The 57,671-nt window shown below is 72.6% G+C and carries 48 protein-coding genes (1 of these 48 only partly in view); 33 read left to right on the forward strand and 15 right to left on the reverse strand.

All coding sequences use genetic code 11. From position 1 onward, the window contains the following. Positions 1-127: 127 nt before the first annotated feature. Positions 128-1,291: a polyamine ABC transporter substrate-binding protein gene (locus OHT61_RS23625; protein ID WP_329040948.1), complete on the forward strand. Its 1,164-nt coding sequence runs from the start codon at positions 128-130 to the stop codon at positions 1,289-1,291. A 180-nt stretch (positions 1,292-1,471) separates the two neighbouring features. Then, the gene (locus OHT61_RS23630; protein ID WP_329040950.1) at positions 1,472-2,008 is read left to right on the forward strand and encodes a hypothetical protein; all 537 of its coding nucleotides are present in this window, start codon (positions 1,472-1,474) and stop codon (positions 2,006-2,008) included. A gap of 1 nt (position 2,009) precedes the next feature. On the opposite strand, the gene OHT61_RS23635 is transcribed toward OHT61_RS23630, so the two are convergent. From OHT61_RS23635 to OHT61_RS23660, 6 genes are all read right to left on the reverse strand, one after another. Beyond that, positions 2,010-3,215 (reverse strand): serine hydrolase domain-containing protein, encoded by a 1,206-nt coding sequence (locus tag OHT61_RS23635; protein WP_329040952.1) that lies wholly within the window; start codon positions 3,213-3,215, stop codon positions 2,010-2,012. Positions 3,216-3,385: 170 nt separating this feature from the next. Further along, entirely contained in the window at positions 3,386-4,051 is a 666-nt protein-coding gene (locus OHT61_RS23640; RefSeq protein ID WP_329040953.1) for a response regulator transcription factor, read from the reverse strand. Continuing rightward, positions 4,048-5,226, reverse strand: coding sequence for a sensor histidine kinase (locus OHT61_RS23645; RefSeq protein ID WP_329040955.1), 1,179 nt, complete (start codon positions 5,224-5,226; stop codon positions 4,048-4,050). The genes OHT61_RS23640 and OHT61_RS23645 overlap by 4 nt, the downstream gene beginning before the upstream one ends. Next, complete coding sequence (locus OHT61_RS23650; protein WP_329040956.1) at positions 5,226-6,032, reverse strand: SAM-dependent methyltransferase; 807 nt, start codon at positions 6,030-6,032, stop codon at positions 5,226-5,228. The genes OHT61_RS23645 and OHT61_RS23650 overlap by 1 nt, the downstream gene beginning before the upstream one ends. Before the next feature lie 54 nt (positions 6,033-6,086). Next, entirely contained in the window at positions 6,087-6,791 is a 705-nt protein-coding gene (locus OHT61_RS23655) for a glycerophosphodiester phosphodiesterase (protein ID WP_329040958.1), read from the reverse strand. Between the two features lie 22 nt (positions 6,792-6,813). Next, on the reverse strand, positions 6,814-7,848 hold the full coding sequence (locus OHT61_RS23660) for an adenosine deaminase (protein WP_329040960.1): 1,035 nt from the start codon (positions 7,846-7,848) through the stop codon (positions 6,814-6,816). A 118-nt stretch (positions 7,849-7,966) separates the two neighbouring features. Here OHT61_RS23660 and OHT61_RS23665 point away from each other — a divergent pair, with 118 nt between their 5' ends. Next, the gene (locus OHT61_RS23665) at positions 7,967-8,644 is read left to right on the forward strand and encodes a DUF4190 domain-containing protein (RefSeq protein WP_329040962.1); all 678 of its coding nucleotides are present in this window, start codon (positions 7,967-7,969) and stop codon (positions 8,642-8,644) included. A gap of 89 nt (positions 8,645-8,733) precedes the next feature. Here the strand turns inward: OHT61_RS23665 and OHT61_RS23670 are convergent, their stop codons facing one another. After that, on the reverse strand, positions 8,734-9,273 hold the full coding sequence (locus OHT61_RS23670) for an NADAR family protein (RefSeq protein ID WP_443049625.1): 540 nt from the start codon (positions 9,271-9,273) through the stop codon (positions 8,734-8,736). A 218-nt stretch (positions 9,274-9,491) separates the two neighbouring features. Between OHT61_RS23670 and OHT61_RS23675 the strand changes: the two genes are divergently transcribed. The 8 genes from OHT61_RS23675 (at position 9,492) to OHT61_RS23710 (ending at position 19,174) form a co-directional block, all read left to right on the forward strand. Beyond that, a complete protein-coding gene (locus tag OHT61_RS23675) occupies positions 9,492-11,006 on the forward strand; it encodes a gamma-aminobutyraldehyde dehydrogenase (protein ID WP_329040966.1) in 1,515 nt (504 codons plus the stop codon). A gap of 48 nt (positions 11,007-11,054) precedes the next feature. After that, the gene (locus tag OHT61_RS23680; protein ID WP_329040967.1) at positions 11,055-12,302 is read left to right on the forward strand and encodes a polyamine ABC transporter substrate-binding protein; all 1,248 of its coding nucleotides are present in this window, start codon (positions 11,055-11,057) and stop codon (positions 12,300-12,302) included. Between the two features lie 48 nt (positions 12,303-12,350). Continuing rightward, entirely contained in the window at positions 12,351-13,502 is a 1,152-nt protein-coding gene (locus OHT61_RS23685; protein ID WP_329040968.1) for an ABC transporter ATP-binding protein, read from the forward strand. Further along, positions 13,499-14,422: an ABC transporter permease gene (locus OHT61_RS23690; protein ID WP_329040969.1), complete on the forward strand. Its 924-nt coding sequence runs from the start codon at positions 13,499-13,501 to the stop codon at positions 14,420-14,422. The genes OHT61_RS23685 and OHT61_RS23690 overlap by 4 nt, the downstream gene beginning before the upstream one ends. Further along, complete coding sequence (locus OHT61_RS23695; protein WP_329040971.1) at positions 14,422-15,228, forward strand: ABC transporter permease; 807 nt, start codon at positions 14,422-14,424, stop codon at positions 15,226-15,228. Before OHT61_RS23690 ends, OHT61_RS23695 begins: the two co-directional genes overlap by 1 nt. 21 nt (positions 15,229-15,249) lie before the next feature. Next, complete coding sequence (locus OHT61_RS23700; protein WP_329040973.1) at positions 15,250-16,665, forward strand: NAD(P)/FAD-dependent oxidoreductase; 1,416 nt, start codon at positions 15,250-15,252, stop codon at positions 16,663-16,665. A 126-nt stretch (positions 16,666-16,791) separates the two neighbouring features. Further along, positions 16,792-17,250, forward strand: coding sequence for a hypothetical protein (locus tag OHT61_RS23705; RefSeq protein ID WP_329040974.1), 459 nt, complete (start codon positions 16,792-16,794; stop codon positions 17,248-17,250). Between the two features lie 85 nt (positions 17,251-17,335). Further along, on the forward strand, positions 17,336-19,174 hold the full coding sequence (locus OHT61_RS23710) for a chitinase (protein WP_329040976.1): 1,839 nt from the start codon (positions 17,336-17,338) through the stop codon (positions 19,172-19,174). On the opposite strand, the gene OHT61_RS23715 is transcribed toward OHT61_RS23710, so the two are convergent. Together OHT61_RS23715 and gabT are read right to left on the reverse strand one after the other, a co-directional pair. Continuing rightward, positions 19,159-19,956: a phosphatase PAP2 family protein gene (locus OHT61_RS23715; protein ID WP_443049518.1), complete on the reverse strand. Its 798-nt coding sequence runs from the start codon at positions 19,954-19,956 to the stop codon at positions 19,159-19,161. The genes OHT61_RS23710 and OHT61_RS23715 overlap by 16 nt on opposite strands. 149 nt (positions 19,957-20,105) lie before the next feature. Further along, entirely contained in the window at positions 20,106-21,446 is a 1,341-nt protein-coding gene (gene gabT, locus OHT61_RS23720; protein ID WP_329040978.1) for a 4-aminobutyrate--2-oxoglutarate transaminase, read from the reverse strand. Positions 21,447-21,690: 244 nt separating this feature from the next. Here gabT and OHT61_RS23725 point away from each other — a divergent pair, with 244 nt between their 5' ends. From OHT61_RS23725 to OHT61_RS23735, 3 genes are all read left to right on the forward strand, one after another. Further along, entirely contained in the window at positions 21,691-24,060 is a 2,370-nt protein-coding gene (locus OHT61_RS23725; RefSeq protein WP_329040981.1) for an ATP/GTP-binding protein, read from the forward strand. 160 nt (positions 24,061-24,220) lie between these two features. Next, positions 24,221-25,798, forward strand: a complete 1,578-nt coding sequence (locus tag OHT61_RS23730; protein WP_329040983.1) for a PucR family transcriptional regulator — start codon at positions 24,221-24,223, stop codon at positions 25,796-25,798. A gap of 209 nt (positions 25,799-26,007) precedes the next feature. Further along, entirely contained in the window at positions 26,008-27,453 is a 1,446-nt protein-coding gene (locus tag OHT61_RS23735) for an aldehyde dehydrogenase family protein (protein ID WP_329040985.1), read from the forward strand. A 76-nt stretch (positions 27,454-27,529) separates the two neighbouring features. Here OHT61_RS23735 and OHT61_RS23740 read toward each other — a convergent pair whose 3' ends face one another. Continuing rightward, the gene (locus OHT61_RS23740; RefSeq protein WP_443049520.1) at positions 27,530-28,933 is read right to left on the reverse strand and encodes an eCIS core domain-containing protein; all 1,404 of its coding nucleotides are present in this window, start codon (positions 28,931-28,933) and stop codon (positions 27,530-27,532) included. Between the two features lie 536 nt (positions 28,934-29,469). On the opposite strand from OHT61_RS23740, the gene OHT61_RS23745 reads away from it, so the two are divergent. The 10 genes from OHT61_RS23745 (at position 29,470) to OHT61_RS23790 (ending at position 41,467) form a co-directional block, all read left to right on the forward strand. Further along, a complete protein-coding gene (locus tag OHT61_RS23745; RefSeq protein WP_329040988.1) occupies positions 29,470-31,416 on the forward strand; it encodes an acyl-CoA dehydrogenase family protein in 1,947 nt (648 codons plus the stop codon). Between the two features lie 78 nt (positions 31,417-31,494). After that, on the forward strand, positions 31,495-32,739 hold the full coding sequence (aroA, locus tag OHT61_RS23750) for a 3-phosphoshikimate 1-carboxyvinyltransferase (RefSeq protein WP_329040990.1): 1,245 nt from the start codon (positions 31,495-31,497) through the stop codon (positions 32,737-32,739). 38 nt (positions 32,740-32,777) lie between these two features. Continuing rightward, positions 32,778-33,272, forward strand: a complete 495-nt coding sequence (locus OHT61_RS23755; protein WP_329040992.1) for a nucleotidyltransferase domain-containing protein — start codon at positions 32,778-32,780, stop codon at positions 33,270-33,272. A 153-nt stretch (positions 33,273-33,425) separates the two neighbouring features. Continuing rightward, positions 33,426-34,127 (forward strand): hypothetical protein, encoded by a 702-nt coding sequence (locus OHT61_RS23760; protein WP_329040993.1) that lies wholly within the window; start codon positions 33,426-33,428, stop codon positions 34,125-34,127. Positions 34,128-34,179: 52 nt separating this feature from the next. Next, entirely contained in the window at positions 34,180-35,442 is a 1,263-nt protein-coding gene (gene dxr, locus OHT61_RS23765; RefSeq protein ID WP_329040995.1) for a 1-deoxy-D-xylulose-5-phosphate reductoisomerase, read from the forward strand. Continuing rightward, complete coding sequence (locus OHT61_RS23770) at positions 35,439-36,749, forward strand: M50 family metallopeptidase (RefSeq protein ID WP_329040997.1); 1,311 nt, start codon at positions 35,439-35,441, stop codon at positions 36,747-36,749. Before dxr ends, OHT61_RS23770 begins: the two co-directional genes overlap by 4 nt. A 181-nt stretch (positions 36,750-36,930) precedes the next feature. Continuing rightward, positions 36,931-38,088: a flavodoxin-dependent (E)-4-hydroxy-3-methylbut-2-enyl-diphosphate synthase gene (gene ispG / locus OHT61_RS23775; protein ID WP_129265737.1), complete on the forward strand. Its 1,158-nt coding sequence runs from the start codon at positions 36,931-36,933 to the stop codon at positions 38,086-38,088. Between the two features lie 152 nt (positions 38,089-38,240). Further along, the gene (locus OHT61_RS23780) at positions 38,241-39,086 is read left to right on the forward strand and encodes a GNAT family N-acetyltransferase (protein ID WP_329041000.1); all 846 of its coding nucleotides are present in this window, start codon (positions 38,241-38,243) and stop codon (positions 39,084-39,086) included. Between the two features lie 29 nt (positions 39,087-39,115). Then, positions 39,116-39,691, forward strand: coding sequence for a GNAT family N-acetyltransferase (locus OHT61_RS23785; RefSeq protein ID WP_329041001.1), 576 nt, complete (start codon positions 39,116-39,118; stop codon positions 39,689-39,691). Positions 39,692-39,763: 72 nt separating this feature from the next. Next, positions 39,764-41,467: a proline--tRNA ligase gene (locus OHT61_RS23790; protein WP_329041002.1), complete on the forward strand. Its 1,704-nt coding sequence runs from the start codon at positions 39,764-39,766 to the stop codon at positions 41,465-41,467. Positions 41,468-41,528: 61 nt separating this feature from the next. Here OHT61_RS23790 and OHT61_RS23795 read toward each other — a convergent pair whose 3' ends face one another. From OHT61_RS23795 to OHT61_RS23805, 3 genes are read right to left on the reverse strand one after another with little or no spacing between them, the layout of a single operon-like run. Further along, positions 41,529-42,449 carry an aminoglycoside phosphotransferase family protein gene (locus tag OHT61_RS23795; protein ID WP_329041003.1) on the reverse strand — a complete coding sequence of 307 codons (921 nt, stop codon included), beginning with the start codon at positions 42,447-42,449 and terminating at the stop codon, positions 41,529-41,531. A gap of 28 nt (positions 42,450-42,477) precedes the next feature. Further along, on the reverse strand, positions 42,478-42,972 hold the full coding sequence (locus OHT61_RS23800) for a ferritin-like domain-containing protein (RefSeq protein WP_329041005.1): 495 nt from the start codon (positions 42,970-42,972) through the stop codon (positions 42,478-42,480). Continuing rightward, positions 42,969-43,484 carry a hypothetical protein gene (locus tag OHT61_RS23805; RefSeq protein WP_329041006.1) on the reverse strand — a complete coding sequence of 172 codons (516 nt, stop codon included), beginning with the start codon at positions 43,482-43,484 and terminating at the stop codon, positions 42,969-42,971. Before OHT61_RS23805 ends, OHT61_RS23800 begins: the two co-directional genes overlap by 4 nt. 171 nt (positions 43,485-43,655) lie before the next feature. Between OHT61_RS23805 and rimP the strand changes: the two genes are divergently transcribed. From rimP to OHT61_RS23850, 9 genes are all read left to right on the forward strand, one after another. Beyond that, on the forward strand, positions 43,656-44,153 hold the full coding sequence (gene rimP / locus OHT61_RS23810) for a ribosome maturation factor RimP (protein ID WP_329041008.1): 498 nt from the start codon (positions 43,656-43,658) through the stop codon (positions 44,151-44,153). Between the two features lie 2 nt (positions 44,154-44,155). Beyond that, complete coding sequence (gene nusA, locus OHT61_RS23815; protein WP_327113928.1) at positions 44,156-45,196, forward strand: transcription termination factor NusA; 1,041 nt, start codon at positions 44,156-44,158, stop codon at positions 45,194-45,196. A 148-nt stretch (positions 45,197-45,344) separates the two neighbouring features. Next, a complete protein-coding gene (locus OHT61_RS23820) occupies positions 45,345-45,623 on the forward strand; it encodes a YlxR family protein (RefSeq protein ID WP_329041010.1) in 279 nt (92 codons plus the stop codon). 148 nt (positions 45,624-45,771) lie between these two features. Next, on the forward strand, positions 45,772-48,891 hold the full coding sequence (infB, locus tag OHT61_RS23825) for a translation initiation factor IF-2 (RefSeq protein ID WP_329041011.1): 3,120 nt from the start codon (positions 45,772-45,774) through the stop codon (positions 48,889-48,891). A gap of 168 nt (positions 48,892-49,059) precedes the next feature. Continuing rightward, a complete protein-coding gene (locus OHT61_RS23830) occupies positions 49,060-49,356 on the forward strand; it encodes a DUF503 domain-containing protein (protein ID WP_329041012.1) in 297 nt (98 codons plus the stop codon). Positions 49,357-49,382: 26 nt separating this feature from the next. Then, entirely contained in the window at positions 49,383-49,844 is a 462-nt protein-coding gene (gene rbfA / locus OHT61_RS23835) for a 30S ribosome-binding factor RbfA (protein WP_329041013.1), read from the forward strand. Then, positions 49,841-50,746: a tRNA pseudouridine(55) synthase TruB gene (truB, locus tag OHT61_RS23840; RefSeq protein WP_329041015.1), complete on the forward strand. Its 906-nt coding sequence runs from the start codon at positions 49,841-49,843 to the stop codon at positions 50,744-50,746. The genes rbfA and truB overlap by 4 nt, the downstream gene beginning before the upstream one ends. Positions 50,747-50,999: 253 nt before the next feature. Then, positions 51,000-54,566, forward strand: coding sequence for a serine protease (locus tag OHT61_RS23845; RefSeq protein ID WP_329041017.1), 3,567 nt, complete (start codon positions 51,000-51,002; stop codon positions 54,564-54,566). A gap of 42 nt (positions 54,567-54,608) precedes the next feature. Next, entirely contained in the window at positions 54,609-55,562 is a 954-nt protein-coding gene (locus OHT61_RS23850) for a bifunctional riboflavin kinase/FAD synthetase (protein ID WP_329041018.1), read from the forward strand. A gap of 106 nt (positions 55,563-55,668) precedes the next feature. Here the strand turns inward: OHT61_RS23850 and OHT61_RS23855 are convergent, their stop codons facing one another. Together OHT61_RS23855 and OHT61_RS23860 are read right to left on the reverse strand one after the other, a co-directional pair. After that, complete coding sequence (locus OHT61_RS23855; protein WP_329041019.1) at positions 55,669-56,679, reverse strand: ABC transporter ATP-binding protein; 1,011 nt, start codon at positions 56,677-56,679, stop codon at positions 55,669-55,671. Further along, on the reverse strand, positions 56,676-57,671 hold the 3' portion of the coding sequence (locus tag OHT61_RS23860) for an ABC transporter ATP-binding protein (RefSeq protein ID WP_329041020.1). Its footprint extends 66 nt past the window's final position; 996 of the gene's 1,062 nt are visible here — the last part of the coding sequence; its start codon lies beyond the right edge, outside the window; its stop codon occupies positions 56,676-56,678. The genes OHT61_RS23855 and OHT61_RS23860 overlap by 4 nt, the downstream gene beginning before the upstream one ends.

Below are 57,671 nucleotides of genomic sequence, written 5' to 3' on the forward strand. Positions count from 1 at the left end.
GCTGGGCAGGGCCGCGCGCATGGACAGGGTGTGCGCAACGGCCCCTGCGCGCTGGACGGTTGGTCCATTGCCCGGCGCGGTGACGGACCGACATGCTGCGCGGGTGCGCTCGATTCCGGACCACCTCATGTCCCGTCGTTCCCTGCTGCGTGCCCTCGGTGCCGCACCGGCCGGTGCGGCCCTGGCAGGCTGCGGTGTGCCCGCCGCCTTCGTCGAGCCGGGGGACCGCTCCGGTCCGGACAGTTCGGACAGCGACCGCTCGCTGCACTTCGCCAACTGGCCGCTGTACATCGACACCGACGACGAGGACGAGTCGAGGCGGCCCACGCTCGACGCGTTCTCGCGCCGCACCGGGATCTCCGTCACCTACACCGAGGAGATCAACGACAACGACGAGTTCTTCGGGAAGATCAGTCCGGCCCTGATGAACCATCAGCCGACCGGCCGGGACCTCGTCGTCGTCAGCGACTGGATGGCGGCCCGGTTCGTGCGCCTCGGCTGGGTGCAGGAGATGGACCGGTCGCGGCAGCCCAACGTCACCCGATACCTCGACCCGCAGCTGCGCTCGCCCGCCTTCGACCGCGGGAGGCGGCACAGCGTCCCCTGGCAGTCCGGGATCACGGGCATCGCGTACAACCGGGCGGAGCTCGGCCGCGAGATCCGGCACACCGGCGATCTCTGGGCGGACGACCTGCGCGGCCGCGTGACGCTGCTGTCCGGCCTCGACGAGGCGTTCGCGCTGCTGATGCAGGGCAACGGCGCCGACATCACCCGGTGGACCGCCGACGATTTCCACACGATGTGCGACCAGGTCGAACGCCGTGTGCGGTCCCGTCACATCCGGCGCTTCACCGGCAACGACTACATCAAGGACCTGGCCGACGGGGACGTGGTCGCCTGCCAGGCCTACTCCGGGGACGTCGTCCAGCTCCAGGCGGACAACCCGGACATCCGGTTCGTGGTGCCCGAGGAGGGGGCCGAACTGTGGTCGGAGTCCCTCATGATCCCCGATCTCGCCCGTCACAAGCGCAACGCGGAGGCGCTCGTCGACCATTACTACGATCCGGAGGTCGCCGCGGAGCTGGCCGCCTGGGTGAACTACGTCTGTCCGGTGCCGGCCGCCCGCGAGATCCTGGCCTCCTCCAAGGACGAGGAGACCGCCGCGCTCGCCGAGGCCCCGCTGATCTTCCCGGACGGCGCGATGCGTGAACGCCTCGCCGTCGCCCGGGACATCACCTCCGGCGAGCGCCCCGCCTTCGCGAAGCGGTGGAACGGCATCGTCGGTCTCTGACGGCAGGCCGGGGTGGCGGGTCCCGTCCCGGCCGGGGGCCTCGCGCCTCTGTCGCCGAACGGCGCCGGGTGCGGCACGTGCGGAGGGCGCACGGGGCCTCCCGGGGTGCTGCTCCGGGTCGGAAAGCCCAGGCCCACCCCTCTTTTTGAACGCGTTCATGGCGTGCGTACTCTTCCTGGCATGAGCGAGCGAGCGCTGTCGCGGCGCATACGCGTGTGGCTGGTCGTCTTCATCGTCTGCCTGGTGCTGAGCGGACTGACCGCCTTTCCCCTGGTGCACGAACTCCGTTGGACCGAGAGCCTTCTGACGTCCTCGGCCTCCCCCTTCCCCGAACACCTGCCGGCCCTCACCGAGTGGATCACCCGGGTCCGGACCGGCCTCGACGAGGCCGACGCGAAGTACCCCTTCGTGCTGTACGGCACCGACTGGCTGGCCTTCGCCCACCTGGTCATCGCCGTCGCCTTCTACGGGCCCTACCGCGATCCGGTCCGCAACATCTGGGTGATCGAGTTCGGCATGATCGCCTGCGCGGGGATCATTCCGCTGGCCCTGATCTGCGGACCGATCCGGGACATCCCTCTCTGGTGGTCGGTCATCGACATGTCCTTCGGTGTCTTCGGCGTCATCCCCCTGCTCGTCGTCCGACGCATGATCAAGCGACTGGAGGCGATGGGGGACACGCCCGCCCGTCCGTCCCCCGTCCCGTCGCCGGCCTGACTCATCCCGCCGACGGGGCCCCGAAGGCCGCCACGACGACGCCCATCGCCGTGCGGTTCACGTCCTGCCCCTTCGCGTCCGTCGAGTTGACGCTGTAGACGAGCGTCCTGGACAGGTCGCGGGTGGCGGCCAGCACCGAGTTGTAGCCCCAGCGGCCGCCGGTCTTGCCCCACACCTGGCGCCCGCCCAGAGTCATCGCGCCGAGTCCCGCGCTGAACTGGGCGGGCCCACCCGTGCCGTACGTCCGCACCGAGGAGTCCGGCAGCGTGAACATCTCCTCCAGCAGCGGACCACGCACCACCTGGCCCCGGAACAGGGCCACGGTGAAGCGCTCCAGGTCGGCGGTCGTCGAGATGACGTCCCCCGCCGCCCAGCCGTCGGTCGCGCCCCACACCGACACGTCCCGCAGCTCCGTGTCCCCCGCCGGTGTCGGGAACGCCTGGTAGCCGTGGTTGTGCGGTCCGTGGATCCGCGGGTCTGCGCCCGGGAACGAGGTGGAGCGCAGGCCCAGCGGCCGCAGGATGCGCAGGCCTACCTGGTGGGCGTACGCATCGCCGGTCACCCGCTCGATGAGCAGCCCCAGCACCGTGTAGTTGATGTTCAGGTAGTGCTGGCTCGTCCCGGGCGCGAACTCCGGCCGCCGCGCCGTGGCGGAGGCGACCATGTCGCGCGGTGCGTGCGGGTCGAAGCGCCCGGCGTACCACTCCTCCAGGGTGTCGCCCGGCATCAGGGCCGCCGGTAGGCCGCTCGTGTGGTTGAGCAACTGCCGGACGGTCACTCCGCCGTAGGCCGCCGGGATCAGGTCCGGGAGGTAGTGCCGCGCCGCGCGGTCCAGGTCCAGCCGGCCCTCGGAGGCCAGTTGCAGCGCGGTGGCGGCGGTGAACACCTTGGTCACCGATCCGGCCCGGAAGCGCCCCCGCGGGTCCGCGGGGCGGTTCGAGACCAGGTCGTGCACGCCGGAGCTCCCGTGCCAGCTGCCGCCGGTGCCGCCGACCCGCACCAGTGCCGCGGTGGCGTCCTCGTCCGGCAGCCCGGAGACCGCTGCCCGCAGGGCCGCGGCGTCCGCCGCCGGGATGCCGTGCGAGGCCGTGCCGGCCGACGGCCCCCGGTGTGCCGGGGCGGGAGCCGCCACCGCCGGTGTGGCCGGACCGGACGCGATGCCGAGGATCAGGGCCGTGGCCAGGAGTGTGCGCGTGCGGGTGTTCATCGATGCCTCCAGGAGGTGGAGCCGGTGACCGGCCGATGACTCCATCCTGTTGACCGGGCGACCGGGGCGGATCACCCGAGCGAGGGGTCCTGCGGGGGAGATCCGCTCCCTCGGCCGGGGGAGGCCCGGGGCAGGACCTCCCCCGGCCGGGGGAGCGGCCCGCGTGCCGCTCAGTCCGGGAAGGGGGAGACCAGTCCCGTCTCGTAGGCGCAGATGACCGCCTGGACGCGGTCACGGAGGCCCAGCTTGGACAGCACGTTGCCCACGTGCGTCTTCACCGTGTGCTCGCTGACCACGAGCGCCGCGGCTATCTCGGCGTTGGAGAGCCCCCGCGCCAGGTGCAGCAGGGTCTCTCTCTCCCGGGCGGTGAGCGCGTCGAGCAGCTCCGCCCGGCGGACCTGCCGGTCCACGGGCGGCCGGGAGGTGTACTCGGCGATCAGCCGGCGGGCCACGGACGGGGCGACCAGTGAGTCCCCGGCCGCCACCACCCGGACCGCGTGGACCAGGTCGTCCCGGCGCACGTCCTTCAGCAGAAAGCCGCTCGCGCCCGCGTGCAGGGCCTCGTAGACGTACTCGTCGGAGTCGAAGGTGGTCAGCATGATCGCGCGGCAGCCGTCCGGTCCGGTGACCGCCCGGCATGCCTCGATGCCGTCCAGCACCGGCATCCTGACGTCCAGCAGGGCGACGTCCGGCCGCAGCGCGCGCACCGCCTCGACGGCCTGCGCACCGTCACCCGCCTCGGCGAGCACCTCGATGTCCGGCTGCGCGCCGAGGATCATCGCGAAACCGCTGCGCACCAGCTCCTGGTCGTCGGCCACCACCACCCGGATCGTCAACTCCCCACCCCCTGGGCGGAGACCGTGAGGGGCAGGACGACGTGCACCTGGTAACCGCGGCCGTCCGGGCCGGCCCCGGCCCGGACCCGCCCGCCGTGGGCGGCGGCGCGTTCCCGGATGCCGATCAGCCCCAGACCGGTGGTGGTGCCCGGCCCCCGGCCGTCGTCCGTCACGGTGACGGTGACCTCGTCGGCGGCGCAGTGCAGCCGCACCGTCACCGCCGTCGCGCGGGCGTGCTTCACGACGTTCGTCAGTGCCTCCTGCACGATCCGGTGGACCGTGGCCCCGGTGTCGTCGGGAACGCTCCCGGGCTCCCCGGCCGACGCGAACTGCACCTGGAGGCCGCCCGAGCGGACGCGTTCCAGCAGGACCGGCAGCCCCGTCAGTCCGGGCTGGGGCGACCTCGGGGACACCCCGTCCTCCCGGCCGCCGTCCCGCAGCACGCCGAGCATCCGGCGCAGCTGCACCATGGCGTCCCTGCCCGTCTCCGAGATGGCGTCGAAGGCGGCCTCCGCGCACTCCGGAGCCGTACGCACGGCCACCGGGCCGGCCTCCGCCTGCACGATCATCAGGCTCACCGCGTGCGAGAGGACGTCGTGCATCTCCCGTGCGATCCGGGCGCGTTCCCGCGCGGCCGCCCGCTCGGCCTCGTTCCGGTGGGTCACCTCCCGTTGCACCGCACGCTCCTCCATCGCGCGGACGTACGCCTTGCGGGTGTGGAGGGAGCGGCCGAACGCGTAGGCCGCGGCGAACACGAACAGCGAGAACAGCAGTTCCCTGGCCTCGCCGGTGTTCAGTGCCACCGACGGGAACACCACCGCGAGCACCAGCAGTCCGACCGACAGCCGCCGTCCCGGGGAGGACAGCTCCGCCACCGTGCAGAACGCCACGAGCCCGGTGTACGGCAGGGGCTGGCCGGGGCCGTCCACGGCGAACCGGTACAGCGCGCCCGCCGCCAGGACCGCCAGCAGCACGGTGACCGGGGCGCGTCTGCGTGCCACCAGCGGCAGCACGGTCAGTGTGGTCAGTCCGTAGGCCGCCCAGGTGGCGGCGGGCAGGCCCGCGGGGCGCGGCACCACGAACGGCATCGTCACCGCCGCCTGCACGAGCAGCGCGATGCCGGCGTCGGTGGCCCACGTCCCGCGCGGGAGCCACCGGGCCCAGGGTCTCGGCATCAGGGCTTCCGGCCGACGGCGCCGAACTGCGCGACCTCGGGATTCCGCGCGGCCGGGCCGGCCCGCCAGCGCGAGCAGGAGACGATGCCCGGCTCCAGGATCTCCAGGCCGTCCAGGAAGGAGGCGACGTCGGACCGGCTGCGCGCGGTGATCGGCGGTGTCGCGTTCTCGTTCCAGAAGCGCATCGCGGCCTCGTTGCCCCCGCCCCCCAGTTCCAGCGTCGGGTGGGTGAGCACCAGATGGCTGCCGGACGGCAGCGCGTCCATCAGCGTGGTCACGATGCGCCGGGCCTCGTCCGTGTCCAGGACGAAGTTGAGGATGCCCAGCATCATCACCGCGACGGGCCGCCCGAGGTCCAGGGTGTGTCCGGCGAGCCGCAGGACCAGCTCCGGATCCCGGGCGTCCGCCTCGACGTACTCGGTGGCGCCCTCGGGGGAGCTGGTGAGCAGCGAGCGGGCGTGGGCCAGCACGATCGGATCGTTGTCGAGATAGACGACGCGGGCGTCGGGCGCCGTGTGCTGGGCGACCTCGTGGGTGTTGTCCGCCGTCGGCAGGCCGGTGCCGATGTCGAGGAACTGGCCGATGCCCGCGTCCCCGGCCAGATGGCGCACCACCCGGCCCAGGAAAGCCCGGTCCGCGCGGGCCACTTCGCCGATGCTCGGATACATGCCCGTCACCTGCTCGCCGACCGCGCGGTCCACGGGGAAGTGGTCCGTGCCGCCCAGCCAGTAGTTCCACACACGGGCGTTGTGGGCGATGTCGGAACGGACACGGGCTGGGACCGCGCGAGGGCTGGACTCGGACACGACTGCTCCTGGGATCACGGACGGTACGGCGCACCGACCATGATGCAGGATCGATCAAGTGCGCGAGGGGGCGGCCGAGTTGGCGATGACGGTGCGCAGCGCACCGATGCGGTTCGTCGTGATCGAGTCGGCGCCGCACGCGATCAGCCGGCGCATCGTGCGGCGGGTGTCCGCCGTCCAGGCGGACACGAGCAGACCGTCGGCGTGGACGCGGTCGGTGATCTCGCGGCTGAGCAGGCCGAACCGGTAGTTCAGCCAGCGCGGCCGCACCGCGTCGAGCAGCACGGGGCGCGGAGGTGCGAGCGTCGTCCAGGTCAGGGCGATCTCCGCGGACGGATCGGCGGCCCGCACGCGCAGCATCGCGTGCGTGTCCGCGCAGTAGTACACCTGCTCCCGGGCCCCGCACTCGCGGACCGCGCCGACGGTCCGCCGCACGGAACCGTCGGTCGAGCCGGGGAGATCGACCATGACGCGGCAGGAGCCGGCGGCGGACAGCGCCTCGTCCAGGCTGGGCACCCCGCCGCGGGTCCGCTCCTGGAGCTCCTTGTGGTCCAGCCGGTCGACGCGCACGTCATGGCCCCACAACCGCTCAAGGGTGGCGTCGTGGAGCAGGACCGGCACGCCGTCGCGGGTGACGCGGACGTCGATCTCGACCGCGTCCGCGCCCCGTTCCGCGGCGGACCGGATCGAGGGCAGGGTGTTCTCGCGGGCACGGTAGGGATCGCCGCGGTGGGCCACGGCGGTGACGGTGGTGGTCATGGGGCCATTGTGACCGCGAGGTTCACCGGCCGGGAGCCTCCAGCCAGTTCGTCGTGTACGTGTCGATCTCGGCGGCCAGCGTCCGCTTGCCCGCCGGGTCCAGGTACGACGCCTCCACGGCGTTCTTCGCCAGCGCCGCCAGCCCGCGCTCGTCCAGGGAGAGCAGCTTGGCCGCGACCGCGTACTCGTTGTTCAGGTCGGTGCCGAACATCGGCGGGTCGTCGCTGTTGACGGTGACCAGGACGCCCGCCTGGACCATCTCCCTGATCGGGTGCTGCTCGATGTCGGCCACCGCGCGCGTCGCGATGTTCGACGTCGGGCACACCTCCAGGGCGATCCGGTGCTCGGCGAGGTGGGCCAGCAGCTTCGGATCCTGCGTGGCGCTCGTGCCGTGGCCGATGCGCTCGGCACGCAGCGCGGTCAGCGCGTCCCAGACGGTCTGCGGGCCCGTCGTCTCCCCGGCGTGCGGCACGGAGTGCAGGCCCGCGGCGATCGCGCGGTCGAAGTACGGCTTGAACTGCGGGCGTTCCACACCGCGCTCGGGCCCGCCCAGACCGAAGGAGACGAGCCCCTCCGGCCGCAGGTCCACGGCCAGCCGGGCCGTCTCCTCGGCGGCCTCCAGGCCGGCCTCGCCCGGGATGTCGAAGCACCAGCGGAGCACGACGCCCAGCTCCGCCTCGGCGGCCTTGCGCGCGTCCTCGATGGCCTCCATGAAGCCCTGCTCCGGAATGCCCCGGCGGGTCGAGCTGAACGGTGTGACGGTCAGCTCCGCGTACCGGATGTTCTGCCGCGCCATGTCACGGGCCACCTCGAACGTCAGCAGCCGCACGTCCTCCGGGGTCCGGATCAGGTCCACCACCGAGAGGTACACGTCGATGAAGTGCCCGAAATCGGTGAAGGTGAAGAAGTCCGACAGCGCCTCCGGGTCCGTGGGGACCTTGGAGTCGGGGTGGTGGGCCGCCAGTTCGGCCACGATGCGGGGCGAGGCGGACCCGACGTGGTGGACGTGGAGCTCTGCCTTGGGCAGCCCCGCGATGAAGGGGCGCAGGTCGTTCATCGGAATCTCCCGGATCTCGTTTTCCCGCCGGGCACACCGGCTGCACCGATCATCGTAGGCGGGGCCCTGCGGTCCGGTGCCGGGTCGTAGCATGGCGGCATCACGATGGGGGAGGCCCATGTCAGACAACACACAGCAGCCCGGTGGCGGGGGTGCGCCGCGCGACCCGTGGGCTCCGCCGGACAGCAGGGTCGATCTGGGGAAGTCCGCGGAGCCACGTCCGCCGGCGGTGCACGACCAGCCCACGGTCACGGCCATGCCGGGCGCGGACGCGGGCTCCGGGCCGATACCGGTGCCACCTGCCGGAGCCTTCGGGCCGCAGCAGCCCGGCGTGCCCGCTCCGCCGATCGCGCCGACGGGGCCGGGGCAGTCCGCCCAGTACGGCTACCCCGCGGCGCCCCCCGCGCCCACGGCGTCGTACGGCTATCCGGGATACCCCGGCTACGGGGCGCAGCCCCAGGGCTGGGGGGCTCCGGCACCCGCGAACGGGCTGGGTACCGCCGCGATGGTGCTCGGCATCATCGCGGTGGCCGGCTTCTGTATGTGGGGGCTCGGCATCATCCTGGGCATCCTCGCCCTGATCTTCGGCATCATCGGCCGCGGCCGTGCCAAGCGCGGCGAGGCGACCAACGGGGGCATGGCCCTCGCGGGGATCATCCTCGGGTCTGTCTCGATGGTCATCAGCGCCGTCTTCCTCGGCTTCCTGGTCTGGGCGATCGCCAACGACGAGTCGGGCAGTGAGTTCGACTACGACGATCCGTACGCCACCTCGCTGGTCGTCGGCGCCGAGCGCTGACCCGGCGGGACGGCCGCCAGGCCGTCCGGCACACGAGTGCCGCCCCGGCCCGGGCGGGGAGGACGTCTCCCCACCCGGGCCGGCGTCCGTCACCCCGCGCGCAGCCGCGAGCGTGCCTCCATGAGCGCGAAGCCCAGCAGGTTGAGCCCCCGCCAGGACGACGGATCCGCGGCGCGCGGATCGTCCCCGGTGAGCCCGATGCCCCATATCCGGTCCAGCGGGCTCGCCTCGACGAGCACGCGGTCCCCGGTGCCCAGCAAGTACGCGCGCAGCGCGGGGTCCTGGCCGAACTTGTGGACGCTGCCCTCCACCACCAGGGCGAACCGCTCGCGGGTCCACACCGTGCCGTCGAAGCCGCTGACCAGCCGGCCCACCTTCTTGGCCGCCCCGGGTGAGGCCGCCGCCACGGCCTGCCGCTCCGACTCCGGGTCGCCGAAGAGCCTCGCCTTGCCGGCCATCATCCAGTGCTCGGCCGAGGCATAGGTCACGGAGCCGACGGTGAACGGCGAGGGCCACCACTGGCTGAGACAGCCCGCCCCGAGCGTGCCGTCCGGGCGTGGCCGATGCCCCCAGAAGTGCAGGTACTTCACGCGTTCACCGCGTGCCGTACGCGCGAGGAGGTCGTCCATGTGTTCCTGTCCCATGGCAGCCGAGTCTGACATCCGCCACTGACAGTCGGTATGGGGATTTCCGTGTTCACGCGACACATCGTCGACAGATTCCGTCGCGTAACCAAAAGGAAACAACGGAATCACTTGTTGGTAGAGGTCCCCTCTGTCAGGATCGGCACTCAATTCGAGAAGAAGCTACGCCGCCCCTGGTCAGGGGGGTGGCGGAGGAGAGCGTCATGGGCAACGGCTTCCAGGTGCAGGACCGCTTCGCCGAGGGTGCGCAGTACATCGGCGGTCGGCTGCGAGCAGGCACGTCGGGACGCCACCAGGAGGTGGTGAACCCGGCCACGGGCGAGACGGTCCACCGGTACGAACTGGCAGGCCCCGACGACGTGGACGCCGCCATCGCCGCCGCCCGCGCGGCGTTCCCCGGCTGGTCGGGCGCCACCCCCGCCGAGCGCTCGGACGCCCTCCACCGCTTCGCCGCCGTACTCGCCGCGCAGGCCGGCGACTTCGCGTACGCCGAGTCCCTGCAGTGCGGCAAGCCGGCCAAGCTGTCCGCCGAGTTCGACGTACCCGGCACGGTGGACAACGCCGCGTTCTTCGCGGGCGCCGCCCGCCACCTGGAGGGCCGGTCCGCGGCCGAGTACAGCGGCGACCACACCTCGTACGTGCGCCGGGAGGCCATCGGGGTGATCGGCTCCATCGCCCCGTGGAACTACCCCCTCCAGATGGCCGCCTGGAAGATCCTCCCGGCCGTCGCGGCCGGCAACACGATCGTCCTCAAACCCGCCGAGATCACCCCGCTCACCTCCCTGATGTTCGCGCAGGCGGCGACGGAGGCGGGCATCCCCGACGGCGTGATCAACATCGTGTCCGGTGCGGGCCGCGACGCCGGGGAACACCTCGTCGGCCACCCCGACGTCGTGATGACCTCCTTCACCGGTTCCACCGCGGTCGGCAGGCGGGTGGCGGAGATCGCCACGGCCACCGTCAAACGGCTGCACCTCGAACTGGGCGGCAAGGCGCCCTTCGTCGTCTTCGACGACGCCGACCTCGACGCCGCCGTCAACGGCGCGGTCGCCGCCTCGCTCATCAACACCGGCCAGGACTGCACGGCCGCCACCCGCGCCTACGTCCAGCGCCCGCTGTACGACGCGTTCGTGGCCGGCGTCGCGGCGCTGATGGAGACCGTACGGCTGGGCGACCCCTTCGACCCGTCCACCGACCTCGGCCCGCTCATCAGCCACCAGCACCGCGACCGCGTGGCGGGCTTCGTCGAGCGCGCCCGCGGCTACGCCACCGTCGTCACCGGCGGAGAGGCCCCGGGCGGCCCTCTCGCGGCGGGCGCCTACTACCGGCCCACCCTGATCACCGGTGCGGCGCAGGACAGCGAGGTGGTCCGCTCGGAGATCTTCGGCCCGGTCCTCGTGGTGCTGCCCTTCGACACCGACGACGAGGCGGTCCGCCTCGCCAACGACACCCCGTACGGCCTCGCCGCGTCCGCGTGGACCCGGGACCTGTACCGGGCGAACCGCGCGACCCGCGAGATCGCGGCGGGCTGCGTGTGGGTCAACGACCACATCCCGATCATCAGCGAGATGCCGCACGGCGGATACAAGGCCAGTGGCTTCGGCAAGGACATGTCGGCGTACTCCTTCGAGGAGTACACGCAGGTCAAGCACGTCATGTACGACAACACCGCGGTGGGCAGGAAGGACTGGCACCGCACCGTCTTCGGGGACCGATAGCAAGCGGCCGCCGCCAGGCGGCCCCACCCACCCGGAAGGGCAACGCGTATGGAGCAGTACGAGCCCGAGCGCCTCTCCGCGCCCCAGCTTGCCGCCATGAGGCGCAGCCTCCGAAACGGCAGGGGAGCCCTCACCCGCCGTTCGCTCCTGCGGGCGTCCGGCATGGGCGCCGTCGCGTTCGGCGGCCTCGGCACGCTGAGCGCGTGCGGCATCCCGCCGGCGGAACGGCAGGGCGAGGCCGCCGCGTCCGACGACCACTCGGCAGCGGAGAAGCAGATCAACTTCTCCAACTGGACCGAGTACATGGACGTCGGCGAGGACGAGAAGAGCCGCCCGACCCTCGACGCGTTCACGAAACGCACCGGGATCAAGGTCAGGTACACCGAGGACATCAACGACAACGTCGAGTTCTTCGGGAAGATCAAGCCGCAGCTCGCGGCCGGCCAGGACACCGGCCGCGACCTCGTCATCGTCACGGACTGGCTCGCCGCCCGCATCATCCGCCTCGGCTGGGCGCAGAAGCTCGACCCCTCCAACCTCCCGCACGCGTTCGCGAACCTCTCGCCCCAGTTCCGCACCCCCGACTGGGACCCCGGACGGGCCTACTCCTACCCCTGGACCGGCATCCCGACGGTCATCGCCTACAACCGGAAGGCGACCGGCGGCCGCAGGGTCGACTCCGTCAGCCAGCTGCTCGACGATCCCGGGCTCAAGGGGAAGGTCTCCTTCCTGTCGGAGATGCGCGACACGGTCGGCATGACGCTCCTCGACATGGGCAAGGACCCGGGGTCCTTCGCCGACGCCGACTACGACGCCGCCATCGGCCGCCTGCAGAAGGGCGTCGACAGGAAGCAGATACGCCGCTTCACCGGCAACGACTACACCGCCGACCTCAGCAAGGGCGACATCGCGGCCTGTGTGGCCTGGGCGGGCGACATCATCCAGCTCCAGGCCGACAACCCGGACATCGAGTTCGCGATACCGGCGGCCGGCTACATCACGTCGAGCGACAACATGCTGGTCCCGGCGAAGGCGCGGCACAAGACCAACGCCGAGAAGCTGATGGACTACTACTACGAACCCCCGGTGGCCGCCCGGCTCGCCGCGTACATCAACTACGTCTGCCCGGTCGACGGGGTCGCCGCGGAGCTCGCGAAGATCGACGAGGCGATGGCCTCCAACACGCTGATCCTGCCCGACAGGGCGATGGCCGCGAAGTCGCGGGCCTTCCGCTCCCTCAGCTCGGAAGAAGAGACGGCGTACGAGGAGAAGTTCGCCACGCTCATCGGCGCCTGACAGGCCCGCCCCTCCCGATCTCCCCCGACACCACTGGGACCGCGACCCATGACACAGCAGCAGACGGCGGGCGGCGACGTCCGCCTCACCGGGATCAGCAAGACGTACGGCTCCTTCACCGCCGTGCATCCCCTCGACCTGACCGTCCCGCAGGGCTCCTTCTTCGCGCTCCTCGGCGCGTCCGGCTGCGGGAAGACCACCACTCTGCGGATGATCGCGGGGCTGGAGGAGGCCACCACCGGCACCGTGACGCTGGGCGGCCGCGACATCACGGACCTGCCCCCGTACAAGAGGCCCGTCAACACCGTCTTCCAGAGCTACGCGCTCTTCCCGCACCTCGACGTCACCGAGAACGTGGCCTTCGGCCTGCGCCGGCGGGGCATCAGGTCGGTGAAGAAGCAGGTCGGCGAGATGCTGGACCTCGTGCAGCTGGGCGACTTCGCCCACCGGCGCCCGCACCAGCTCTCCGGCGGCCAGCAGCAACGCGTCGCCGTGGCGCGCGCCCTCATCAACCACCCGCAGGTGCTCCTCCTCGACGAGCCGCTCGGCGCCCTCGACCTCAAGCTGCGCCGCCAGATGCAGCTCGAACTCAAGCGGATCCAGACCGAGGTGGGCATCACCTTCGTCCACGTCACGCACGACCAGGAGGAGGCCATGACGATGGCCGACACCGTCGCGGTGATGAACGGCGGCCGGGTCGAACAGCTCGGCGCCCCCGCCGACCTGTACGAGAACCCCTCGACCACGTTCGTGGCGAACTTCCTCGGGACCTCCAACCTCATCGAGGGCGAGATCGTCTCCACCGGCACCGAGGTCGTCGTCTCCGCGGGCGGCGGCAAGCTCCGGCTGCCCGGTGCGCGATGTCAGGCTCCGGCCACGAGCGGCGGCCGGCTGCTCCTCGGCATCCGCCCCGAGAAGATCTCCCTCGCGCGCGCCGAGGACGGCGCAGCCATAGCCGAGGGCCGCAACCGCGTCACCGGGCGCATAGTCGACTCCAGCTTCATCGGGGTCAGCACCCAGTACGTCGTCCGGAGCCCGGCGGGCGAGGCGCTGCAGGTCTACGAGCAGAACGCCGGGCACCGTGCCGGCCTCGCCCCGGGCACCGAGGTCGTCCTGCACTGGAACCCCGACCACACCTTCGGTCTGGACGCCGCCCAGGACATAGCCGCCGGAGTGGAGAGCGTGGAGGACGCGGCGTGAGCGTCACCGAGGCGCCACCGGCGCGGACCACCGAGCCGAAGATCCGCAAGCCGTCGGCCCGCAGGCGGCTCGTCCCCTACTGGCTGCTGCTCCCCGGCATCCTGTGGCTGCTCGTGTTCTTCGCCCTGCCGATGGTCTACCAGGCGTCGACGTCGGTGCAGACCGGCTCCCTGGAGAAGGGCTTCCAGGTCACCTGGCACTTCCGGACGTACTGGGACGCCCTCACCGACTACTACCCGCAGTTCATCAGGTCCCTGCTGTACGCCGGCACCGCCACGCTCCTGTGCCTGCTGCTCGGCTACCCGCTCGCCTACCTGATCGCCTTCAAGGCGGGGCGCTGGCGCAACCTCGTCCTCGTGCTGGTCATCGCGCCGTTCTTCACCAGCTTCCTGATCCGCACGCTCGCCTGGAAGACGATCCTGGCCGACGGCGGCACGGTCGTGGACGTCCTCGGCACGCTGCACGTCCTCGACGTCACCAGCTGGCTCGGCTGGACGGAGGACAACCGCGTCCTCGCCACCCCCATGGCCGTCGTCTGCGGTCTGACGTACAACTTCCTGCCGTTCATGATCCTGCCGCTCTACACCTCGCTCGACCGGATCGACGGCCGGCTCCACGAGGCCGCGGGCGACCTCTACGCCGCTCCGGCCACCACCTTCCGCAAGGTGACGCTCCCGCTGTCGATGCCCGGGGTCGTCTCCGGCACGCTGCTGACCTTCATCCCGGCCAGCGGCGACTACGTCAACGCGGAACTCCTCGGCTCCACCGACACCAAGATGGTGGGCAGCGTCATCCAGAGCCAGTTCCTGCGGGTCCTGGACTATCCGACGGCGGCGGCCCTCTCCTTCATCCTCATGGCGGTCGTGCTCCTCGTGGTCACCGTCTACATCCGCCGCTCCGGTACGGAGGACCTGGTCTGATGCCCGTACTCCGATGGATCCGCCGGAACCTGGTCGTGCTCGCCGGTCTGCTGACCCTCGCGTACATGATCCTGCCGAACGCCGTCGTCATGGTGTTCTCCTTCAACAAGCCGAACGGGCGCTTCAACTACGCCTGGCAGCGCTTCTCCCTGGACGCCTGGAAGGACCCCTGCGGCGTCGCCGACCTCTGCGGTTCGCTGTCGCTCTCCCTGCGGATCGCCTTCTGGGCGACGGCCGGTGCGACGCTGCTCGGCACGATGATCGCCTTCGCCCTGGTCCGGTACCGCTTCCGGGCCCGCGGGGCGGTCAACTCGCTGATCTTCCTCCCGATGGCCATGCCCGAGGTCGTCATGGCCGCCTCGCTCCTCACGCTCTTCCTCAACATGGGGGCGCGGCTCGGCTTCTGGACCGTGCTGATCGCCCACATCATGTTCTGCCTCAGCTTCGTCGTCACGGCGGTCAAGGCGCGCGTCATGTCGATGGACCCGAGGCTGGAGGAGGCCGCCCGCGACCTGTACGCGGGCCCCGTCCAGACCTTCGTCCGGGTGACCCTGCCGATCGCCGCACCGGGGATCGCGGCGGGAGCGCTGCTGGCCTTCGCGCTCTCCTTCGACGACTTCATCATCACCAACTTCAACGCCGGCTCCACGGTGACCTTCCCCATGTTCGTGTGGGGATCGGCCCAGCGTGGGACACCTGTGCAGATCAACGTCATCGGTACGGCCATGTTCGTCATCGCCGTGGTGGTGGTCCTCGCCGGGCAGTTCGTCTCGAACCGGCGGAAGAGCAATGCGGGAAAACGGTAGAACCCGAAGGAGTTGGAAACCATGGCCCCGGATGCCATGCGTACTGCCGCGCGGTCACTCGCCGACGCGCGCCCCCTGTCCTACTGGCTCGACGACCCGGGACGGCCCCAGGCGCTGCCGGCCCTCACGGGGGACGAGCACTGCGACCTCCTCGTCGTGGGCGGCGGGTACAGCGGCCTGTGGACCGCCCTGCTCGCCAAGGAACGGGACCCCGGCCGCGACGTCGTCCTGATCGAGGGCGACGAGGTCGGCTGGGCCGCCTCGGGCCGCAACGGCGGGTTCTGCGCGGCGTCCCTGACCCACGGCCTCGCCAACGGACTGGAGCGGTGGCCGGACGAGATCGGAACGCTGGAGGAGCTGGGCGCGCGGAACCTCGACGCCATCGAGGCGGCCGTCGCCCGCTACGCCATCGACTGCGACTTCGAGCGCACCGGTGAGATCGACGTGGCCACCCAGCCGCATCAGCTCGAAGAACTGCGTGCGTGGCACCGCACCACACGGGAGCTCGGCTTCGACGGACCGGAACTCCTCGACCGCGACCAGGTGCGCGCAGAAGTCGACTCACCGACATTCCTGGGCGGCCTGCTGGACCGGCACGGCGTCGCCATGCTGCATCCGGCGAAGCTCGCCTGGGGACTGAAGGACGCCTGCCTCGGCCTCGGCGTACGGATCTTCGAGCACACCCGGGGCCTGGACCTCGCGGCGTCGGGGCCCGGAGCCGCGGTGCGCACCCCGTACGGCCGGGTGTTCGCCCGCCGGGTCGCCCTGGCCACGAACATCTTCCCGTCCCTGGTCAAGAGGGTGCGCGCGTACACGGTGCCGGTGTACGACTACGCGCTGATGACGGAGCCGCTCGACGCGGACCGGCTCGCCTCGGTCGGCTGGGCGAACCGCCAGGGCCTCGGCGACAGCGCGAACCAGTTCCACTACTTCCGGCTCTCGGCGGACAACCGCATCCTGTGGGGCGGTTACGACGCGATCTACCCCTACGGCGGCCGGCTGGACTCCCGTCTGGACCAGCGGCCCGAGACGTTCCTGAAGCTCGCCGCGCAGTTCTTCGAATGCTTCCCCCAGCTCGCCGGAGTGGGCTTCAGCCATGCCTGGGGCGGTGCGATCGACACCTGCTCGCGCTTCTCCGCGTTCTTCGGCACGGCCCACGGCGGACGCGTCGCCTACGCCGCCGGATACACCGGGCTGGGGGTCGGGGCGACCCGCTTCGGGGCCGACGTGATGCTCGACCTCCTCGCGGGCGAGCGGACGGAGCGCACCCGGCTCGCCATGGTCCGCTCCAAGCCGATGCCCTTCCCGCCCGAGCCCTTCGCCTGGGCCGGGATCGAGCTCACCCGGAGGTCCCTCGCCCGGGCCGACAGCCATGGAGGCCACCGCAACCTGTGGCTGCGGACCATGGACCGGATGGGGCTCGGCTTCGACAGCTGACCCGGGGTGACCCGGATCACCGAGGACGGACGCCCGAACCCGCGTCATGATCCGGTCCCGTCCCCCTCTCTCCCGTGAACGCACCGCCGGAACACCGCCGGTGCCCGTGGGAGAGGGAGGCAGTCCATGACCGGTACGGGGACGAAGGCCGCGGTCGCATGGCTCGCATCGGTGGCACCGGACCCGGCGGCGTGCCGGGAGGAGTGGGAGCGCGATCCGCGGGGGATCGCGCTCCTGCCCGCCGGGAAGCGCTGGGACGTGCTGATCGTCCCCGGCGAACTGGGCTATCCGACGCTGGACGTGATCACCCGCCTCGTCGACCGGCCGGGGCCGGTGCTGGCGGACTTCGGCGACGCGCGGATGGGCTTCTTCGTGCCCCCGGGGACGGCCGCCCGCTGGGTCGGGACGGGCATCCGCGGGGTCGGCCGGGGCGCCTGGATCGTCGTGCCGCGCCCGGGGAGCACGGTCGGCGGTGTGCGGTGGCTCATCCCGCCCGACGGATCGGGGGTGCTCACCGACGCCACCCTCCTCGAACTCGCCCTGCACGAGGCCGCCGCCGCCCGCGGCGGCCGTGACGGGGGATGATGCGGCGCCAGAGGTCTTGACAACTCGATTGGTCTGGACCATGTTGTGCGCGAACCGCTCAATCCCTGCGCGCACGGAGGCTGTTGTGGAACGCACCGGATCCCGTACCGGACCATCCGTCAGACCGTCCGGCGTGCTCGCCGGACTGTCGGCGGTGCTGCTCGCCGCCGGCGCCCTGGTCGCCACGGCGCCCGCCGCCGGCGCAGCGGACGCCGATCTGGCACGCAACGGCGGCTTCGAGGCGGGCCTGGACGGCTGGACCTGCTCGTCCGGCAGCGGAGCGGTCGTCAGCAGCCCCGTACACGGCGGCACGTCGGCGCTGAAGGCGACACCGGCCGGCAGTGACAACGCCCGGTGCTCCCAGACGGTGACGGTGAAGCCCGACTCCGCCTACACGCTGGGCGCGTGGGTGCGCGGCGACTACGTCTACCTCGGGGCGTCCGGCACCGGCACCACCGACGTGTCCACCTGGACCCAGTCCGCCGGTGCCTACAAGCAGCTCACCACGACCTTCAGGACCGGCCCGTCGACCACCTCGGTGACCGTCTACACCCACGGCTGGTACGGCACCCCCGCCTACTACGCCGACGACCTCAGCCTGGTCGGCCCGGGCGGCGCCCCCGTCACCGTCCCCTCGACGCCCACCGGGCTGAAGGCCGGGACGGCCACCGCCACCTCCGTGCCGCTGTCCTGGACGGCGTCCGCCGGAGCCACCGACTACCGCGTCTACCGGGGCGGCACCAAGGTCCTCGACACCACCGCGACCTCGGCGACCGTCACGGGCCTCACGGCCTCGACGGCGTACGGCTTCCAGGTCAGCGCGGTCAACGCCGCCGGTGAGTCCGCGAAGTCCGCCGCCGTGAACGTCACCACGGGTACGGGCGGCGGCGGGGGCGACAGCGGCGGGCTCCCGGCCCACGCCCTCGTCGGCTACCTCCACTCCAGCTTCGCCAACGGCTCCGGCTACACCCGCATGGCCGACGTGCCGGACTCGTGGGACGTCATCAACCTCGCGTTCGGCGAGCCGACGTCCGTCACCTCGGGCGACATCCGCTTCTCGCTCTGCCCCGCCACGGAGTGCCCGAACGTGGAGAGCGAAGCCGAGTTCAAGGCCGCCATCAAGGCCAAGCAGGCCGCCGGCAAGAAGGTGCTGATCTCGATCGGCGGCCAGAACGGCCAGGTGCAACTCGCCTCGACCGCGGCCCGCGACGCCTTCGTCACCTCCGTCAGCAGGATCATCGACACCTACGGACTCGACGGCCTGGACATCGACTTCGAGGGCCACTCGCTGTCGCTCGCCACGGGCGACACCGACTTCCGCAGCCCGACGACCCCCGTCATCGTCAACCTCATCTCCGCGGTGAAGTCCCTCAAGGCGAAGTACGGCGAGGGCTTCGTCCTCACCATGGCGCCCGAGACCTTCTTCGTGCAGCTCGGCTACCAGTACTACGGCTCCGGCCCCTGGGGTGGCCAGGACCCGCGCGCCGGCGCCTACCTGCCGGTCATCCACGCCCTGCGCGACGACCTCACCCTGCTCCACGTCCAGGACTACAACTCGGGCTCGATCATGGGCCTGGACAACCAGTACCACTCGATGGGCGGCGCCGACTTCCACATCGCGATGACCGACATGCTGCTCACCGGCTTCCCCGTCGCGGGCGACCAGTCCAGGGTCTTCCCCGCACTGCGCCCCGAGCAGGTGGCCTTCGGCCTCCCGGCGTCCACCCAGGCGGGCAACGGCCACACCTCGCCCGCCGAGGTCACCAAGGCCCTGAACTGCCTGACCAGGAAGACCGACTGCGGCTCGTACCAGACGCACGGCACCTGGCCGGGGCTGCGCGGGCTGATGACCTGGTCCATCAACTGGGACCGGTTCAACAACTGGGAGTTCAGCAGGAACTTCGACGCCTACTTCGGTGGCTGACCACTCCTCGTGAGGGCCCGCAGCGTGAGCAGCAGCACCGCGCTCAGGCACCAGCCGGCCACCACGTCCAGCGGCCAGTGGTAGCCGCGCAGCACCAGACCGACGCTCGTCGCCGCCGTCAGCAGGACGGCGGCGACGAGCGTCATCCATGACCGCCTCACGTACGGGGCGAGCAGCAGGGCCGCGGCGCCGTACGCCACCGCCGCCGTCGTCGTGTGACCCGAGGGGTAGTAGCCCGTGGCCTCCGTCAGCGGCCCCTGACGGTCCGTCCACATCTTCAGCGGGACGACCAGGGCCGGTACGGCCGCCAAGGCCAGGACGGCGAACAGGGCCGCACGCCGGGCCCGGCGGAACCAGGCCACCAGGACCGCGCACACCAGCACGGACCCGGCGACCTGAGGGTTGCCGAGGTCGGAGAAGAGATCCGCGAGGCCGGCCGGGCCGCGACCCGCCAGATCCAGGCCGAGCCGCTCGTCGGGCCCGAGCAGGGGACCGCCGGTCAGTACCTGCCAGGTGATCAGCGCGAAGAGGACCGCCGCCACCGCGGCCGTGGAGACGAGAAGGACCGGCCACCGGGGAACAGGGGGGATTGTTCCGGGGTGGCCGGTCGGATCGGGTTGCCGCGCGCCCCGGGGGGTGTGGGGCGAGCGGCCATCCGATCGGTGAGGAGTCCCGGAGCCCGAAGCTCCGGTGGTGTGCGCGAAGGCACGGCCGGAACGGAGCTGGGGGAGACCCGGCCCGGCTTCGCCCGCAGTCCCCTGCGGGCGGGGTGTTTCTCTCATCTGGGAAAACCGTACGTCAGAGGGAGTGGGCACCGGAAGCGACAACGGTATCCCGCCATCGCCCCCGCACACCTTCTTCACACGCCCTCACCCCGGCCCGGTCCGATGCCGTCGAAAACGGCCCCCGGCGGCCGGACGGGTCGCACGGATCAGAGCCGTGCGAACGCCTGCTCGAGGATGTCGAGGCCCTCGTTCAGCAGGTCCTCGCCGATGACGAGAGGCGGCAGGAAGCGGAGCACGTTGCCGTAGGTGCCGCAGGTCAGCACCAGGACCCCCTCGGCGTGGCACGCCTTGGCCAGGGAGGCGGCGGCCGCGGCGTCCGGGTCCTTCGTGCCGGACTTCACCAGCTCGATCGCGATCATGGCGCCACGGCCGCGGATGTCACCGATGACGTCGCCGTTGGGCAGCTTGGCCCGCATCTCGGCGAGGCGGCCCTTCATGACCTCCTCGATGCGCCTGGCCTTCCCGTTCAGGTCCAGCTCGCGCATCGTCTCGATGGCGCCGAGCGCACCCGCGCAGGCCACCGGGTTCCCGCCGTACGTGCCGCCGAGTCCGCCCGCGTGGGCGGCGTCCATGATCTCGGCGCGGCCGGTCACCGCGGAGAGCGGGAGGCCGCCGGCGATGCCCTTGGCGGTGGTGATGAGGTCGGGCACGATGCCCTCGTCCTCGCAGGCGAACCACTGGCCCGTGCGGCAGAAGCCGGACTGGATCTCGTCCGCGACGAAGACGATGCCGTTGTCCTTCGCGAACTGCGCGATCGCCGGGAGGAAGCCCTTGGCCGGCTCGATGAAACCGCCCTCGCCGAGCACCGGCTCGATGATGATCGCGGCGACGTTGTCGGCGCCGATCTGCTTGGTGATCTCGTCGATGGCCTGGGCGGACGCCTCGGCACCGGCGTTCTCGGCCCCCGTCGGCCAGCGGTAGCCGTACGCCACGGGCACGCGGTAGACCTCGGGCGCGAACGGGCCGAAGCCCTGCTTGTACGGCATGTTCTTCGACGTCAGGGCCATCGTGAGGTTGGTCCGGCCGTGGTAGCCGTGGTCGAAGACGACGACGGCGGTGCGCTTGGTGTAGGCACGCGCGATCTTCACGGCGTTCTCGACGGCCTCGGCGCCCGAGTTGAACAGCGCGGACTTCTTGGCGTGGTCGCCCGGCGTCAGCTCGGCGAGCTGCTCGCAGACCTCGACGTACCCCTCGTAGGGCGTGACCATGAAGCAGGTGTGGGTGAAGTCGGCGAGCTGCGCCGACGCCCGGCGTACGACGGCCTCGGCGGAGGCGCCGACGGACGTCACGGCGATGCCGGAACCGAAGTCGATCAGCCGGTTGCCGTCCACGTCCTCGATGATCCCGCCACCGGCCCGGGCGGTGAAGACCGGCAGCGTGGACCCCACACCCGCGGCGACGGCCGCCACGCGGCGAGCCTGCAGCTCGACCGACTTCGGGCCGGGGATGGCAGTGACGACGCGGCGCTCCTGCGGGATGTCGGACATGCGGGGCTCCTGGGGGTGTTTCGGACGCTTCTGTTTCTGCAGGCTAGGGGTGGGTGCGGGCAGCGGTCATGCTCCGATCGGGAGTGGTGTCGGCGTGTCCTTGTCCGCGGCGGACAGGTGGGCGGGCGGCGCGGCACCGGGACACCCCGCGGGGTCATCGGGCCGCATGGCTGAACTCCCGGTACCCGGGCACTAGATTGGCCGGTGCAGAGGCGGGACCTGGCTGGTCAGGGGGCAGCGGTTCATGGACACCGAAGGCATGTACGACGCACGGGGCACGGGCGCGGGCCGGGTGCCCCGTCCGGCGGGGCCACCGCCCGCCGCGCCGCCGCCGCCCACGCACGCCCCTCACCCGGGGCCCCCGCCGGCCGGCGGGGGCCTGGAGGCATGGCTGCGCGCACCCCGCCCCGAGGCCGGCCCCGGCGTCTGGCGCTTCGGACACACCCCGCGCCCGCCGGAGAAGCCCGAAGGCGTGTCGGACCGCTCGCTGGTGGTAGGACTGCTCATCTCCGCGCTCTCCGGCCTGCTCGTGTGGTCCCTGTGGCGCAACGGCTACATCCCCTACCGCCTCGTCCCCCTGAAGCTGTTCACCCCCCAGGACTGGTGGTACGCCGGGACGTTCGGCGGGCCCAGGACGATCGAGGGCGCCGACGCCCTCACGGTCTACGAGGCGGTCCTCTTCGGACTCCTCGTCTACGGCTGCGGGAGGCTCGGCAACTGGTCCGAGATCTTCCGGCGCCATGTCGCCGGGCGCGGACAGCCCTTCCTCGCGCTGGCCACGGCCGCCGGAGGCGCCGTCGCCGAAATCCTCGTGTGGAAGGACGCGGTCCCGCTCGTCAGGCCGGTGCTGATCCTGGTCGCCGCCGTCGCCGGCGGTGAGATCTACCAGAGCCAGACCGTGGTCGACGTGATCTACGCCGTGATCGGCCTCGGAGTGCTCTGGCCCTTCGCCCGCATCGGCCGCTGGCGCGAGCTGATCGGCTCCGCCCGCACGGGCAAGGGCGCCGCCGGGGCGCCCGCCGCCCCCTCCGCACCCCCGGACGCGCCCGCCCCCGAGCAGTGGCCCGAGCTGCGTGCGGCGGGGCTGACCGATGCCGCCGACACCCTCACCGCCGAGGTGCGGACCGGCCGGATGAACGACGTGGACGTCGCGCGGCTGCACCACGCCTGGACCGTCGGCCGGGCGCGCCCGGAGCGCATCGCCGCGCTCACCGAGGCCGTCCTGCGCACCGGAGGCGCCGCCGCGCTGCACCCCTCGGGCGCCCGCGACCTCCCGCGCCGCGCCGCGCGGCACGACCTGCTCACCGGACAGGTCAGGATCGGCGCCTACGCCGACGATCCGCACAACCCGTACGCCCGGCGCGGCTCGGGCACCGCCCTGGAACCCGCGCTGCTGGGCACCTCCCTGCTCGCGGTCGGGCCGCCCGGGGCGGGCAAGTCCGCCCGGCTCGTGCGCCCCGTCGTGGAATCGCTCGCCCTGCAGGCGCTCGCCGGCCGGGCCGCCGTGCTCGCCGTCGGCGGTGGCGCGGGCGAGCTCGGCCCGGACGACGCGTTCGACGTCGTGGTCCGGATCGGCGACCCCTCGTCCGTCCACGACTTCGACCTGTACGGCGGCACGACGGACCCCGACGAGGCCGCGAGCGTGCTCGCGGAGGGTCTGGTCGGCGACGTGCCCCAGCTGGACAGCAGGCGTGCCGCGACCGTGCTCGCCCAGCTGCTGGGCCCCTACCGGGCGGCGCACGGGCACTTCCCCGGGGTGCCCGAGCTCCGGCAGCTGCTGGACGGCGACGTCGCGCCGACCGACGCGCTGCGGGAGGCGCTGGCGGCCGGCGGCCACCGGTCGATGCTGCGCGAGCTGGAGGCCCGCACCCGGCAGAAGGGCGGCGCCGGAGACCCCGGGCCCGTCCTCGCCGACCGGATCGCCCTCCTCGACCGCCCCGCCTTCGCACCCTTCTTCACCACCGGCGAGCAGGCCCGGCCCTTCTCCCTGCGCTCCCTGGAGCACCTGCCGCTCCGGGTCAGGATCGACCTTCCGGAGCGGGCGCACGCGGAGGCGTCACGGCTGCTGGCCCGGCTCGTGCTCGCCCAGTTCACGGCCGTCACCGCCGCCCGGACCGACCGGTCGCTGTTCGTCTGCCTGGTGCTCGACGACGCCACGCACACGGTCACCGCGGAGACCGTCCGCGGGATCCGGCGGCTGCGCTCGGTCAACGCGGGCGCCGTCCTCGCCCTGCGTACGGTCGACGACGTCCCCGGAGACCTGCACACCGCGCTGCTGGGCGCGGTGGGCTGCTGCATGGTGTTCAACGGCGTCACGACCTGGGACGGCACACGCTTCTCGGAGGCCTGGGGCAAGGAGTGGATCGAGACCCGCGAGGTCGCCGAGCACGCCGTCTTCGCCGACCAGCCCTTCACCCGCGCCCTGCACGCCCTGCGCAAGCTCGTCACCGGCAAGGCCGTGACCAGGGAGGCCGTCACCGTCCGGCGGGTCGAGCGGGAGCGCTGGTCGGCCTCGGAACTGGCGTACTCCCTGCCCGCCGGCCACGCCGTCCTGTCGCTGACGACGGTGGACGGTGAGCACGCGCCCCCGCTCCTGGTCGACCTGAGTGGCTGACCGGCGGCTGACCGGACGGTGACGGGGACCCTGCCGCCCTGGCAGAATCGACGGCGACCGTCTGTACGGGGCGGCGTAATCGAGCCGTCCCGTCGGGGGCGGCGCAACCAGGCCGTCCCCCGAGGCCGGTCCCCTCGACTCCCGGAGGTCAGCCGGTCCGATGCCGCCCACTCTCGCCTCCCTCGTCCAGCACTCGGCGCTCCGGCTGACCGTCCGGGCGGGGGCCGACCGGCTCGGCACCCCGGTCCGGTGGGCGCACGCCAGCGAGCTGGCCGACCCCGTGCCGTACATGGAGGGCGGCGAACTGCTGCTCGTCACGGCGACCAACCTCGACGCCCGGGACCCGGCGACCATGCGCCGGTACGTACGACGGCTGGCCGGCGCCGGAGTCGCCGGACTGGGCTTCGGCGTCGGCGTCACCTACGACGACATCCCGGCGGCTCTCGTGGACGCCGCCGAGGAGGCGGGACTGCCGCTCCTCGAAGTGCCCAGACGCACGCCGTTCCTCGCCATCAGCAAGGCCGTGTCGGCGGCCATCGCCGCCGACCAGTACCGCTCGGTCACGGCGGGCTTCGAGGCCCAGCGCGAGCTGACCAGGGCCGCCGTCGCCGGGGACGGCCCCGCGGCGCTCCTCACCCGGCTCGCCGCGCACATCGACGGCTGGGCCGCCCTGTACGACTCCTCCGGGGCCGTCCTCGCCGCCGCGCCGGAGTGGGCCGCCCGCCGCGCGGCCCGGCTCACACCCGAGGTGGAGCGCCTGCGTGACCGTCCCGCCCCGGCCAGCGCCGTCGTGGGCGACACCGAGGGCGACGACCGCGTCGAACTCCAGTCCCTGGGCACCGGCCGCCGGGCCCGCGGCGCGCTGGCCGTCGGCACGGGCGCCGCGCTCGGCACGGCCGAGAGGTACGCCGTGAACTCGGCGGTCGCGCTGCTGACCCTGACCACCGCGCGCTCCCGCGCGCTCCAGGGCGCGGAACAGCGTCTCGGGGCGGCGGTCCTGCGGATGCTGCTCGCGGGCCAGCCGGACCACGCCCGTGCCGTCGCGGGGGATCTGTACGGCGGTCTCCTCGACGCGCCCTTCCGGCTCCTCATCGCGGAGGCGGCCCTCCCCGCGGGGACCGAGCCGCTCGCCGAGGCGCTCGACGCGGCGGCCGGCCGGTCCGGCGAGACCCTGCTGATGGTGCCCGAGGGGGAGCGCCTCCTGGTCCTGGCCGTGGACGGCGGCGCCGTGGCCGCCGCCTGCGTGGCCTACGCACGCGCGGAGGAGGACCGGCCGCCGCGCGAGTCGGGGGCCGAGGAGCCCGACGTCGTCGTCGGGCTTTCGGCGCCCGCCGGACCGATCGCCGTCTCCGCCGCGTACAAGCAGGCCGAACAGGCCCTGTCGGTCGCACGCCGCCGCGGCAGGGTCCTCGTGGAGCACGAGGAGCTCGCCGCGGGGTCCGTCCTGCCGCTCCTCGCCGACGACGCCGTACGCGCCTTCGCCGACGGGATGCTGCGGCCGCTCCAGGAGCACGACGCCAAGGGCCGCGGAGACCTCGTCGCGTCCCTGCGCGCCTGGCTCTCCCGGCACGGTCAGTGGGACGCCGCGGCGGCCGACCTGGGCGTCCACCGCCACACCCTGCGCTACCGGATGCGCCGGGTCGAGGAGATCCTCGGCCGCTCGCTGGACGACCCCGACGTCCGCATGGAGCTGTGGCTGGCCCTGAAGGCGACGGCGGCCTCGTCGGCGACCCCGTAGGGCCCCGTCCGGAGCCGCCTGTCCGCGGCTTGGTCGTCGCAGGCCGGAGGCGGTCGTGGCCGCCTCCTACAAAGCGGCGCACCGCCCGCCCGCTCCACTCCACGGTGGACAAGCCCCATCCGTCGCGGGCAGCCCTACGGTGGGGCCGACGGGTGCCCGCGCGGTGCCCGGCCATCCTCGTTCACCACCCCTGAAGGGCCGGAACCGCCATGACTTCCACCCACGCCTTCTGGCTGGCCGGCCGCCGGGCCACCGGCGAGGACAGCTTCGACGTCACCAACTCCTGGGACGGGCGCCTCGTCGGCACGGTCTCCGTGCCGACCGACGCCCAGGTCGAGGAAGCCGTCGCGGCGGCATGGGCCGTGCGCGAGGAGTTCGCGGCGACCCCCGCGCACGTCCGGGCAGCCGCCCTGGACCACGTCGTACGCCGCCTCACCGAGCGCACCGAGGAGATCGCGCAGCTGATCTCGGCGGAGAACGGCAAGCCCGTCAAGTGGGCCCGCGGAGAGGTCGGCCGCGCCGTCTCCGTGTTCCGCTTCGCCGCGGAGGAGGCCCGCCGCTTCAACGGAGGCGAGGCCCAGCGCCTCGACACCGACGCCGGCGGCACGGGGCGCCTGGGGCTGACCCGCCGCTTCCCGCGCGGCCCCGTGCTCGGCATCTCGCCGTTCAACTTCCCGCTCAACCTGAGCGCCCACAAGGTCGCCCCGGCCATCGCCGTCGGCGCGCCGATCATCCTCAAGCCGGCACCCGCCACCCCGATCTCCTCGCTGATCCTGGGTGAGCTGCTGGCCGAGACCGACCTCCCCGCCGGGTCCTGGTCCGTGCTGACCGTGCCCAACGACAGGATGCCGGCCCTGGTCCAGGACGAGCGGCTGCCCGTGATCTCCTTCACCGGGTCCGGCCCGGTCGGCTACTCGATCATGGAGTCGGTGCCCCGCAAGCACTGCACGCTCGAACTCGGCGGCAACGGTGCCGCGGTCGTGCTCGCCGACTGGTCCTCCGAGGAGGACCTGGACCGGGCGGCCGACCGCATCGCGACCTTCTCCAACTACCAGGGCGGCCAGTCCTGCATCTCGGTGCAGCGGGTCATCGCCGACGCCACGGTGTACGACCGGCTCGTCCCGAAGATCGTCGCCGCCGTCGAGGCCCTCGTGACCGGGGACCCCTCCGACGCGGCCACCGACGTCGGCCCGCTGGTCAGCGAGGACGCCGCGAGCCGTGTCGAGTCCTGGGTCGACGAGGCCGTCAGCGCCGGCGCCGCCCTGCTCACCGGCGGCAAGCGCGACGGGGCCACCTACGCCCCGACGGTCCTCACCGACCTCCCGGACACCACGACGATCGCCGGCGAGGAGGTCTTCGGGCCGGTCCTGTCCATCAGCCGGACGCACGGGGAGGCCGAGGCGTTCGCCGCCGTCAACGACTCCAAGTACGGCCTGCAGGCGGGTGTCTTCACCCACGACCTGCAGACCGCCTTCCGCGCCCACCGCGCCCTGGAGGTCGGCGGCGTGATCATCGGCGACGTGCCCTCCTACCGGGCCGACCAGATGCCGTACGGCGGCGCCAAGCAGTCCGGAACGGGCCGCGAAGGCGTGCGCTACGCCATGGACGACTACACCTACGAGCGGGTCCTGGTCCTCACCGGCCTGGCCCTGTAGCTCCGGGACGTTCACGGGCCCGCCCCTGCCGCCCCGGCGCCGGGGGCAGGCCCGTCGTCCTTACACCTGCTGGTCCTTACACCTGCTCCCATTCCGACTCGGAGTCGGACGGAAGGTGCTGGTCGGACGTCATGCGGGACTGCCCGGACGCCGACTCCGCCTCCGCGGCCTCCTTCGTCTGTTCCAGGATGCGTTCGCGGAATTTGTAGCCGCGGGGCTCGGCGGCTTCCGCCACCAGCTGGAGCGCGGCCCCGGTCAGCCAGTCCGGTGCCCGCCACCGGAACATCTCGCCGTGCGACCCGGACGCGACCACCCGGTAGCCGTACGTCGCCCCGATCGTGGCGTTGGCCGCCTCGAAAGCCATCTGGCAGGCGCCGCACGCCTTCTTCACGCCGCCCATGGCCACCTCCTGGATCCGGCCCTCACCCTGCGGCCACGGATTCTCCCGCCAGTTCGCGATCTGCTCGCCGAGCAGAGTCATCTCGCCGTGGACGGAGGCGTCCTTCTTCGGGTGCTCGGGGTTGCGGCTCCAGGTGCCCGCCGACGACCGCAGCTCTCGCGTGGTGGCCGCGAGACGGGAGTCGTCCCCGTGCGCCTTCTCGTAGTCCCCGGAAAGCGCCGCCCGCAGCTTGAGCTGGTCCTTGCGACGGCGCGGAACGGCCGACAGCTCCGCGGCATGGTCCATCGCGGCCCCCACCGAGTCGAGCCCCGATCGCTGCTTCGCCTCGGACAGCTTCTTCGCACCGGAGTTGGACGCGTACCGCAGCCCTTGGCCCGGCACATCCGTGACCGCCACGTGCGGTGTCTTCCCCGCGTTCGGTGCGTGCGCCTCCCGGGCGATCCTGTCCTTCATGCGCAGATCCGCCGGACGGGTGCCCGGCCCGCTCGGCTTCACCTGCCTGTAGCGCGGGTTGCCGGACTGTTCCACCTCCTTGTCCTCGTCGCCGCCCGCCCGTTGCACCTGCGGCGCCTGTTGCACATGCGGCGCCTGTTGCACGTGCGATTCCGTCGCCCCGGTTCCGGACCGCGACCCGGGCGCCGCCTCCGCCGACGGCGGGGCCTGCGCCAGCACGCGGGTCGCATTGGCCTCGGCCTCCCGCTCGAAACGGTCGCCGGGATCCGACAACCGCAGTCCTGCGCCGTCGGCTGTACCCGACACCGGGCCCTGCCGCTGCTGGATCACATGGGTCAGCTCGTGCGCCAGAGTGTGCTTGTCGCCACCACCCTCACCGAGAACCACATGACTGCCCGAGGTGTACGCGCGCGCCCCGATCTCCGCGGCCGAACGCCGCGCGGCAGCGCCTTCGTGCACCCGTACGTCGGAGAAGTCGTGTCCAAGGCGGGCCTCCATCTCCTGCCGCACAGGTTCCGCCAGCGGGCTGCCCGCCCCCCGCAGCACGTCGTGGACGGCCGACCGCGGCACCGGTGCTCCGGGACCCTCCCCGTGGCCGGGCCCGTGCGCGTGGCTCTCCTGCTCCATCGCCCGGAGTACGGCGGCATTCCCCGCCGCGCGCTGCAAGGCCAGGAGCGCCTCGGCCCTGGATGTGGTGACCGAGCCGCGGAGCGGCGGGCCGGCCGTTCGCACCCGCCCTGCCGGCAGCGGCTGCCTGCCGTCTCCCGATGTCCGCCGCGACTCGTGTGCGTGCATATGAGGTTCCCCGGTTCCGTAGGACTCGCCGTTTCGGCGAGCCACGTTCCCACGCCTCAGGTCCACCGGAAAGGGACGGGAGGGCAGCGTCCGGGGCACGATCCGCCATCGGCCCGGCCCCGGCGTGCGCGCGGCCAGGCGGAGAGTGCGGGGTAGCCCGAGCGGCGGAGTTCCCGGGCGGCCCGGAAACTCCCGGGCCGGTGGTGACCCGCCCGGTGGAGCGGGCTCCCGGCGGCCTGCGCGGGCCGCCGGGAGCCCGCCGCAGAGGTGGTGGGGGTGACGCGGATCGGGTAGATACGGACGAGTGGTACTGATCGGCACGCGTACGGCCCGACCCATACCCCGACTCGCGGCGAGGTGAGCTCCTCATGTCCGCCCCATCCGACATCCCCCAGGCCCCCAAAGTCACCGAGCGCGAAGCACGGCAGGTGGCCGAGGCCGCCCGCGAACAGGACTGGCGCAAGCCCAGCTTCGCCAAGGAACTCTTCCTCGGACGCTTCCGGCTCGACCTGATCCACCCCCACCCCCAGCCCGCCCCCGACGACGTGCGGCGCGGCGAGGCCTTCCTCGCCCGGATGCGCGAATTCTGCGAGACCCGGGTCGACGGCGCCCTCATCGAGCGCGAGGCGAAGATCCCCGACGAGGTGATCAACGGGCTCAGGGAGCTCGGCGCCCTCGGCATGAAGATCGAGACGAAGTACGGCGGCCTGGGGCTGACCCAGGTCTACTACAACAAGGCGCTCGCGCTCGCCGGTTCGGCGAGCCCCGCCATCGGCGCGCTCCTCTCGGCGCACCAGTCCATCGGCGTACCCCAGCCGCTGAAGATGTTCGGCACCCAGGAGCAGAAGGACACCTTCCTGCCCCGCCTGGCGCGCACGGACATCTCGGCGTTCCTCCTCACGGAACCCGACGTCGGCTCCGACCCGGCCCGGCTCGCGACGACCGCGGTGCCCGACGGCGACGAGTACGTCCTGGACGGCGTGAAGCTCTGGACGACCAACGGCGTGGTCGCCGACCTGCTCGTGGTGATGGCCCGCGTGCCCGAGTCCGACGGCCACAAGGGCGGCATCACCGCCTTCGTCGTCGAGGCCGACTCCCCGGGCATCACCGTGGAGCACCGCAACGCCTTCATGGGCCTGCGCGGCATCGAGAACGGCCTGACGCGCTTCCACGGCGTACGGGTCCCCGCGGCCAACCGGATCGGCCCCGAGGGCGCCGGTCTCAAGATCGCCCTCACCACGCTCAACACCGGCCGCCTCTCGCTGCCCGCCATGTGCGTCGGCGTCGGGAAGTGGTCCCTGAAGATCGCCCGCGAATGGTCGGCGGTCCGCGAGCAGTGGGGCAGGCCGGTCGCCCGCCACGAAGCGGTCGGCGCGAAGATCTCCTTCATCGCCGCCACCACCTTCGCCCTCGAAGCGGTCGTGGACCTCTCCTCGCAGATGGCCGACGAGAGCCGCAACGACATCCGCATCGAGGCCGCGCTCGCCAAACTGTACGGCTCGGAGATGGGCTGGCTCATCTCCGACGAACTGGTCCAGATCCGCGGCGGACGCGGCTTCGAGACCGCCGACTCGCTGGCCGCCCGCGGCGAACGGGCCGTCCCCGCCGAGCAGATGCTCCGCGACATGCGGATCAACCGCATCTTCGAGGGCTCCACGGAGATCATGCACCTGCTGATCGCCCGCGAGGCCGTCGACGCCCACCTCAAGGTCGCCGGTGACATCATCGACCCCGACAAGGCCCTCGCCGACAAGGCGAGGGCGGGTGCCAACGCCGCGCAGTTCTACGCGCGCTGGCTGCCCAAACTGGTCAGCGGCCCCGGCCGGGTGCCCAACGCCTACGGTGAGTTCCGCGTCCCGGGCCACCCCGACCTCTCGACCCACCTGCGGTACGTCGAACGCTCCTCCCGCAAGCTGGCCCGCTCGACCTTCTACGCGATGTCCCGCTGGCAGGGGCGCATGGAGACCAAGCAGGGCTTCCTCGGCCGGATCGTCGACATCGGCGCCGAGCTCTTCGCGATGAGCGCCGCCTGCGTCCGTGCCGAGCACCTGCGGGTCAACGACGACCACGGGCGCGAGGCCTACCAGCTCGCCGACGTGTTCTGCCGGCAGTCCCGGCTCCGCGTCGAGGAGCTCTTCGGCCGGCTGTGGTCCAACACCGACGACATCGACCGCCGCGTGGTCGACGGCGTCCTCTCCGGGACCTACACCTGGCTGGAGGAGGGCGTCATCGACCCGAGCGGTGAGGGCGCCTGGATCGCCGACGCCACCCCCGGGCCCGCCGAGGGGGACAACGTCCACCGCCCCATCCGCTGACCCACCGCAGCCGCGGGGCGCGTCCACTGCCTGGACGCGCCCCGCCGCCGTGTCCCGGGCGGGGCAGTATGGGCGCCCGTGACCGTCATCGACATCCCCGGCTCCAAGTCCGTCACCGCCCGCGCCCTCTTCCTGGCCGCCGCTGCGAACGGCACCACCACCCTCGTCCGGCCGCTCGCCTCGGACGACACCGAGGGGTTCGCCGAGGGCCTGACCCGTCTCGGGTACGGGGTGCGCAAGGAGCCGGACCGGTGGCACATCGAGGGGCGCCCCGCCGGACCCGCCGTCGCGGAGGCGGACGTCCACTGCCGCGACGGGGCCACCACCGCCCGCTTCCTGCCGACGCTCGCCGCCGCGGCCGCCCGCGGCACCTACCGCTTCGACGCCTCGGCGCAGATGCGCCGCCGCCCCCTGGCCCCGCTCACCCGGGCCCTGCGCACCCTGGGCGTCGACCTGCGCCACGAGGGCGCCGAGGGCCACCACCCGCTGACCGTCGAGGCCTCGGGCGTCAAGGGCGGCGAACTCACCCTCGACGCGGGGGAGTCCTCGCAGTACCTCACCGCTCTGCTCATGCTCGGCCCGCTCACCGCCGAGGGACTGCGGATCGACGTCACCGAACTCGTCTCGGCCCCGTACATCGAGATCACCCTCGCGATGATGCGCGGCTTCGGCGTCGAAGTGGTCCGGGAGGGCGACATGTTCACCGTCCCGCCGGGCGGCTACCGCGCCACCACCTACGCCGTCGAGCCGGACGCCTCCACCGCGAGCTACTTCTTCGCCGCCGCGGCCCTCACGGGTCGCGAGGTCACCGTCCCGGGCCTGGGCACGGGCGCGCTCCAGGGCGACGTGCGCTTCACCGACGTCCTGCGGCGCATGGGCGCAGAGGTCCGCACGACCGCCGGGCGGACCACCGTCACGGCGGTCCGCCCCCTCTCCGGGCTCACCGTGAACATGCGTGACATCTCCGACACGATGCCCACGCTCGCCGCGATCGCGCCGTTCGCGACGTCGCCGGTGCGCATCGAGGACGTCGCCAACACACGGGTCAAGGAGTGCGACCGGCTGGAGGCCTGCGCGCAGAACCTGCGGAACATGGGCATCACCGTGCACACCGGGCCCGACTGGATCGAGATCCACCCCGGCACTCCCCGGCCCGCCGAGATCGTCACCCACGGCGACCACCGGATCGTCATGTCCTTCGCGGTCACCGGGCTCCGCACGCCCGGGATCCGCTTCGACGACCCCGGGTGCGTGCGGAAGACGTTCCCCCGATTCCACGAGGAGTTCGCGGCCTTCGTCGCGGGGGGCGCCGACGGGAAATGACGGTGCGCCCCGGTAGGCGGCGGGCTACGGTCACCCGCATGATGGCGCCCGGGGATGTCCTGGCCGTCCTCGCGCTGCTGCGCGGGGCCGGCGCCGACGTGGTGCTCGCCGGGGGCTGGGGCATCGACGCCCTGCTGGGCGAACAGACGCGTGAGCACCGCGATCTCGACCTGCTGCACGACCGGGCGCAGGAGGCCGCGGTCGTGGCCGCGCTGGAGTCCGCCGGCTACACCGAGACGCTGGACCAGCGGCCCGTCCGCTTCGTCCTCAGCCACCCCTCCGGGCCCGAGATCGACCTGCACCCACTGGAGTTCGCCGCCGACGGCTCGGCCGTGCAGGCATCGCCCGACCCCGCGGCGCCCTTCCGCTATCCGGCGGCCTGTTTCGTCACCGGCACCATCGGTCCGGTCACCGTGCGCTGCATCTCCGCCGAGCGGCAGGCGGACTTCCACCAGGGCTACGAACCCGCCGGCCGGGACGTGGCGGACATGGCGCACCTGCGGAGGAAGTTCGGTATCGAGACCGCATTCTGATCACCGCATGCCGCACAATCGAGCCTCGGCCGCGACCGGACACCGGTCCCGGCCCGTCAACGGGAGGCAGGGGCAGGCATGTTCGGGGTGCGCGGAGCGGATGTCCGGCGACGGGGCGGCGGCCGGCGGAGCGCCGCGGCGGCGGGATGCGCGGTGATCGCGCTCGCGGGTGTCACCGGATGCGGCGGCGGCGGTGACGACGGCAAGCCGAAGGCCTCGACGCGTCCCGCGCCCTCCCGCCCGGCGGCCACCGCCCGCGGCCTCACCGAGGCGCAGCTCACCGCCCTCGCCCTCGCCGAGGGGGAGAAGGCCGGCGGCCTCACCGTGTCCGAGTACTCCCAGGGCGGGCCGCTCGGCGACGCCTACACGGCCTCGCCAGCCGTGTGCCGGCCGCTGGTCAGCCTGGCCGGGGACGTGTCCGGCCACACCCCCACCGCACAGGTGCAGCGGAGGGCCGGCACACCCGGCGGGATACTCGGCGTCACCGTCGACGTGACCCTGCGCTCCTACGCCGACGAGGACGCGGCCCAGGTCATGCGGGCGCTCGGCCGGGCGGGACGGGCGTGCGCCGGGGGTTTCACCGAGGAGCGGGCCGTCGCCCGCGCCGCGTACGAGAAGGCCGAACCCGCCGCGCTGCCCTCCTTCGCCGGTGAGGCCGACGAGGCGAAGGCCTTCCGCTTCACCGTCCTCGACGTGAAGGGGAAGCTGAAGCTGTACGAGTACCTCACCGTCCTGCGGTCCGGGTCCACCACGCTCGCCTTCCGGGGCGAGACCCTCGGCACGAAGGACATCGGCCGGATTCCCGAGGACGTCATGGCCGCCCAGTGGAGGAAATTCCGTGCCGGCCGGGCCTGAGGCACACGCCGACGGGGATGCCCTGTCGGTGCGCCCCGCGGATGCGGCAACAATGGGGGCCATGAGCGACAGCCCCGCACCCCTCGCCGACCCGCATCTCGTCTTCGACGCCGTGGACGGCCGCCGGGATCTCGTGATCCTCGGCTCCACCGGGTCCATCGGCACCCAGGCCATCGACCTGGTGCTCCGCAACCCCGGCCGTTTCCGTGTCACCGCGCTCTCCGCGGCGGGCGGCAGGGTCCAGCTCCTCGCCGAGCAGGCCGCACAGCTGCGGGTGCGTACCGTCGCCGTCGCCGACGCGGACAAGGTGCCGGCCCTCCGGGACGCCCTGCGCGAGGCGTACGGGGCGGGGGAGCCGCTGCCCGCGATCCTGGCCGGACCCGACGCCGCGACGGAGCTGGCCGCGAGCACGTGCCACACCGTGCTGAACGGGATCACCGGCTCGATCGGCCTCGCGCCCACGCTCGCCGCCCTGAAGGCCGGCCGCACCCTCGCCCTGGCCAACAAGGAGTCGCTGATCGTCGGCGGTCCCCTGGTGAAGGCGCTCGCGGCCCCGGGCCAGATCATCCCGGTCGACTCCGAGCACGCGGCCCTCTTCCAGGCGATCGCCGCGGGCAAGCGCGCCGACGTGCGCAAGCTCGTCGTGACCGCATCGGGCGGGCCGTTCCGGGGCCGTACGCGCGCCGAGCTGGCCGACGTCACCAGGGAGCAGGCGCTCGCCCACCCGACCTGGGCCATGGGGCCGGTCATCACCGTCAACTCCGCGACCCTGGTCAACAAGGGCCTGGAGGTCATCGAGGCGCACCTCCTCTACGACATCCCGTTCGACCGGATCGAGGTCGTGGTCCACCCCCAGTCGTACGTTCACTCGATGGTGGAGTTCACCGACGGCTCCACGCTCGCCCAGGCCACCCCGCCCGACATGGGGGGTCCCATCGCCATCGGCCTCGGCTGGCCCGAGCGGGTCCCGGACGCCGCTCCCGCCTTCGACTGGACGAAGGCGTCCAGCTGGGAGTTCTTCCCGCTGGACACCGAGGCGTTCCCGTCCGTCGGCCTCGCCCGGCACGTCGGCACCCTCGGCGGCACCGCCCCCGCCGTGTTCAACGCGGCCAACGAGGAGTGCGTGGACGCGTTCCTGGCGGGACGGCTGCCCTTCAACGGCATCATGGATACGGTCACAGCGGTGGTGGCCGAACACGGCACACCCGCCACGGGAACTTCGCTGACGGTCGCGGACGTCCTCGAAGCGGAGACCTGGGCCCGTGCCCGGGCCCGCGAACTCTCGGCGGCAGCGACAGCGGAGGCGCACGTATGAGTACGACGACGATCCTGATGACGGTCCTGGGGATCGCCATCTTCGCCGTGGGGCTGCTGTTCTCGATCGCCTGGCACGAACTCGGCCACCTCTCGACGGCCAAGCTCTTCGGCATCAGGGTCCCGCAGTACATGGTCGGCTTCGGCCCGACGGTCTGGTCGCGGAAGAAGGGCGACACCGAGTACGGCATCAAGGCGATCCCCGCGGGCGGCTACATCCGCATGATCGGCATGTTCCCGCCGGGCGCCGACGGACGGCTGGAGGCGCGCTCCACCTCCCCGTGGCGCGGGATGATCGAGGACGCCAGGTCCGCCGCCTTCGAGGAGCTCCAGCCGGGCGACGAGTCCCGCCTCTTCTACACGCGCAAGCCGTGGAAGCGCGTGATCGTGATGTTCGCCGGGCCCTTCATGAACCTGGTCCTGGCCGTCGTGATCTTCATGGGCGTCGCGATGACCTTCGGATTCCAGACGCAGACCACCGAGGTCGCCGGCGTCCAGCAGTGCGTGATCGCGCAGAGCGAGAACCGCGACACCTGCAAGGCCTCCGACCCGGTCTCGCCGGCCAAGGCCGCGGGCCTGAAGGAGGGCGACAAGATCGTCGCCTTCGACGGGCAGAGGATCGACGACTGGGCCACGCTCTCGGACCGGATCCGCGAGACCACCGGCCCCGCCACCATCACCGTGCAGCGTGACGGCCGCGAACAGACCCTGAACGCGGTGCTGCGGAAGAACGCCGTCGCCAAGAAGGACGCCGACGGCGAGGTGGTCCCCGACCAGTACGTCACCGCCGGCTACCTCGGCTTCGCCGCGAACACGGAGATCCTGCCGCTCTCCTTCGGCGACTCGGTCGTCCGCATGGGCGACATGATCGAGAACGGCGTCGATTCGATCATCGCGCTGCCCACGAAGATCCCCGACCTGTGGAACGCGGCCTTCAGCGACGGCGAGCGCGCCGACGACTCGCCGGTCGGCGTGGTCGGCGCGGCCAGGATCGGCGGCGAGGTGATGAACCTCGACGTCCCGGCGCAGAACCAGATCGCGATGATGCTGTTCCTGCTGGCCGGCTTCAACCTCTCGCTGTTCCTGTTCAACATGCTGCCGCTGCTCCCGCTGGACGGCGGGCACATCGCGGGCGCGCTCTGGGAGGCCCTGCGGCGCAACGTGGCCAAGGTCTTCAAGCGCCCCGACCCCGGCCCGTTCGACGTGGCGAAGCTCATGCCGGTCGCCTACGTGGTCGCGGGCATCTTCATCTGCTTCACGCTGCTGGTGCTGGTCGCCGACATCGTGAACCCGGTGAAGATCACCTGACGCCTCACACGCCCCACAGGTGGCGGCCGGTCGCACAGGTGGTGTCCGGCCGCACACCGAAGGGCGGGCTTGACGACGGGATGCACCCCGTTCCCCTCCGGTGCCGTAACCTCGAAGCCCGGAGCCCGCTGTTCTCGGGACCTCGATCCACACTGATCCACACCTTGGGGATGCTCAGCGCATGACTGCGATTTCTCTCGGAATGCCGGCCGTTCCGACCAAGCTCGCCGACCGACGGGTCAGCCGACAGATCCAGGTCGGGTCGGTGGCGGTCGGTGGGGACGCACCTGTGTCGGTGCAGTCGATGACGACGACGCGGACGTCGGACATCGGTGCGACGTTGCAGCAGATCGCGGAGCTGACGGCTTCGGGGTGTCAGATCGTGCGGGTGGCGTGTCCGACGCAGGATGACGCGGACGCGTTGGCGACGATCGCGAGGAAGTCGCAGATCCCGGTGATCGCGGACATTCATTTCCAGCCGAAGTACGTGTTCGCGGCGATCGACGCGGGGTGTGCGGCGGTGCGGGTGAATCCGGGGAACATCAAGCAGTTCGACGACAAGGTGAAGGAGATCGCGAAGGCCGCGGGCGATGCGGGCACCCCGATCCGGATCGGTGTGAACGCCGGCTCGCTGGACGCGCGACTCCTGAAGAAGTACGGGAAGGCGACGCCGGAGGCTCTGGTGGAGTCGGCCCTCTGGGAGGCGTCGCTGTTCGAGGAGCACGGGTTCCGGGACATCAAGATCTCGGTGAAGCACAACGACCCGGTCGTGATGGTGAACGCCTACCGTCAGCTGGCCGCGCAGTCGGACTATCCCCTCCACCTGGGCGTGACCGAGGCGGGTCCCGCGTTCCAGGGGACGATCAAGTCGGCGGTGGCGTTCGGTGCGCTGCTCTCCGAGGGGATCGGGGACACGATCCGTGTGTCGCTGTCGGCTCCTCCGGCGGAGGAGGTCAAGGTCGGTCTGCAGATCCTGGAGGCGCTGAACCTGAAGCAGCGGCGCCTGGAGATCGTGTCCTGCCCGTCGTGCGGGCGGGCGCAGGTGGACGTGTACAAGCTGGCGGACCAGGTGAGTGCGGGCCTTGAGGGTATGGAGGTCCCGCTGCGGGTCGCGGTGATGGGCTGTGTGGTGAACGGTCCGGGTGAGGCGCGTGAGGCCGATCTGGGTGTGGCGTCCGGGAACGGCAAGGGTCAGATCTTCGTGAAGGGCGAGGTCATCAAGACCGTCCCGGAGTCGAAGATCGTGGAGACCCTGATCGAGGAGGCCATGAAGATCGCGGAGCAGATGGAGAAGGACGGCATCGCCTCGGGCGAGCCCCAGGTCTCCATCGCCGGCTGACCCCCCCCGAACGCGTTCCGCCGTGCCCCGCAGGCCGTGTCCTGCGGGGCACGGCCGTGTCCCCGTGCTATCGGTTCCCGAACCCGCGGGGGGCACCGCACAGCCTTCTTGGGTACAGTGCGGACATCAGCAGACCGTTTGGTGAGGCCCCAGTGTTGACGCAGACCACTACCCGGGTCCTCGACCCCGGCGAGCTTCCCGCCGCGCTCGCCATCCTCGAGAGCGAACCCGTGGACAACGCGTTCGTGGCCGCCCGCGTCCAGATCGCCGGCCTCGACCCCTGGCGCCTCGGCGGCGAGATGTGGGGCTGGTACGCCGACGGACGCCTCCGCTCGCTCTGCTACTCCGGCGCCAACCTCGTGCCCATCTGCGCCACCCCCGAGGCCATCAGGGCCTTCGCGGACCGCGCCCGCAGAGCCGGCCGCCGCTGCTCCTCCATCGTCGGCCCCGCGGGCCCCACCACCCAGCTGTGGCGTCTGCTCGAACCGAGCTGGGGTCCCGCCCGCGAGGTCCGGCCCCACCAGCCGCTCATGGTCACCGAGAGCCCCTCCGCACAGATCGCCCCCGACCCCCTCGTACGCAGGGTCCGCAGGGACGAGATCGACATCCTCATGCCGGCCTGCGTGGCCATGTTCACCGAGGAGGTCGGTGTCTCCCCGCTCGCGGGCGACGGCGGACTCCTCTACCAGGCGCGCGTCGCGGAGCTGATCACCACCGGCCGGTCCTTCGCGCGCATAGAGGACGGCCGGGTCCTGTTCAAGGCGGAGATCGGCGCCGCCACCTCGCGCGCCTGCCAGATCCAGGGCGTCTGGGTGGCCCCCGAGGCCCGGGGCCAAGGGCTCTCCGAGACCGGCATGGCCGCCGTCCTGCGCCACGCGCTCAGCGACGTGGCACCGATCGTGAGCCTGTACGTGAACGACTACAACACCCCCGCCCGCAGGGCCTACAGCCGCGTCGGCTTCCGCGAGACGGGCGCGTTCATGAGCGTGCTGTTCTGACCCGGCCACCCGGACAGTAGGGTTCCCGCATGGCAGCAGCAACACCCGCGTCCCCCGGGGACATCGGGAGCCCCGACATCATGGTCGGACCGCTCGACCTCGCCGCCCGCGTCGACGAGGCGCTCGCCGTGCAGGCGCTCGCCTTCGGCCTCGGCCAGGACGAGATCGACGTACGCCGCCACATCGTGCTCCGGCACCTCGAACATCCGCAGGCGCGCGCACTCGGCGCCACCACCGCGGACGGACGGCTCGTCGGGTTCGTCTACGGGCTGCCGAACCACCGGACGCACTGGTGGTCCACCGTCGTCGAGCCGTACCTGCGCGCCACCGGAACCGACGACTGGCTCGACGACTCGTTCGTGATCACCGAACTGCACGTCCACCCGGGTTTCCAGCAGCGCGGCATCGGACGTGAGCTCATCACCACCATCACCGACGCCGTCGGCCTGCCGCGCTCCATCCTCTCGGCGATCGACACCGAGAGCCCCGCCCGGGGCCTCTACCGGGCCCTGGGATACCAGGACCTGGCCCGGCAGGTGCTCTTCCCGAGCGCACCCAAGCCCTACGCGGTGATGGGCGCGCCCCTGCCGCTGCGCCGCGGCTGAGGAATCGATTTCCGCCCGCGCGGGCCGCCCGGCTAACCTCGGGCTCACCACCCTTGCGAGCAGGAGTTCATCATGGCCCAGGTCCAGCGCATGTCCCGATTGATGATCAAGACACTGCGCGACGACCCGGCGGACGCCGAGACGCTCAACCACAAGCTCCTCGTCCGCGCCGGATACGTGCGCCGCACCGCGGCCGGCATCTGGTCCTGGCTGCCCCTCGGCAAGAAGGTCCTGGAGAACATCACCCGCGTCGTGCGCGAGGAGATGGACGCCATCGGCGGCCAGGAGGTGCTGCTCCCCGCCCTGCTGCCCAAGGAGGCGTACGAGGCGAGCGGCCGCTACGACGAGTACGGCGACCTGCTCTTCCGGCTCCAGGACCGCAAGGGCGCCGACTACCTCCTCGGCCCGACCCACGAGGAGGTCTTCACCCAGATCGTGAAGGACATGTGCTCGTCCTACAAGGACCTGCCCGTGATCCTCTACCAGATCCAGACCAAGTACCGCGACGAGGCCCGCCCCCGCGCCGGTGTGCTGCGCGGCCGCGAGTTCCAGATGAAGGACTCGTACTCCTTCGACACCACCGACGAGGGACTCGCCGAGGCGTACCAGCTCCACCGCGCCGCCTACATCCGCATCTTCGAGCGCCTGGGCCTCGACCACCGCGTCGTGTCCGCGGTCTCCGGTGCCATGGGCGGCTCGGCGTCCGAGGAGTTCCTGGCGCCCGCGCCGGCCGGCGAGGACACCTTCGTCGACTGCCCCCACTGCGACTATGCCGCCAACACCGAGGCCGTGACGTACAAGGTCACGACCGTCGCCGACGCCTCGGCGACCGGCGCCGTCGAGGAGCTGGACACCCCCGACACCCCGACCATCGAGACCCTCGCTGCCCACCTCGGGGTGGATGCCTCCGCCACCCTGAAGAACCTGCTGGTCAAGGTCGACGGCGAGATCGTGGCCGTGGGCGTGCCCGGCGACCGCGAGGTCGACCTGGGCAAGCTCGGCGAGCACCTCGCCCCCGCCGTCGTCGAGCTCGTCACCGCCGAGGACTTCGTGGGCCGCCCCGACCTCGTGCGCGGCTACGTCGGCCCGCAGGGCCTGGAGAAGGTCCGCTACATCGCCGACCCCCGCGTCGCCGCCGGCACCGCCTGGATCACGGGCGCCAACAAGGAGGGCGTGCACGCGAAGAACGTCGTCGCGGGCCGCGACTTCGAGGTCGACGACTACCTCGACGTCGTCGTCGTCGAGGCGGGCGACCCCTGCCCCAAGTGCGGCACCGGCCTCCAGGTGGACCGCGCCATCGAGATCGGCCACATCTTCCAGCTCGGCCGCAAGTACGCCGACATCTTCTCCCTCGACGTGCTCGGCCAGCAGGGCAAGCCGGTCCGCGTCACGATGGGCTCGTACGGCATCGGGGTCTCCCGCGCCGTGGCCGCCCTCGCCGAGCAGACCGCCGACGACAAGGGCCTGTGCTGGCCCCGTGAGGTCGCCCCGGCCGACGTGCACGTCGTCGCCGCCGGCAAGGCGCTCCAGACCGAGCTGGCCCTGGAGGTCTCCGAGAAGCTGAGCGCCGCGGGCCTGCGGGTCCTGGTCGACGACCGCGCGGGTGTCTCGCCCGGCGTGAAGTTCACCGACTCCGAGCTGATCGGTGTCCCGAAGATCCTCGTCGCGGGCCGCCGTTCGGCGGAGGGCGTCCTGGAGCTGAAGGACCGCCGCACCGGGGAGCGCGAGGAGCTCACCGTCGACGAGGCGATCGCCCGGCTGACCGACCAGGGCTGAACCGGGCCGGCAGGACGGCAAGGAAGGGCCCCGCGCACCGCGCGGGGCCCTTCCCGCACGCCTACAGCCAGCCGGCGAACTCCAGCGCCAGCTCGCCGTCCTGCCGCCGGCCCACCGTCAGCGACCGGGTGCCGGACTCGACCGCCCGGAACAGCGTCCAGCCGCGCAGCCGGTCCTGGTCCACCTCCAGCGAGTCGGCGAGCCGCTTGACCCGTCGTCGGGCCGTGACCGCGCCGCCCGGGGACGCGATCAAATCCTCGACCCGGTCGCGCGCCAGCCGCGCCAGGTCGTAGGCGCGCTCGCCGGTCAGCGGTTCCGGGCCGACCGCCAGCCAGGGCGCGCGCTCGGCGGAGAGGACCTTGCTCTGCCGGAAGTTGCCGTGCAGCAGGAGGAGTTCGGGCGGCTCCGCGACCAGCTCGTCACGCGCGGCGAGCGCGGCCGAGACGAGCGGGCCGAGCTCCGGCTCCCGTTCGGCGGCGGCCCTCATCTGCGCCGTCTGCCGGGCGGTGCGCCCGGTGACCGACTCGAAGGCGTGGCCGGCCGGGGGGTCGACCCACAGCCGCCGTACCGTGCCCGCCGCCTCCAGCAGGGCCTTCGCCTCGGGGAGCGAACGCAGCGACACCTCGTGGTGGAGCCGCTCCAGCAGCAGGGCGTCCTCCGGGACCCCGGCGTCCGCGCCGGTCAGGAGCTCGACGGCGCCCCAGCCGTTCCAGTGCGCGAGAGCGGCCCGCTCGAGTGCGGGCGCGGCACCTGGGGGCGCCACCTTCAAGGCGGCGGGCGTTCCGTCCTCCCGGTTCACCAGGAGGACGAGACTGCTGCGCCCCCCCGGTGCGACGACCCGGTCCGGGGTGACCCGGTGCCCCGCTGCGGACATCGCTTCGCCGGCGAGTGCGGGGAGCCGGCCGAGCCACTCGGCGGCGGCCGTGTCCCCGTACGTCTCGCCGAGCGCTCGCACCAGACGCGGCGGCGGTTCGAAACCCATACGTGCCTTGTTCCCTTTCAGAGCCTGCTCAGTGCGTGACACCCGTGGAGCCCGCCTCCGCCGTGGTGTCCGGGGAGTCGGCCTTCTCCGCGAGCCCAGGAAAGGCTACGCCGGACCCGCGCCAGCGCACCGCGCGCACCGCGGCCTCCCGGAGCGCGCCCGCCGCGTCCTGCCGCAGGGGCCCCCGGGCGGCCCGTACGAGGTCGGAGTACACGCCCGCGACCCGCTCCTCCAGCACGGCCGCGAGCCGCATCGCGGAGGCCGGGTCCCGGACCGCGAACGGCAGGGCGTACGCGGCGTCCGCCGCCACCGGTGTGCCGCCGAGGTCACGCACGGTCCGGGCGAGGGTGTCACGCCGGGCGCGGTGGGCGTCGACGGCCGCCGTCGCGTCGTCGCGGCGGGCACCGTCCAGCCTGCCGCCCAGCGCCCCGTACCCGTACACCGCGGCGTGCTCGGCGGCGAGTGCCGCCTGCGCGGCGGTCAGCGGTTCATCGCCGCCGGTGCCGGCGGCCTCCTGTGTCATGCCGGGGTCTCCTTGGCCAGCTCGGTCAGCAGATACGCGTGGGCGGCGCCGGCCGCGGCGATCGAGGCCAGCAGCCTGGCCAGTTCGGAATCGGCCTCCAGGAGGGCCGCGGCGCGTTCGTCGGCCACCCGCCGCTCCTGGGCGGCCAGCTCTCGCAGCGCCGCCTTCGCGTCGGTGGGGGGAGCGGGCGGGGCGGCGGCCGGCGGATCGCCCTCCGGCGGCCCGCCGAGTGCGGCCAGGTGCGCTCCCACCGCGGCCCTCAGGGGTGCGAGTCCGGCCTCCGTCAGGGGGTGCGCGGCGGAGACCCGGTCATAGCGGGCGAGCAGCGAGACCCCGGCGCGGGCGGCCGTGCTCCGCAGCGTGCCCCGTGCCCGGAGCGAGGCCGCCTCGGCCCGCGCGCGGGCGTTCCGCGGCTCGTCGGGCCCGCTCCCGCACCCTGTCAGCACCGCCCCCAGGGCGAAGGCCCCCGTAGCGGTGAGCGCCCCCCTGCGCGTCGTCCCCGTCCGGTGCACTTGTCTCCTTCGGCCTGGTTTCTGACAGTTTCTGACCTGAAGTGATCACCGGGGGTGAGCGTACCCGCGGCGGGGCGGGAGGCGGACGGCAACACCCCTGCGGACCGGATACCCTTTGATCCGACACGCGACGATCCACACAACAGCACACGCGGCCGAGGAGTCACCCGGATGAGCACCACCCAGAGCGACAGGCTGCGCGAACTGCTGGAGCCCCTCGTGGAAGCCCAGGAACTGGACCTCGAGGAGATCGAGCTGTCCCGGGCGGGCCGCCGCCAGGTGCTGCGGGTGATCGTGGACTCCGAGGACGGCGTGGAGCTCGACACCTGTGCGGAGCTCAGCCGGACCATCTCCACGACGCTGGACGAGACCGACGTGATGGGAGAGGGCGAGTACGTCCTCGAGGTGAGCTCTCCGGGCGCCGACCGCCCGTTGACCGAGCACCGCCACTACGTCCGCGCCACCGGCCGGCTCGCGAGACTCACCCTGGGCGACGGCGGCGAGCTGGTGGCCCGCATCCTCGGGGTGGACGACGAGGGACTCGATCTCGAAGTGCCGGGCGTCAAGGGCCGCAAGCCCACGGCGCGCCGTGTCGCCTTCGACGAGATCGCCAGGGCGCGCGTGGAGATCGAATTCAACCGCAAGGACAAGAAGGAAGAGGAGGCGTAGCCGTGGACATCGATGTGAAGCTTCTGAAGGGCTTGGCGCAGGACAAGGAGATCCCCTTCGACGTGCTCGTCGGGGCGATCGAGTCGGCCCTCCTCATCGCGTACCACCGCACCGAGGGCAGTCACCGCCGCGCGCGCGTCGAGCTGGACGCCAACGGCCACGTCACGGTGTGGGCGAAGGACGACCCGGCCGAGCTCGAGGAGGGCCAGGAGCCCAAGGAGTTCGACGACACCCCGTCCGGCTTCGGCCGCATCGCCGCGACGACGGCCAAGCAGGTCATCCTGCAGCGGCTGCGCGACGCCGAGGACGACCGCACCTTCGGCGAGTACGCCGGCCACGAGGGCGACGTCGTGACGGGCCTGGTCCAGCAGGGCAAGGACCCGAAGAACGTCCTGGTCGACATCGGCAAGCTGGAGGCGATCCTGCCGGTCCAGGAGCAGGTGCCCGGCGAGGAGTACACCCACGGCCTGCGGCTGCGCACCTACGTCGTCCGGGTCGCCAAGGGCGTGCGCGGTCCCTCCGTCACCCTCTCGCGCACCCACCCGAACCTCGTGAAGAAGCTCTTCGCGCTGGAGGTCCCGGAGATCGCGGACGGCTCCGTGGTCATCGAGGCCATCGCCCGCGAGGCGGGACACCGCACCAAGATCGCGGTCCGTTCGACGCGTGCCGGTCTCAACCCCAAGGGTGCCTGCATCGGCCCGATGGGCAGCCGCGTGCGCAACGTCATGGCCGAGCTGCACGGCGAGAAGATCGACATCGTCGACTGGTCGGACGACCCGGCGGAGATGGTCGCCAACGCGCTGTCACCCGCGCGGGTGAGCATGGTCGAGGTCGTGGACCTCGGGGCGCGCTCCGCCCGGGTGACCGTGCCGGACTACCAGCTGTCGCTCGCGATCGGCAAGGAGGGCCAGAACGCCCGCCTGGCCGCCCGGCTCACGGGCTGGCGCATCGACATCCGCCCGGACACCGAGACGGACGCCGAGCGCGACGTCGCCGACCGCGAGCGGGCCGAGCGTGCCCGGGAGCGGTCCGAGCGAGGCTGATCACCGGGCGCCCCGCGAGCCGCCCCGGTGGCGGCCGGGCAGGCGCCCGAAGGAACAGATCCCGGCGGTGCGCCGCCGAGATCACGACAACATCCGTTCGATTCTTGCCCCGAAGGGGTGAGGTCGGTGCGGGGAGGTAGACTTAGCCGTGTCTGGCCGGACGCATGCCCGCGCTTGCCCCGAGCGAACCTGTGTGGGATGCCGGGAGCGGGCGGCCAAGAGCGAGCTGCTGCGCATCGTGGTGGGCGAGGGAGAAGTGGTCCCTGATCCACGCGGTACGCTGCCCGGCCGGGGTGCGTATGTACACCCCGTCCCCGTCTGTCTCGACCTGGCGGTCCGCCGCCGGGCATTCCCCCGGGCCTTCAAGGCCGAGGGGCCGTTCGACACCGCGGCACTGCGGCGGTTCGTCGAGCGGGTGACACCGTAGGAAAGTGAACGGCACGGGTCCCCGTGCGGTCAGGTACCTCGCGAGTTGGAAGTAGGTCGAGATTGCGATGAGCACTCGATGAGTACGCGATGAGTACGCCCATGAAGTAGCGACGGTCCGGCGGTAACCCGGACCTAAAAGGAGCGAAGTGGCTAAGGTCCGGGTATACGAACTCGCCAAGGAGTTCGGCGTGGAGAGCAAGGTCGTCATGGCCAAGCTCCAAGAACTCGGTGAATTCGTCCGTTCGGCGTCCTCGACGATCGAGGCGCCGGTTGTACGCAAATTGACTGACGCACTGCAGGGTCCCGGCGGCAACGCCGGCAAGTCCGCTGCAAAGCCTGGCGCGCCTCGCAAGGCCGCCCCCGTGAAGCCCGCGGCGCCGTCTCCGGCCGCCTCGGCACGTCCTGCCGCCCCCAAGCCCGGCGTCCCGGCCCCCAAGCCGGCCGCAGCCGAGGCTCCGGCGGAGAGCAGCACCCCCTCGGCGCCTTCCGCGCCGTCGGCGGGTCCCCGTCCGGGCCCCCGGCCCGCGCCGAAGCCCGCCCCGGTCACCCCGGTGCCCGCAGCCGAGTTCTCGGCCCCGGCACCGGCCCAGCCGAGCACCCCCCAGCAGGCCCCGCGTCCCGCGGGTGCCACCCCGGGACCTCGCCCCGCCCGTCCGGCCCCGGCCGGCGGTCAGCGTGACGGTGGCCGTGGTGGCGAGCGTGACGGCGGCCGTGGTGGCGAGCGTGGCGGAGACCGCCCCGCACGTCCCGCGGGCCAGGGCGCACCGCGACCGGGCGGCGCCCGTCCGGCCGGTCCCCGTCCGGGCAACAACCCCTTCACCTCCGGCGGTTCCACCGGTATGGCGCGCCCCCAGGCGCCCCGTCCCGGCGGTGCCCCGCGCCCCGGCGGCGGTCAGGAGCGCCCCGGCGCCCCGCGCCCGCAGGGTGGTCCCGGTGGCGCCCCGCGTCCCCAGGGCCAGGGTGGCGCACGTCCGTCCCCCGGCGGCATGCCCCGTCCGCAGGCTCCCCGTCCGGGCGGTGCCCCCTCGGGTAACCGTCCGAACCCCGGCATGATGCCGCAGCGTCCCGCTGCGGGCCCCCGCCCCGGCGGCGGCCCCGGCGGCGGCGGCCGCGGTCCCGGTGGCGGCGGTGGCCGTCCCGGTGGTGGCGGCGGTCGTCCCGGTGGCGGCGGCGGCTTCGCCGGCCGTCCGGCCGGTCCCGGTGGTGGCGGTGGCGGCTTCGCCGGCCGTCCCGGTGGTCCCGGTGGCGGTGGCGGCGCGGGCCGTCCCGGTGGTGGCGGCGGCTTCGGCGGTCGTCCCGGCTTCGGTGGACGTCCCGGCGGCCCGGGTGCCCGTGGTGGCACACAGGGTGCGTTCGGCCGTCCCGGTGGTCCCGCGCGTCGTGGCCGCAAGTCGAAGCGTCAGAGGCGCCAGGAGTACGAGGCCATGCAGGCCCCGTCGGTGGGCGGCGTCATGCTGCCTCGCGGCAACGGGCAGGCCGTCCGGCTGTCGCGCGGTGCGTCCCTGACCGACTTCGCGGAGAAGATCAACGCCAACCCGGCGTCGCTCGTCGGCGTGATGATGAACCTCGGCGAGATGGTCACCGCCACGCAGTCCGTCTCCGACGAGACGCTGAAGCTGCTCGCGGACGAGATGAACTTCGTCCTGGAGATCGTCAGCCCCGAGGAGGAGGACCGCGAGCTGCTCGAGTCCTTCGACATCGAGTTCGGCGAGGACGAGGGCGGCGAAGAGGCCCTGGTCTCCCGCCCGCCGGTCGTCACCGTCATGGGTCACGTCGACCACGGTAAGACCCGACTGCTGGACGCGATCCGCAAGACGAACGTCGTCGCGGGCGAGGCCGGCGGCATCACGCAGCACATCGGTGCGTACCAGGTCTCCTCCGAGGTCAACGGCGAGGACCGCCGCATCACCTTCATCGACACCCCGGGTCACGAGGCGTTCACCGCCATGCGTGCACGTGGTGCGAAGTCCACCGACATCGCGATCCTCGTGGTGGCGGCGAACGACGGTGTGATGCCCCAGACGATCGAGGCGCTGAACCACGCCAAGGCGGCCGACGTGCCGATCGTGGTCGCGGTCAACAAGATCGACGTCGAGGGTGCCGACCCGACCAAGGTGCGCGGTCAGCTCACCGAGTTCGGTCTGGTGGCCGAGGAGTACGGCGGCGACACGATGTTCGTCGACATCTCCGCGAAGCAGGGCCTCAACATCGAGGCGCTGCTGGAGGCCGTCGTCCTCACCGCCGACGCCTCGCTCGACCTGCGGGCCAACCCGGAGCAGGACGCGCAGGGTATTGCGATCGAGTCCCACCTCGACCGCGGCCGCGGTGCCGTCTCGACCGTCCTCGTCCAGCGCGGAACGCTGCGCATCGGCGACACGATGGTCGTCGGCGACGCGTACGGCCGTGTCCGGGCGATGCTCGACGACAACGGCAACAACGTCCAGGAAGCGGGTCCCTCGACCCCCGTCCTGGTCCTGGGTCTCACCAACGTCCCGGGTGCAGGCGACAACTTCCTGGTGGTCGACGAGGACCGTACGGCCCGTCAGATCGCCGAGAAGCGTGCCGCCCGTGAGCGCAACGCCAACTTCGCCCGCAAGGGTGTCCGGTTCTCCCTGGAGAACCTGGACGAGGCGCTCAAGGCCGGTCTGGTCCAGGAACTCAACCTCATCATCAAGGGCGACGCGTCCGGTTCGGTGGAGGCTCTCGAGTCCTCGCTGCTCCAGCTCGACGTCGGCGAAGAGGTCGACATCCGGGTCCTGCACCGCGGTGTGGGTGCGGTCACCGAGTCGGACATCAACCTGGCGACCGGCTCCGACGCCATCGTGATCGGCTTCAACGTGCGCGCCGCGGGGCGTGCCGAGCAGATGGCCGAGCGCGAGGGCGTGGACGTCCGGTACTACTCGGTCATCTACCAGGCGATCGAGGAGATCGAGGCGGCCCTCAAGGGCATGCTCAAGCCGGAGTACGAAGAGGTCGAGCTCGGCACGGCGGAGATCCGCGAGATCTTCCGCTCGTCCAAGCTGGGCAACATCGCCGGTGTCCTGGTCCGCTCCGGCGAGGTCAAGCGCAACACCAAGGCGCGCCTGCTGCGCGATGGCAAGGTCATCGCGGAGAACCTCAACATCTCCGGTCTGCGCCGCTTCAAGGACGACGTCACCGAGATCCGCGAAGGCTACGAGGGCGGTATCAACCTCGGAAACTTCAACGACATCAAGATCGACGACGTCATCGCGACGTACGAGATGCGCGAGAAGCCGCGAGGCTGATCGACGGGGATTCCCGGGGGGTGACCCCCGGGCTCTCTTCCACAGTCGGGGCCGGTCGACGGGTCGTATTTCCGTCGATCGGCCCCGGCCGTTCCGTGTACGGTTCTGGTGTCCCCGCCAAGCGATGGCGGGGCACCGACCCCGAACCGGCGGGACATCCGGACACACATGTACGTGGGGACTCTGTCCTTCGATCTGCTCCTCGGCGACGTACGGTCGTTGAAGGAGAAACGCTCGGTCGTCCGCCCGATGGTCGCCGAGCTCCACCGCAGATTCGCGGTGAGTGTCGCGGAGACGGGCGACCAGGACCTCTACCGCAGGGCCGAGATCGGTCTTGCCGTGGTCTCCGGGGACACCGGACACCTCACAGACGTACTCGACCGGTGCGAACGCATGATCGCGGGCCGGCCGGAAGTGGAGCTGCTGTCCGTACGGCGGCGGCTGCACAGCGACGAAGACGATTGAGCAAGGCTTAAGAAGGAGACGGACCAGTGGCCGACAACGCGCGGGCAAAGAAGCTGGCGGACCTCATCCAGGTGGTGGTCGCCGAGAAACTGCAGCGCGGTATCAAGGACCCGCGTCTGGGTACGCACGTGACCATCACGGACACCCGTGTCACCGGCGACCTGCGGGAGGCCACGGTCTTCTACACGGTCTACGGCGACGACGAGGAGCGGGCCAGCGCGGCCGCGGGTCTGGAGAGCGCCAAGGGCATCCTGCGGTCGGCGGTCGGTGCCGCGGCGGGGACGAAGTTCACCCCGACCCTGGCCTTCGTGGCCGACGCCCTCCCGGACAACGCCAAGGCGATCGAGGACCTGCTCGACCGGGCACGCGCCTCGGACGCCAAGGTGCGCGAGGCGTCCTCCGGCGCCGCGTACGCCGGTGAGGCCGACCCGTACCGCAAGCCGGAGGACGAGTCCGCCGGAAACGACGAGGACTCGCCTTCCGCATGACGCAGAACAAGCAGGAAAAGACGCCGGACGGACTTGTCATCGTCGACAAGCCGTCCGGCTTCACCTCGCACGACGTCGTGGCGAAGATGCGCGGCATCGCCCGCACCCGGCGGGTCGGTCACGCCGGCACGCTGGACCCGATGGCGACCGGTGTCCTCGTGCTCGGTGTGGAGCGGGCGACCAAGCTGCTCGGCCACCTCGCGCTGACGGAGAAGGAGTACCTGGGTACGATCCGCCTCGGCCAGGACACCGTCACCGACGACGCGGAGGGCGAGATCACCTCGTCCACCGACGCCTCCGGAGTCACCCGTGAGGGCATCGACGCCGGAGTCGCCGCGCTGAGCGGCGCGATCATGCAGGTGCCGTCCAAGGTCAGCGCCATCAAGATCGACGGGAAGCGTTCCTACGCGCGGGTGCGCGGCGGCGAGGAGTTCGAGATCCCGGCCCGCCCGGTGACCATCTCGTCGTTCCGCGTCTACGACGTGCGGCACGAGGTCGCCGAGGACGGCACCCCCGTCGTCGACCTGGTGGTCTCGGTCGTCTGCTCCTCGGGTACCTACATCAGGGCCCTGGCGCGCGACCTCGGTGCCGGGCTCGGCGTCGGCGGCCACCTGACCGCGCTGCGCCGCACCCGCGTCGGGCCGTACGGTCTGGACGCGGCCCGGACGCTCGACCAGCACCAGGAGGAGCTGACCGTGATGCCGGTGGCCGAGGCCGCCGCATCCGCCTTCCACCGCTGGGACGTGGACGAGAAGCGCGCCCGGCTGCTGCTCAACGGGGTACGGCTGGACATGCCGGCGTACCCGCCGGGGCCGGTCGGGGTCTACGGGCCCGACGGGACGTTCCTCGTGCTCGTCGAGGAGGAGAAGGGCAAGGCCAGGAGCCTCGCCGTCTTCGCCTGAGCCCTACCGCCCGAACGAGCCGCGACGGGCCGCGTGGCCCGGCGGCCGGAACGCACCGCGGGTCCGTGGTGGGGCGGGCAGGCCCCCCGGATGCTGCCCGCCCCACGATCCCCCTCCCCGGACCATCCCTGTCCAGGCGAACCCGTCGATTCACCCCGATGGACGGGCGCTCGGAGCGTCAGGGGGGTGTGAGGGGGGCGCTTTCGCCCCTCGCGTTTCTCGTGCGGATCACCCGCCATCTACCGTCTGACCCATGGGCAGCGGGGACCGGTCGAAACTGGTGAGAATCTGCGATCAGGCCGGTCGGCCCCGGGGGACCGGGTTCGTCGCCGACGACCGGGGGACCGTCGTCACCAGCCATCAGGCCGTCGCACGGCCTGCGCCGCTGACCCTGCACGCCCCCGACGGCCGCAGCTGCGAGGTCGGCCCCGACGACATCACCGCCCTGCCGGACCTGGGCCTCGCCCTGCTCCGTACCGGCGGATCCGGGGCACTGGGGGTGGAGCCGCTCCCCATCGCCGTACGCGAACGGATCGGCACCGGCACCTATGTGCGGATCGCCGCCCACGGGTGGCGCGAGGCCCGGGTGCTCGGGGCGACCCCCGCGACGTACACCGAGGGCGGACGCGAACACCCCGTGGGCGATGCGCTCGAACTGGCCCTGGGCACCGACGGCCGCGACGCCCTGCGCTCCGGCGGCGCGGCCATCGGCGGGCCCGTCACCGACCCCGGCACGGGCGCCGTCCTGGGCGTGCTCTCGACCGCGCTGAGCGCGGGGCGGGAGACGGCCGGACTCGCGGTGCCGCTGACCGGCGGGGGTGCGCTGGCCGAGGTGCTCCGGCGCAACGCGAGCGCCGTCCCGGGTTACGGCTGCGACCTCAACCTCGCGGGGGCGCTCCAGCTCACCGCCACCTCGCTCGGTCACGCCGACGACCGTCCCTGCGGTGTCGAGGCCGTCGAGCGCCCCAGGATCAGCGCGGAGTTCGCCGCCTTCGAGGCCGGGACGGGACCCGTCCTCGGGCTGGTCGGCGCACCGGGGACCGGCCGCACCACCGAGCTGGCCGCACTGGCCGGCCGCAGGGCCCGCGGGCCCGTCCCCGCCCTCACCCTCTGGTTGCGCGGCGCCGACCTGCTGGCCGACGACACCTCGGTCACCGACGCCATGACCCGGGCCCTGCAGCGCTCCGGGAGGATCATCACGGCCGCCGGCGCCCGGGGCGACATGACCGACGCCACGCCGGAGCGGGTGGCCCGCCTCGCGGCCGACTCGGGGAATGCGCTGCTCGTCGTCGTGGACGGCCCGGAGGAGATGCCGCCGCTGCTGGCCCACCGGCTCGGCGGATGGACCGCGGCCACGGCCGAGTGGCTCCTCTCGCACGGCGTCCGGATGGTCGTCGCCTGCCGACCCGAGCACTGGGAGACCGCCGGAGCGCTGTACCCGCGCGACGCCCTGCACCGGCCCGAACGGCCCGCCGGAGGGCTGCCGCCCGCCGTCCGGCTCGGCGACCTCACGACCGGCCAGGCCGAACTGGCCAGGGAGCGCTACGGCATTCCGCCCGGCGCCATCGCGCCCGGCCACGACAGGCACCCCCTCACCCTGCGGCTGCTCGCCGAGGTGCGGAAGGCCCTGCCCCCGGACGTGCCCGGCACGCCCGACACCGAGAAGGTCTTCGCCGCGCACCTGGACCTCGCCTGCGTCCGCATCGCCGTCCGGATCGGTGCCCAGTCCGAGCCCCGGCTCCGGGGCACGGCGGTGCGCAGGCTGGCCGCCAAGGTCGCCGGGCAGGTCCACGAGGCGGCCAGGCGCTGCCTCGGCCCGGGACAGGGCGAACTGGACCGGGCGGCGTTCGAGGAGATCTTCCCCTGGCGTACGGGATGGGCCTCGGCGGTGCTCACCGAAGGGCTGCTGGTCCCCGCCGGCCCCGGATACCGCTTCGCCCACGAGGAACTCGGCGACTGGGTGCAGGGCGCCCACCTCGACCTGGACGCCGCTCTGCGCTCCCTCGTGCACCGGTGGCACGCCGAGGAACAGGACGGGGACGGCCAGGACCCCGGGCCCCGGCCCGCGGCCGGGGCCGACGGTTCGTACGAGCCCCGCAACCTCCCCGTGCCCCGCCACCGCTCCGGCCCCGTGATCCAGGCCATGCTCCTGCTGGAGCGGCGCCAGGGCCCGGCGGCGCTGGCCCACCGCATGGCGGACCTGATCGAGGCGATGGACCGCCTCGGCGCGGGACCCGGCCCGGGGGCCCGGCACCCCGACGCCGCCTGGTGGGCGGCCCATCTGCTGCGGGAAAGCCTGCTCAGGGTGCCCGACGCGCGCCCCTACCTCGGGGTGCTGCGGGTCCTCACCGGAAGGATCACCCGGCGCTCCCTGTCCGGGGGAGGGCACGACGCCCTCGGACCCTACGCGGAGTTCGGGCCGTGGTTCTGGTGCCGGACCCGGCTGCCCGAGTACGACCGGATCGACCTTCTGCGCAGGCTGCTGCCCGCAGACGGCGCACCGCGCCCGGACGGCGGCCGGCGCTATCTGGACGCGGTGGCCCTGCGTCTGGCCGCCGACCCGAGGACCGTGCAGGCACTGCTCTGCCGCTGGCTGACGGACGAGAGCCCGCTGCCCGCCGAACAGGACGCACCCGTACGCCTGACCGTGGCCGCCGCCGCCCAGGCGCTCCTGTACGCCCGCCGGGACCTCGCCGTCGACGACCTGACCGAGGCGCTCGTCGACACCTCGCACCCCCGCGCCGCCGAACTGCTCTCCGCGCTCGCGGAGGACGAGCCGTCCGCCCTGTGCAGGGCCGTCAGCCGCTGGGCGCGCGACGAGGAGCGGCCCGGACGGCGCGCCGCCGCGGCCGTCCACGGCACGCTCGCCGCCGCACGCACCCTCACCGGCGCCGACCGCACTTTGCTGCGCGGCGCGGCCCTCACCCTCCTGGCCCGCCCGGACGACACCGCCCTGCACGCCCGCGCCCTCACCGTCCTGGTGCGCGACCCGGGAACCGGTGGGCGCTACCTGCCGCAGGCCCTGCGGATCTTCGCGACCGGCGACCCGCGGCTGCCGGTGTCCCTGCTGACCGAGGTGTTCCCCCGGCACCCCGAACCCGTGCTCGCGGCGCTGCGCGCCCGGCTGTCGCTGCCCGGTGAGGCCGCCGACGCCGTGCTGGGGGAGCTGGCGGGTCTGGACACCCCGGCGCTGGCGTTGCACGCGCCGGGACTCGTACGCCGGTACATCGACAGCCGCCCGGACGGCGAGGGCGGGGCGCAGACCGCCGCGTACGTGGAGCTGCGACTGGAGCACAGCCCGGCCGCCCGCGCGCTCCTGCTGCCCCTGGTGACCGGCCTGCTGCGGGACCGCCCCGCACCGCCCTCGGTGCGCGCGGCCCTGGCCAGGGTGCTCGCCGCACCAGGGAGCGCCGCGTCCAGGCCGCTGCGCGCCGAGCTGCTGGAGGTCCTGCTGGAGTTCGAACAGAACACCGGGAGGGACCCGGAAGTCCTCGAAGCGCTGCTGCGCGCCGCGGCGGCCGGGTCCGGGCGCCGTCCCGAGGCGCGCACACGGGCCCTCGTGCACCGCACGGGCCTGCTCCTCGTCCGGACGCCCGAGGGGGCGGCCCGCTTCGACCGCGGGATCGTCGAACTCGCCCGGGAGGTTCCCGGATTCGCGGCCCTCGTCAGCGGATGGCTTGCGGACGCTCCGCAGGAATGGGCCGCCGTGGTGGGCCCCTCCGCCCGCCGGACGGCCCCGGTGCCGGACGCTCCGAGGCCCGGGATCCAGATGCCGATGCAGGCCGCGGGGTGTGAGCATGGCAGTCTTAGACCTGCGTAATGACATACACACGTACACAGGTTCGGGCGAGGAGCGGTCACAGTGCAGTGCTGGCGTGGCTTGGAGGACATCCCCGAGGGCTGGGGACGCAGCGTCGTCACCATCGGCTCCTACGACGGGGTGCACCGTGGGCACCAGCTGATCATCGGCCGGGCCGTGGAGCGGGCTCGGGAGCTCGGCGTGCCCTCCGTCGTGGTCACCTTCGACCCGCATCCGAGCGAGGTCGTCCGCCCCGGCACGCACCCGCCGCTGCTCGCCCCGCACACGCGGCGTGCCGAGCTGATGACGGCGCTGGGCGTGGACGCGGTGCTGATCCTGCCGTTCACCGCAGAGTTCTCGCAGCTCGCGCCCACCGAGTTCATCGCGAAGGTGCTCGTCGACAAGCTCCACGCGCGGCTGGTCATCGAGGGCCCGAACTTCCGGTTCGGCCACAAGGCGGCGGGCAACGTCACGCTCCTGGCCGAGCTCGGCCCGACGTACGACTACGACGTCGAGGTCGTCGACCTCTTCGTCAGCGGTGAGGCGGGCGGCGGCGAGCCGTTCTCGTCCACGCTGACCCGCCGCCTCGTCGCCGAGGGCGATGTCGGGGGCGCGGCCGAGATCCTCGGCCGCCCGCACCGGGTGGAGGGCGTCGTGGTGCGCGGCGCGCAGCGCGGCCGTGACCTGGGCTACCCCACGGCGAACGTGGAGACCCTGCCCCACACCGCGATCCCGGCCGACGGCGTCTACGCCGGCTGGCTGACCGCGAACGGCGAAGTGATGCCCGCCGCGATCTCCGTCGGCACGAACCCGCAGTTCGACGGCACCGAGCGGACCGTCGAGGCGTACGCGATCGACCGCGTCGGCCTCGACCTGTACGGGATGCACGTGGCGGTGGACTTCCTCGCCTATGTGCGGGGCATGCTGAAGTTCGACTCGATCGACGACCTGCTGATCGCCATGGCGGCCGACGTGAAGCGGTGCGGCGAGCTGATCGCGGCGTACGAGCGGGCCTGACGCCCGCCGCCGTCGCGCGCCCGTCGCGTAGAGCGGCGCGGTCCGACGGAACGGCTCCGGGCCCGGCACCTGGTGTGCCGGGCCCGGAGCCGTGTCAGGACGAAGGTCAGGGCGCCGCGGGCGCCTCGACCGCTGCGGCCGCCGCCCAGTGGCAGGCGACGCCCGTCCGGCCGTCGCCCTCCAGGACCGGCAGGTCCTTCGTGCGGCACGCGTCGGCGACCCCCGCCCGCTCCGCCTCGCCCGAGGCGAGGACGTGGCAGCGGGCGTGGAAGCGGCAGCCCGACGGGACCTTCGAGGGGTCCGGCGGTTCGCCCGTCAGGATGACCGGCTCGCCGTCCGCCTCCGGGAGCACGGACAGCAGCGCCTGGGTGTACGGATGCCGGGGGGCCGTGAGGATCTGCTCCACGTCACCCGTCTCCACGATCCGGCCGAGGTACATCACCGCGACCCGGTCCGCGATGTTCCAGGCCAGCCCCAGGTCGTGCGTCACCACCAGCGCCGACAGCCCCAGCTCGTCGCGCAGCCGCAGCAGCAGCGCCAGGATCTCCCCCCGTACGGAGGCGTCCAGCGACGCGACCGGCTCGTCCGCGACGATGAGCTCCGGCTCCAGCACCAGGGCGCCCGCGATCACGACGCGCTGGCGCTGGCCGCCCGACAGCTCGTGCGGGAAGCGCAGGAAGAACCGCTCCGGGGGCCGCAGCCCGGCCCGGGACAGCGCGCCGGCCACGGCGTCCCGCTCGTCACCCGCGTACCCGTGGATGCGCAGGCCCTCCGCCACCGCGTCGTAGACGGTGTGGCGCGGGTTGAGCGAGCCGCTCGGGTCCTGGAGCACCAGCTGCACGCGCTTGCGGTACGCCTTGAGTGCCCGGCCCCGGTAGTCGAGCGGTTCGCCCCCGAACGTCACCCGGCCGGAGGTGGGCGGGACGAGGCCCAGGAGGGAGCGGGCCAGCGTCGTCTTGCCGCAGCCCGACTCGCCGACCAGGGCGACGATCTCGCCGGGCCGGATGTCGAGGTCGACGCCGTCCACCGCACGCGCGGTCGCCGCCCCGCGCCGGCCGGGGAACGCCACCTTCAGCGACTCGGCGCTGAGCAGCGGGGCCGGGGGAGTGGTGGTCATGAGGTGCTCCTTGCTTCCTCGGTGCCGGCGTTCGGAGCCGGCGCCGGGGTGACGTCCGTCTCCACCAGCACGCACGCGGCCCGGCGCGCGGGCCCGGCGGGCCGCAGTTCCTGGTCCTGGGTGGCGCAGGAGTCCAGGGCCGCCGTGCAGCGCGGATGGAACGTGCAGCCCGAGGGCAGGGCGGAGGGATCCGGCGGGTCGCCCGGCAGGCCGCGCGGCGCGTGCCGGGACGCGAGGTCGCCGATGCGCGGGAAGGCGGCCGACAGGGCGCTTCCGTACGGGTGCCGCGCGCTCTCGTAGACCTGTTTGGCAGGGCCTTCCTCGACGACCCGTCCGGCGTACATCACCGAGAGCCGGTCGCAGGTGTCGGAGAGCACCGCCAGGTCGTGGCTGATCATGATCAGCCCCAGGTCCTGCTCGCTGACGAGCTGCTCGATCAGCCGCAGGATCTGGGCCTGGATCATCACGTCCAGTGCCGTGGTGGGCTCGTCCGCGATCACGAGCCGCGGGTCGCAGGCGAGCGCCATCGCGATCATCACGCGCTGGCGCTGACCCCCGGACAGCTCGTGCGGATACGCGTCCGCGCGGGCGGCCGGGAGGCCCACCTGCTCCAGCAGCTCACCGGCGCGCCGGCGCGCGGCGGCGGGTGTGGCCTTGCGGTGCAGCAGGATCGGTTCGGCGATCTGGTCCCCGATGCGGTGGACGGCGTTCAGCGAGTGCATCGCGCCCTGGAAGACGATCGACGCCCCCGCCCAGCGAACGGCACGCAGCCGTCCCCACTTCATCGTCAGGACGTCCTCGCCGTCGAGCAGGATCTCCCCGCTCAGGGTCGCCGAAGCCGGCAGCAGCCGGAGCAGCGCCAGCGCCAGCGTCGACTTGCCGCAGCCGGACTCCCCGGCGATGCCGAGCTTCTGGCCCGCCTCGACGCGCAGGTCGACGCCCCGGACGGCGGGGACCGCGGAGGCCCCGGAGCCGTACGTGACGTGCAGGTT

The sequence above is a fragment of the Streptomyces sp. NBC_00178 genome, from assembly GCF_036206005.1.
Lineage (GTDB): Bacteria > Actinomycetota > Actinomycetes > Streptomycetales > Streptomycetaceae > Streptomyces.

Bases quoted from the DNA above. Each gene is read 5' to 3' on its own strand.
- OHT61_RS23625 (WP_329040948.1), top strand. From the start codon at position 128: ATGTCCCGTCGTTCCCTGCTGCGTGCCCTCGGTGCCGCACCGGCCGGT.
- OHT61_RS23630 (WP_329040950.1), top strand. From the start codon at position 1,472: ATGAGCGAGCGAGCGCTGTCGCGGCGCATACGCGTGTGGCTGGTCGTC.
- OHT61_RS23635 (WP_329040952.1), bottom strand. From the start codon at position 3,215: ATGAACACCCGCACGCGCACACTCCTGGCCACGGCCCTGATCCTCGGC.
- OHT61_RS23645 (WP_329040955.1), bottom strand. From the start codon at position 5,226: ATGCCGAGACCCTGGGCCCGGTGGCTCCCGCGCGGGACGTGGGCCACC.
- OHT61_RS23655 (WP_329040958.1), bottom strand. From the start codon at position 6,791: ATGACCACCACCGTCACCGCCGTGGCCCACCGCGGCGATCCCTACCGT.
- OHT61_RS23660 (WP_329040960.1), bottom strand. From the start codon at position 7,848: ATGAACGACCTGCGCCCCTTCATCGCGGGGCTGCCCAAGGCAGAGCTC.
- OHT61_RS23665 (WP_329040962.1), top strand. From the start codon at position 7,967: ATGTCAGACAACACACAGCAGCCCGGTGGCGGGGGTGCGCCGCGCGAC.
- OHT61_RS23670 (WP_443049625.1), bottom strand. From the start codon at position 9,273: ATGGACGACCTCCTCGCGCGTACGGCACGCGGTGAACGCGTGAAGTAC.
- OHT61_RS23675 (WP_329040966.1), top strand. From the start codon at position 9,492: ATGGGCAACGGCTTCCAGGTGCAGGACCGCTTCGCCGAGGGTGCGCAG.
- OHT61_RS23680 (WP_329040967.1), top strand. From the start codon at position 11,055: ATGGAGCAGTACGAGCCCGAGCGCCTCTCCGCGCCCCAGCTTGCCGCC.
- OHT61_RS23685 (WP_329040968.1), top strand. From the start codon at position 12,351: ATGACACAGCAGCAGACGGCGGGCGGCGACGTCCGCCTCACCGGGATC.
- OHT61_RS23695 (WP_329040971.1), top strand. From the start codon at position 14,422: ATGCCCGTACTCCGATGGATCCGCCGGAACCTGGTCGTGCTCGCCGGT.
- OHT61_RS23700 (WP_329040973.1), top strand. From the start codon at position 15,250: ATGGCCCCGGATGCCATGCGTACTGCCGCGCGGTCACTCGCCGACGCG.
- OHT61_RS23705 (WP_329040974.1), top strand. From the start codon at position 16,792: ATGACCGGTACGGGGACGAAGGCCGCGGTCGCATGGCTCGCATCGGTG.
- OHT61_RS23715 (WP_443049518.1), bottom strand. From the start codon at position 19,956: ATGAGAGAAACACCCCGCCCGCAGGGGACTGCGGGCGAAGCCGGGCCG.
- gabT (WP_329040978.1), bottom strand. From the start codon at position 21,446: ATGTCCGACATCCCGCAGGAGCGCCGCGTCGTCACTGCCATCCCCGGC.
- OHT61_RS23725 (WP_329040981.1), top strand. From the start codon at position 21,691: ATGGACACCGAAGGCATGTACGACGCACGGGGCACGGGCGCGGGCCGG.
- OHT61_RS23730 (WP_329040983.1), top strand. From the start codon at position 24,221: ATGCCGCCCACTCTCGCCTCCCTCGTCCAGCACTCGGCGCTCCGGCTG.
- OHT61_RS23735 (WP_329040985.1), top strand. From the start codon at position 26,008: ATGACTTCCACCCACGCCTTCTGGCTGGCCGGCCGCCGGGCCACCGGC.
- OHT61_RS23740 (WP_443049520.1), bottom strand. From the start codon at position 28,933: ATGGAGCAGGAGAGCCACGCGCACGGGCCCGGCCACGGGGAGGGTCCC.
- OHT61_RS23745 (WP_329040988.1), top strand. From the start codon at position 29,470: ATGTCCGCCCCATCCGACATCCCCCAGGCCCCCAAAGTCACCGAGCGC.
- OHT61_RS23755 (WP_329040992.1), top strand. From the start codon at position 32,778: ATGATGGCGCCCGGGGATGTCCTGGCCGTCCTCGCGCTGCTGCGCGGG.
- dxr (WP_329040995.1), top strand. From the start codon at position 34,180: ATGGGGGCCATGAGCGACAGCCCCGCACCCCTCGCCGACCCGCATCTC.
- OHT61_RS23770 (WP_329040997.1), top strand. From the start codon at position 35,439: ATGAGTACGACGACGATCCTGATGACGGTCCTGGGGATCGCCATCTTC.
- ispG (WP_129265737.1), top strand. From the start codon at position 36,931: ATGACTGCGATTTCTCTCGGAATGCCGGCCGTTCCGACCAAGCTCGCC.
- OHT61_RS23785 (WP_329041001.1), top strand. From the start codon at position 39,116: ATGGCAGCAGCAACACCCGCGTCCCCCGGGGACATCGGGAGCCCCGAC.
- OHT61_RS23790 (WP_329041002.1), top strand. From the start codon at position 39,764: ATGGCCCAGGTCCAGCGCATGTCCCGATTGATGATCAAGACACTGCGC.
- OHT61_RS23795 (WP_329041003.1), bottom strand. From the start codon at position 42,449: ATGGGTTTCGAACCGCCGCCGCGTCTGGTGCGAGCGCTCGGCGAGACG.
- OHT61_RS23800 (WP_329041005.1), bottom strand. From the start codon at position 42,972: ATGACACAGGAGGCCGCCGGCACCGGCGGCGATGAACCGCTGACCGCC.
- rimP (WP_329041008.1), top strand. From the start codon at position 43,656: ATGAGCACCACCCAGAGCGACAGGCTGCGCGAACTGCTGGAGCCCCTC.
- OHT61_RS23830 (WP_329041012.1), top strand. From the start codon at position 49,060: ATGTACGTGGGGACTCTGTCCTTCGATCTGCTCCTCGGCGACGTACGG.
- truB (WP_329041015.1), top strand. From the start codon at position 49,841: ATGACGCAGAACAAGCAGGAAAAGACGCCGGACGGACTTGTCATCGTC.
- OHT61_RS23845 (WP_329041017.1), top strand. From the start codon at position 51,000: ATGGGCAGCGGGGACCGGTCGAAACTGGTGAGAATCTGCGATCAGGCC.
- OHT61_RS23855 (WP_329041019.1), bottom strand. From the start codon at position 56,679: ATGACCACCACTCCCCCGGCCCCGCTGCTCAGCGCCGAGTCGCTGAAG.